Raw genomic sequence first — 57671 nt, 5'->3', positions numbered from 1 at the left:
GGGGCGCGGCACGCGCTCGTCGCGCACGAGGCGGGGCCCGTCGGTCGAGCGCGGGTCCGACTGGCGGCGGTCGCCGTCGTGGCGCACCGCGTCGGAGGACGTCACGACGTGCGGGACCTCGCCGGGCGAGCCGGGACGCTGCGTGCTGTCGTCGCGGTCCTCCGCCTCGGACAGCTCCAGCGAGCTGTCGACGGTGACCGCGAGGCGCACGTCGCGACCGAGCTGCTCCTGCAGCGCCGCGACCAGCTCGGTGCGGATGCGCTTCTCGACGATGTCGCGGGTGTAGTCGTTGGGGACGGCGATGAGCGCGGTCCCCTCGAGCAGACCGACGAGCCGGCTGAGCCGCAGGAAACCACGGTGCTGGGCAGAGATGCCGCCCGACTCGAGGGCGCGCAGCGTGTCTCGCCATACGCGGGGGACGTCCACCTGCGCGTCGGTCACGAAGTGCCTCGTTTCACGGTCTGCTGCTCGGCTGCGTGCCTGCTGGCACGACCTGGGGACGACGGGGCGTCCTGGCTGTGGATGACGCTGGATCGACGCTGGTGGCGCCGTGGTCCACACCTTTGTCCACAGGCTGTGGACAAGAGCATAAACAGGCGGGGCCGCGCCGACCGGAAGCCACCACGCTAACAACCCCCGTGTCTCGTCACAAAGGGAGCGGAGCGCCGGGCGGGTGAACGCCGACCGCCCCGGTCGGCGTGTCGTCGGATCCCGCCCCAGGCCATCGCCGATGCTGGAGACGTCGTGTGCCCTCGTCGGACCCGATGTCGCAGGAGACGGCGTCCGCGCAGCTGCGACGGTTTGACCGCTCTCGACCGGCTGACGTACCTTGGAGGACGGTCGGTTCGCGCCGACCCGTTTTGCATGCCGGTTGGCACCCGCTCGTCCGTCTCGTCATCGCGGGGCCGCGACCCGTCAGGCGTGCAGACCACCCGCCCAACGGGTCCACCACGAGTGGACCGCCCGACACCGTCAACGGAGTTGTCCCGTGAGCAAGCGCACCTTCCAGCCGAACAACCGTCGTCGCGCCAAGACGCACGGCTTCCGCCTCCGCATGCGCACCCGCGCCGGCCGCGCCATCCTGGCCGCCCGCCGTCGCAAGGGCCGCTCCGAGCTGTCCGCCTGAGAGCCGACCTCCCGTGCTGTCGGCGCAGCACCGCCTGCGCGACAGCGCGGACTTCGCCTCGACGGTGGGCGGACGGACGTCCGTCCGCTCGGGCAGCCCGCTGCTCGTGGTGCACACCAACCTGACCGACTCGCGTGCGGCCCAGCCGCCGCGGGTCGGTCTCGTCGTGTCTAAGGCCGTCGGTGGAGCGGTCGTGCGCAACCGAACCAAGCGTCGGCTGCGGCACGCGATGCGTGACCGGGTGGAGACCCTGCCCCGCGGCCTGGACGTGGTCGTCCGGGCCAACCCCCCGGCTGCCGAGGCGGACCACGCTCGGCTGGTCGCCGAGCTCGACCGGCTTCTCACCCGCTGCCTGACCAAGGTGCGTCCCTGATGGCCCCGGCATGGCACGCCGAGTGGCGGCGGCGCCCGGTCAAGGCCCTGGCCCTCGGTCTGATCCGCTTCTACCAGCTGTGGATCTCGCCGCTGACCCCGCCGTCGTGCCGGTTCTATCCCAGCTGCTCCGCCTACGCCATGACCGCGGTCCAGCGGTTCGGGCCGGTCAAGGGCACCTGGCTCGCTGCGCGTCGTCTCGGGCGATGCCATCCGTGGAACCCCGGCGGGGTCGACCACGTTCCCGAGAAGGACCCCCCTCCACGGACCCTCTGACGTCGCCTCGCGGGTGACCGCGGCCGGCCCACGACAGGGCAGACTGGACCCAGACCTGCACCACCCATGGCGGACGACCGCCTGAGCACAGAGGACGAGATGGACTTCTTCAGCACCTTGCTGCGGCCGATCGAGATCGCCGTCGCGTGGATCATGTACGGCTTCCACCAGCTGTTCACGACCATCGGCATGGACCCTGAGGGCGGTCTCACCTGGGGCCTGTCCATCGTCGGTCTCGTGGTGGTGATCCGCATCCTGATCACGCCGCTGTTCATCAAGCAGCTGCACGCCTCGCGCAAGATGACGCTGATCCAGCCGGAGCTGCAGAAGATCCAGGCGAAGTACAAGGGCAAGACCGACCCGGAGTCCCGTCAGAAGATGACGGAAGAGACTATGGCGCTCTACAAGGACTCCGGCACCAACCCGTTCTCGTCCTGCCTGCCGATCCTGCTGCAGATGCCGATCTTCTTCGCGCTGTTCAACGTGCTCAACGGGCTGGGCTCGATCGCGAGCGGGGCTCGTGACGGTGTGGGTCCCATCACGGCGGCCGTGGCGAGGCAGGCCGAGCTGTCGACCTTTGCGGGGGTGCAGCTGTCGGACAAGTTCATCGGCAGCCCGGACCTGGCGGCCAAGGCCATCACCGTGGCCCTGATCGTCCTGATGTCGATCACGCAGTTCACCTCGCAGCACCAGGCCATGACCAAGAACATGCCGGCGTCCGCCATGGACAACCCGATGTTCAAGCAGCAGAAGATCCTGCTCTACGTCATGCCGGTCGTCTTCGCCGTCTCGGGCATCAACTTCCCCATCGGTGTCCTCATCTACTGGCTGGTCACCAACCTGTGGTCGATGGGCCAGCAGTTCTACACCATCGGTCGTATGCCGACCCCCGGCTCCCCGGCCTACGAGCGTCTCGAGGCCAAGCGCAAGGCCCAGGGCAAGCCCATGCCGGGTGCCGGCAGCATGACCCGCGGCACCAGCGCTGCGGCCACCGACACCGTGGAGGGCGAGGTCACCTCACCCCGGCCGAGCGGCCAGCGGGTGCAGCCCAGGCGCAAGGGACGCAAGGGCACGGGCCCGGCCGGCGGAGCTGCCGGAGGCGCGTCCCGGGCGACCCCAGAGGGCACGGACTGACCGAAGCGCCATCGGCCCACCAGCGCACCGACCAGCACCGACCAGCACCGACCAGCACCGACCGGCGCCTCCGGGACGACCCTCGTCCTACCGCCGGCCACGATGAGAAAGGCTGACCGCAATGAACACGAGCACCACCGAGGGAGTCGAGCCGCAGACGGACGGCGCCCCTGACCAGACGTCCCACGCCGACCCCGGCACCCAGATCGAGCCGGCCGCGCAGGCCGAGCAGCGGGAGCAGGGCCAGGGCCCGGACCAGCAGCCGGACCAGGAGCAGGGCCCGGACCAGGAGCAGGACCCGGACCGGACCGAGGACCAGGGCCGCGAACCCGGGCGCCGTTCGGGGGGCCGGGTCGCTCTGCTGGAGCGCGAGGGCGAGGTCGCAGCCGACTTCCTCGAGACGCTGCTGGACATCGCAGACCTGGACGGCGACATCGACGTCGACGTGGACGGCGACCGTGCGTCGGTGGCGATCGTGGACTCCGACGAGGGCCGTGTCCCGCGCCGTCTGGTCGGCGACCAGGGCAAGGTCCTCGAGGCGCTGCAGGAGCTGACGCGCCTCGCGGTGCAGGCCGAGACCGGTGAGCGCAGCCGCCTGATGCTGGACGTGGCGGGGCACCGCGCGTCGCGTCGTGACGAGCTCGTCGAGCTGGCCCGTGACGCCGTGCGCGAGGTCAAGGAGTCCGGCGAGGAGAAGGCTCTGGAGCCGATGACCGCGTTCGAGCGCAAGGTCGTCCACGACGAGGTCCTCGCGGCCGGGCTGAGCTCGGAGTCCGAGGGCACGGAGCCCCGGCGTCACGTCGTGGTCCTTCCGGCCTGATGACGCCCCAGCGCGACCAGCACGACCAGGCTGACCACGACGGCGCCGCTCCCGACCTGGGGGCGGCGCTGCCGCGTGTGCCGGCCGCGGCCGAGGTCGTCTTCGGTGACCGCCTCCCCGTGGCGCAGGTGTTCGTCGAGGCCCTGGCCACCACCGGGGTGGCCCACGGCCTCATCGGCCCCCGCGAGATCCCCCGGCTGTGGGAGCGGCACGTGCTCAACTGCGCTGTCGTGGCAGAGCTCGTCCCCCGGGGCGCCTCGATCGTCGACGTGGGGTCGGGTGCCGGGCTGCCGGGGCTCGCCCTGGCGATCGCCTGCCCGGCGAGCGAGGTGCACCTCGTCGAGCCACGGCGCCGGGCGACCGACTGGCTCACGGCCACCGCCTCCGCCGTCGGGCTCGACAACGTCGTCGTCCGCCAGGGCCGGGCCCAGGACGTGATCGGCACCGTCATTGCCCCGGTCGCGACGGCTCGCGCGGTGACGCGCATCGGCCAGCTGGCGCAGTGGTGCGCCCCGCTCACCTCGGCCGGCGGGACCCTCCTGGCGCTGAAGGGCGCGAGCGCGGTCACCGAGCTGGAGGAGGACTCTGCGGCGCTGCGAACGGCGCACGTGGTCGACCACGAGATCGTGAGCTGCGGCGTCGAGATCCTCGAGACGCCCACGACCGTCGCCCGCCTCTACCTGGCGGACGACCACGAGCCGGGGATCGCGATCGTGCCCGAGGGCTCCGGCCCGCGGCGTGGGCGAGCCGGCAAGGGACGCCGCCGGACGTCCGGCTCCTAGCCCGGGCTCGACCCGCCGGTCACGAACGGCGCCGCGGCGTCGGCCTTGAACCTCGGTGGTTTGGCCCCACGGTCTGCTCGTCCGTTCCCCCGTCTCGTCGTGCGACCCCCGTCTTGAGGTGCAGACCCAGACGGGGCATGGCAGCCCAGACCGTCGCTGGCACACCAGACTGAACATCGATCCACGAGACCGTCGCCGGAATCCAGGGGTTGCCCCGGAGCCTGTTTCACGTGAAACAGACGTCGTCCGCGTCTGACACGGCCTGGTCGACGACCGGCAGCTGACGGCGCGATAGAGGACGAGCCCAGAAGTTCGTGCCTGTTTCACGTGGAACTGCTTCACTCACCGATCCGGGACAACGGGCTCGGCGCCGCGCGGGGATGCCTGGCGAGGCTCGTCCGTGGGGGCGTCTAGAGTGGGCGCTTGGCATCATCGAGCGGCATGAGGAGTAGGTGTGAGCGTCACGACCGGGCTGGGTTGGCCTGACCTGCAGCTGGTGGCAGGTGGTGGTTCGGGGCTGGGGTGGCCGTCACCTGTTTCACGTGAAACGGCCCGCGTCGAGGCGCACGATCCCGCGAACGTCGGGCTCCGCGAGATGGCCGTGGCAGGGGACGACGGCGCCGACATCACCGAGATCAAGGCGGCCGGAGAAGTCCCCGAGGTTGAAGCCGGGTCTGACTTGGCTGACGGCTTGGGTTCTGCGGCCCCAGAGATTGAGTTCGTCGGTACCGAGCCCATCGGTATTGAGCCCGTCGGTATTGAGCCCGCCGGCACTGAGCTGGCCCGCACTGAGTTCAGCGGCACCCAGGTCCGCGAGGCGACCGAGGGGGTGCGGTCCACGGGGCCGGCCAACGAGGGTGCTGAACCGGCTGTCGGCGCTGACGTCGATGGCGATGGTGTTGAGGGCGGGGACATGGCCGAGGGGGCGCCGGACGAGCCGTCGCTCGTACCCGCCGGCTCTGACCGCTCGACCGATGCCGGGGGGGCGCTCGGGGTGATGGCGGCCACCGAGGATGCCCGCGCCCACGGCATCGAGAGCTCCGAGGCGGAGGTGAGCGCTAGCCAGACCGCACCCTCGACGCCGTCGGCCCTGCCTGGCGAGGGACTGGGTGATGGCCTGGGCTCGGTGGCGCAGTCCTGGACCAAGGATCTCCCGGGCAAGGACTACCAGCCCGAGCAGCGCTTGCGAGCCAACCGGACACGCGGTGCCGAAGCCGCGGCGAACGCCGACGTGCAGAGCCGCTTCCTGGGGGCCGCCCCCCACGACGATCGCAAGAGCCGCCTCGCGTCGGCGTGGGAGGAGCCGGCGAGCCGGCAGGTGGCGGATGCCGCCCTCTTCGGCAACACGGCTGAGGCTGCTCGGGACGAGCTCGCCGAGGTGGCTTGCGCCGTCACGAGCGACGACCCTGTTTCACGTGAAACGGGCAACGAGAGCGGCGATGTCGACGTCGTGGAGACCATCCGTCAGCAGGAAGACAAGGACCAGGACGCCATGACCGACCTTCAGGCCACGCCCATGACGGCATCCGTCGGCGCGCCGGCCCCCGCTGTCACCCAGGGGCCCTCCGCTGCCCCCGCCACGGCGGCCCCAGACGCCGCCGCTCGCGCGAGCGCGCCAGCCTCGGCGACCACGCCCGCCGGCCGCGCGCAGACCGAGGGCGAGGCCCTCCCGGCACCGCGGCGCACCCGCGTCATGACGGTGGCCAACCAGAAGGGTGGCGTCGGCAAGACGACGACCACGGTCAACGTCGCCGCAGCCCTCGCCAAGGCCGGGCTCCGCGTGCTGGTCCTGGACCTGGACCCCCAGGGCAACGCCTCGACCGCGCTCGGCATCCCGCACCACGCCGAGGTGCCCAGCGTCTACGACGTCCTCGTCGACGGTGCGCCGATGCGCGACGTCGTCCAGTCGTGCCCCGACGTGCCCAACCTGCTGTGCGCCCCCGCCACGATCGACCTCGCCGGCGCCGAGATCGAGCTCGTCTCCCTCGTCGCGCGCGAGATGCGCCTCGGTCGCGCCCTGACCGCCTACCTGCGGGACCAGGAGGACCGCGACGAGCGGATCGACTACGTGCTCATCGACTGCCCGCCCAGCCTCGGGCTCCTCACGATCAACGCCTTCGTGGCGGCCGAGGAAGTCTTCATCCCGATCCAGTGCGAGTACTACGCGCTCGAGGGGCTGTCGCAGCTGCTCAAGAACATCGAGCTGATCAAGGCGCACCTCAACCCGTCGCTGCACGTCTCGACGATCCTGCTGACGATGTATGACGGGCGCACCCGGCTCTCGGCGCAGGTCGCCGACGAGGTGCGCCGCCACTTCGGGCAGCAGGTCATCCGGTCGACGGTGCCGCGCTCGGTGCGGATCTCGGAGGCACCCAGCCACGGGCAGACCGTCATGACCTACGACCCGACGAGCAGTGGTGCTCTGTCCTATGCCGCCGCGGCGGTCGAGATCGCACGGCAGGGTGCCGGCGAGGGAGGTATCCGATGAGTGAGAAGCGACGCGGCCTCGGACGCGGACTCGGGGCGCTGATCCCGCAGGCTCCTGCCGGGGACCGCCCGATCGACGTCTTCTTCCGCGACGCCGAGCCGGCGAAGCCCGCCACGGACGTGGCCACCGCCGACTCGGTGACGCCGGAGCAGCAGCCCCCCAGCCCCCTCGGCGACGACCTGCGCGGCCTCGGCTACGGTCGACGACCGCTCGACGCGGGGCTCATCGCCTCGGTCACCTCCGAGGGTGCGATGGCGTCCGAGGGCGGGCTCCAGCAGGTCCCCGGCGCGACCTACGCCGAGGTGCCGGTCGACGCGATCCAACCCAACGCCAAGCAGCCGCGCACCGTCTTCGACGAGGACGACATGGCCGAGCTGGTGCACAGCGTCACCGAGCTGGGCGTCCTGCAGCCCATCGTCGTGCGTCCCCTGCGCGGGGCACCCTCGGCCGACCACCCGCGGGCCGAGTACGAGCTGATCATGGGCGAGCGTCGCTGGCGGGCGACGCAGCGGGCGGGGCTCGCCACCGTGCCTGCGATCGTTCGCAACACCGACGACGACGAGATGCTCCGGCACGCCCTGCTGGAGAACCTCCACCGCTCCGAGCTCAACCCCCTCGAGGAGGCCGCCGCCTACCAGCAGCTGCTCGAGGACTTCGGCTGCACGCACGACGAGCTGGCGGGCAAGCTGGGGCGTTCGCGTCCCCAGATCTCCAACACGATCCGCCTGCTCCGGCTCCCGCCCCTGGTCGCGCGCCGTGTCGCCGCGGGCGTCCTCAGCGCCGGTCACGCACGGGCGCTGCTGGGCCTCGACGACGCCGCTGCCATGGAGCGGCTGGCCCAGCGCATCGTCGCCGAGGGGCTGTCGGTCCGCTCGGTCGAGGAGATCGTCTCGCTCGGCGGCGACGGATCGTCCGAGCCCACGGCGCGGGCACCACGCAACCACGAGCCGCAGCCGGAGCTCGACGAGGTCGCCACGTCCCTGTCCGACCGCTTCGACACCCGGGTCCAGGTCACCATGGGCCGCCGCAAGGGCAAGCTCACGGTCGAGTTCGCGTCGGTCGACGACCTCCAGCGGATCCTCGCCCTGATGGGTCAAGAAGGCGGCCTGGACTCGTCCGGGGTCTGATCCGACGCCAGCCACCCCGGCCACCCGGCCCCGTCGAGGGGACGCATGAGCGCGGGGAGGCCGAACGCCCGCCGCCTCGCACCAGGTGCGAGACGGCGGGCGCTCTAGTCGGGGCTAGCAGGCGCTAGGCGGATCTATGCATGTCTAGGATTGTGTGAGAGCGATTCTAAGCGTCGTCGCGGGCCGCGCGATGCTCCGCGATGACGCGTTCCGCGAGGTCGGCATACACGTCGGCGGCCTCCAGGCCGGCTCCCGCGATGGCCAACGGGACCTGGCTGGTCTCGGTGAGCCCGGGAGAGACGCTGCACTCGAGGAACCACGGGGTGCCCTCGGCGTCGACGATGAGGTCGGTGCGGGACAGGTGGCGGTGGTCGAGGACCCGGTGCGCGGTGAGGGCCGCCTGCAGCGACGCCTCGGTGGCCTCCGGGGAGAGCCGCGCGGGGGTGAAGTACTCCGTCTCGCCCGCGTTGTACATGTGGTCGTAGTCGAAGACCCCGTCGACCGGGCAGATCTCGACCGGCGGCAGGGCCCGCAGCTCGCCGTCCGCCTGCTCGATGACCGTCACCGACACCTCCGTCCCCTCGACGACGTGCTCGACGAGCGCGAGGTCGTCATAGGCATAGGCGTCCACCAGGGCCGCGCCCAGGTCCGTCGCCGTCCGGGCCACGTGGAACCCGAGGGCCGAGCCACCACGAGCGGGCTTGACCGCGAGCGGGAGGCCCAGGTCGCGGGCGAGACGCTCGAGGACGGCCCCGGCGCCGATCTGGCGGAAGGTGCTGTGGGCGACCGCCACGTGCGCGGGGGTGGCGACGCCGGCCCGCGCCACCAGACCCTTGGCGATGGGCTTGTCCCACGCCATGCGCGAGGACGGACCCCGCGGCCCGACGAAGGCAAGACCCAGGTGCTGCAGCACATCTCGCAACGACCCGTTCTCACCGGGTGATCCGTGGAGCGTCGGCCACACGAGGTCGGGCTGCAGAGAGTCGATGGTGCCCAGCAGGTTTCGATCGAGATCGGCGATGGTGACCTGGAAACCCTTGGAGCGCAACGCTTCCGCGAGCCGGCGGCCCGATCGGACGGACACCTCACGCTCGTGCGAGAGGCCACCTGCGAGGACGAGGACAGAGGTCATGACACATCCGGTGAGGGGAGGAGGACTCGGCGAGCCCCGGAGCGGGTGGAATCGTCATACGGCCCGAAGGTGTCGAGCAGCTCCTGCTCGCGCTCGACGACGGTCGCGAAGCGGCGCACGCCCTCGTGGATCCGCTCGGAGGTGGGGTAGGAGAAGTTGAGGCGGGCGTTGCGGCGTCCCGTCCCGTCGGCGTAGAAGCCGGTCCCCGGTGCGTAGGCGACGAGCTCCTTGACCGCCAGCGGCAGCATGGCCTTGGTGTCGAGGCCCTCGGGCAGCTCGATCCAGAAGAAGAGGCCGCCCCGGGGGAGGTTCCAGCGGGCCTGCGGCAGCAGCGATCTCAGCGCGTCCGCCATCGCGTCGCGACGCTCCTGGTAGAGCGCGCGATAGCTCGCGGTCTGGGCCTGCCAGTCGATCTCGGACAGGTAGCGCGACGCCACCGCCTGGGTGAACGCGCTCGGGCACAGGATCGCGGCCTCGTTGGCGAGGACGAGCTTCTCGCGGACGGCGTGCGGAGCCACGGCCCAGCCGACGCGCAGACCCGCGGCAAAGATCTTGGAGAAGGTCCCGAGATAGATCACGCCGTCCTCGTCCATGGACTTCAGCGCCGGGTAGGTCCGCCCCTCGAACCCGAGCAGGCCGTAGGGGTTGTCCTCGACCACGAGGATGCCGTGACGGCGACAGATCTCGAGCACCCGCGGTCGACGCTCGTCGGACAGCGCCGTGCCGGCGGGGTTCTGGAAGGTCGGAACGGTGTAGAGGAACTTGATCCGGCGGCCCTCGGTCTCGAGCCGGGTGATGTGCTCCTCGAGCGCCTCGGGGACGAGACCGTCGGCGTCGCAGGGCACGTGCACCACGTCCGCCTCGTAGGCCGCGAAGACCCCGAGAGCGCCGACGTAGGAAGGGGACTCGGCGATCACGACGTCGCGCGGGTCGAGGAACACGCGGGCCACGAGGTCGAGCGCCTGCTGGGACCCGGTCGTCATGACGATGTCGTCGGGGTGGGCGTCGATCCCCTCGAGCGCCATGACCTCCAGCAGCTGGTCGCGCAGCCGCTCGTCGCCCTGGCCCGAGGAGTACTGCAGCGCCGTGAGCCCCTGGTCGTGCAGCAGCCGCTGCACCGTGTCCCCGACCAGGTCCATGGGCAGGGCGCCGATGTTCGGCATACCCCCGGCCAGGGAGACCACCTCCGGGCGGGAGGCGACGGCGAACAGGGCGCGGATCTCGGAGACCTTCATCCCGGCGGTGCGTGCGGCATAGGACTCGATCCAGGGATCCAGCCGTGAGCCAACGGGATGCTGGTCGGTCATGCGCGCTCCTTCGTCGTGGGCCGGGCACGGCGAGCGGCATCGGCCCGTAGCCTGGGACCAGGGTGAGGTCTGCATCCTCGCACGACCACCCGAGGCGGCGTCGTAGTGTCCGGGCGCGCCGGGCCCCGAGCAGGGAGGATCTGTGCCATGACCGGTCGTCAGGTGGTCCCGCTGACGGCCGCGACCACGGACCTGCTGCGTCCGTCCTGTCGCGGCTGCGTGCGCTGGCTGCGCGACCCGGTCGAGGCGCACGAGGACTCGCCGCGGCACTCGGGCCCGCGGCTGCGGTCGTGGGCCGAGGCGGTGACCTGTGAGTGGGGTCCGCCCGGTCTGCTCGTGCGCCAGGACGGGCGCACCGTCGCGCACGTCGTCGTGGCGCCCCCGTCGCTGGTGCCGCGCGCGGCCCTGCCGGCGACGGCCCCCGTCTCGGAGGACGCCGTGCTCCTTCTGTCCCTGTCGTCGAGCAGCCGAGCGTTCACCAAGGTCGCCGTCCAGTCGCTCGGCCGGGAGCTCCTCCGGCGCCGGGTCCGGGCCGTCGAGGCGTATGGCGGGCCCGCCGTGGTCCCGGGGTGCCTGTCACCAGCGGCGGTGACCCGGAGCGACCTGCCGTGGCCGCCGCCGGACGTGTGCCGGGTGCCGACCACGCTGCTGACCGGTGTGGGCTTCACGGTCGTGCGCGAGCACCCGACGTGCCCCCGGCTCCGCCTCGACCTGCGCTCCGCAGCCACGGTCCGCGAGGACGTCACCGCTGCAGTGCGGTCGTGGTTGTCGGACCGCGCCACGGCCCCGGCCGCGACGTGAGGTCGGCCGTGCACGACGACGCCCGCCACGACCTGAGGTCGGGCGGGCGCCGTGATGTGCCGGTGTCGCTGGCGTGCTGCTCCAGCGGGTGCGCGGGCTCAGCCGATGTAGTCCGCGAGCTCCTTGAGGATGCGGGGCTTCGGCTGGGCGCCGACGATCGACTTCACGACCTCGCCACCGACGTAGACGTTGATGGTCGGCAGACCGGTCACGCCGTACTTCGCGGTGGTCTGGGGGTTCTCGTCGGCGTTGAGCTTCACGACGTCGATCTTGTCGGCATAGGTGCCGGCGATCTCGTCGAGGACCGGCGAGATCTGGCGGCACGGGCCGCACCAGGACGCCCAGAAGTCCACGAGGACGGGCTTGGGGTTCTGCAGGACGTCCTGGTCGAACGTCGCGTCGGTCGTGTCCTTGGTGTTGGCACCCATGAGGGCTCCTCCTTGGTCGGGATGGTCGAGGTGGTGGTGGTGCAGGCAAGCAGACGAGCAGGTGTGCAGACGAGCAGGTGGGTCAGCGGGCCATCGCGGTGGCCTGCGGCTCGGCGGTCAGCGACGCATCGGTCGCCGGGGCGCCGGCCTCGTCGCGGGCCGCGAGGTAGCGCTCGGCGTCGAGGGCCGCGGCGCACCCGGAGCCGGCGGCGGTGATCGCCTGGCGGTAGGTGTGGTCGACGAGGTCGCCGCAGGCGAAGACGCCGGGCAGGTTGGTGGCCGTGCCCGCCTGCGTGAGGACATAGCCCTCGTCGTCCAGGTCGACGACGCCCTTGACGAGCTCGTTGCGCGGCTCGTGGCCGATCGCCACGAACACGGCCGAGGTCTCGAGCACGCGCTCCTCGCCGGTGACGGTGTCGCGCAGGGTCACGGACTCGACCTTGGTGTCGCCGTTGATGGAGGCGACCCCGGAGTTCCAGGCGAAGCTGATCTTGTCGTTGGCCATGGCGCGGTCGGCCATGATCTTGGAGGCGCGCAGCTCGTCGCGGCGGTGCACGATCGTGACGCTCTCGCCGAACCGCGTGAGGAAGGTCGCCTCCTCGATGGCGGAGTCGCCGCCACCGACGACCACGATCGGCTTGTTGCGGAAGAACGCGCCGTCGCAGGTGGCGCACCAGGAGACGCCGCGGCCGGACAGCCGCTTCTCGTCCGGCAGACCCAGCTCGCGGTAGGCCGACCCCATCGCCAGGATGACGGCGTGGGCGCGGTGCTCGTTGCCCTCGCCGTCCGTGACGACCTTGATGTCGCCGGTCAGGTCCACGGCGGTGACGTCGTCGCGGACCAGCTCGGCGCCGAAGCGCTCGGCCTGCGCCCGCATGTTGTCCATGAGGTCCGGGCCCATGATGCCGTCGCGGAACCCGGGGAAGTTCTCGACGTCGGTGGTGTTCATCAAGGCGCCGCCGGCGGTGACCGAGCCCTCGAAGACGAGCGGCTCGAGGTTGGCGCGGGCTGCGTAGACGGCGGCGGTGTAGCCCGCCGGGCCGGAGCCGACGATGATGACGTTGCGGACGTCGCTGGTCATGAGGTCCTTCATCCCTGGGTGGTGTGGACGTCGGCCGAGCCGACTCGGCGCCCGGGCGACGAGACGCGGTGGGTGCGAGACCCACTGTCCCATCGCAGGGCGCACGGGCGGAAACCGTGCGGGCGGCGTGTTCATTCCACCCGCCCGTCACGTGGACGTTTCACGTGGAACGTGCGGCGCTCAGGGGGTGATGGCCTGGGTGAGGAGCGTCGCGCCCGTCGGGCCGCAGGGCATCGCCGCGACGTAGACCCCGACCTGACGCCGGTCAGCGCCCTGCTGGGCGGCGATCACGACGGCCGGGCGGCCGTCATACGTGGTGATCTCGGCCGCGACCCGGCCGGTGGTGGTGCCGCCGAGGGCGCCGAGGCACTCGCGGACCCCGGCGGGGGTGCCGATGGGGCCGACCGTGGGCTGCTCGACGGTGTGCGGGGTGGCCGGGCTCCAGCGCTGCCGGAGGAGGTCCTGGCCGTATGCCGCCAGCCCGGCCCCACCGACCGCGAGGGGACCGGCGGCGAGCCGGATCTGGACGTCCGGGTCAGTGACGTCACCGGTGCCCTGACCGCTCTGCTGCTGCCCCTGCTGCTCGCCCTGCTGGCCGGGGGCGGACGACGCCGCGCTCGCGCTGCCCACGGCGCTGGAGGCGGAGCTGTTGGGCCCCGAGCCGAGGTTGGCGACGGCGGTGCTCAGGTCACCCCCGGAGGCCTGGATGAAGGAGGTCGCCGCGATCCCGAACACGGTGACGGCCGCGGCAGCAGAGGCGACGAGGCCGAACATCCGCCGGCCGGAGGGCCGCCGGGTGGCCGGGTGCAGCGGGACGACGACCGCGATCGGGCCGTGCTCGTCGGCACGCGGGATGGGAGCGGGGTCGTGCCCGGAGGCCGTCAGACGGGCGCGCGACTCGGCCTCGAGCGAGGCGGTGATGCGGGCCACGAGGTCGCCGGGCATGGGACCGGGGTCGGGCAGGGAGCCGAGCAGGTCGCGCACACCCGTGGGGTCGTGGTCGCCGTCACCGGATGCGTGCGACGATCGGGTCGCGGTCATCTCCGGACACCTCCCGGGGCGGTCGAGGGGGCTGCGTCGTGGTCCGACTCGTCGGGTGCCACGACCTGGTGCGGGCGCAGGGACGCGTGGACCCTCAGGAACCTGGGCCTACCTGCACCATGTGTAGGACGTGCCGTGGGCGGCGTTGGTTCCCGGCGGTCGCGGAGGCGGACCGCTGACGTGGGGGCGCTCATGTGCCCGCTCGTCGCAGCCCGAGGATCTCGGCCATCGCGGCCCGGCCACGGGCGCACCGGGACTTGATGGTGCCCTCCGCGACGTCGAGGACCTGGGCGGCCTCGGCGACGCTGAGGCCCTGCATGTCGACCAGGACCAACGCCAGTCGTTGTCCCTCGGGGAGCTTGGCGAGGGCCTGCCGGACGTCGAGCTGGACCTCGAGCGAGGCATGCTCGTCGCGGCCGTCCGCGAGGTCGTACTCCGGCAGCTCGGAGGTCGGCCGGACGCGTCGCAGACGGTCGAGGCAGGCGTTGACCACGATGCGGTGCAGCCAGGTGGTGACGGCGGCCTCGCCGCGGTAGGACGCCGACCGACGGAACGCGGCGATGAAGGCGTCCTGCACGGCGTCGGCTGCCAGCTCCCGGTCGGAGCAGGTGCGCATGGCCACGGCCCACATGCGGTCGCGGTGCCGGCGGTAGAGCTCGCCGAAGGCGTGGGGGTCCCCGTCGTTGTGCGCCGCCATGAGCGCGCGGTCGTCGGCCGCGGCGAGGTCGAGGACGGCGCTCATCTCAGGACAGGCTGATCTCGGAGAGCGCGGCGTAGTTGCCGCCGAACATCCTCGGGCTGTTGGTGAACCAGACGACGATGTAGGGGCGCTTGCCCTGGCCCGCCGGCACCGTGATCGTGACCTCGCCCTTGGCTCCCTTGGCGGTGCCCAGCACGGCTGCGCCGTCCTTGGTCGGGGTGTCGCTGCCGTAGACGGTGAGGTCCTCGCCGGCCGAGTCGGGCAGCGTGAGCTTGATCTGGGACACGTCCGAGTGGGCGTCCCCGAGGTAGACCGCGAGGCCGACCCCCGACTTGAGGTTGCCGAAGGTGTCGGTCTTGTAGCGCTGGCTGCGCCAGTAGGTCGCCGTGTCCCCGTCGTGGACGTTGCCGACCGTGTCGTTGTTCTCCGCGTGGTCCTGGCCCTCGGGGTCGTATGCCGTCACGCCCACCACGGCGATCGGGGCGCCCGGTGCTCGGGTGGGGGCCGCCGGCTTGGTCGTCACGGTGCCGTCGGCGCCCTGGGTGATGGTGACCGCCGGCGCCGTCACGGTGTAGGTGCGGCCGACCGGAGGTGCGTCGAGCTGGCGCTGGATGTTGTTGACCATGGACATGACGCCGACGACGCCGAGCACCAGGCCCAGCACCACGAGGGCGGCGAGCAGGGCCAGGACGAAGTTGGCCTGACGTCGCGAGGGGGTGCCGGTGGGCACGTCATTGACGAAGATCGGGGCGACGGGCTCGGCGCGGCGGGGGCGCTCGTCCGCCAGCGTCGACAGGGGCACGCGGGCGGGCTGGGTCTCGAGGCGCCGCGTCTCACGCTCGCGGCGACGGTCCTCGGCCCGCCGGGAGGCGCCGTCGACCAGGTCGCCGACCCGCCGGGCAGCCGCCTTGGCCCCGGCCGCGGTGGCCCCGGCGGCGGCGATCGCGGCGGCCTCGGCGCGGGAGGGCACGTGCTCGACGTCCTTGCGCAGGTCGTCCGCGAGGCGGTGGGGCGTGCTGCCGGTGGCCACCCCTGCGGCTCCAACACTGCCCATGACCCCGGCCGTGCTCGCGACCCCTGAGCTGCTCGCGGCATCGGCGGGGCTCGTGGTGCCTGAGGTGTCTCTCGTGGCTGCGGTGACCGGGCCGGAGCGGTCGCCGGCGGACGGGTCCGAGGTGGGTGGATCCGCGGGAAAGCGGTCGGAGGTGTCGGTGGAGCCGGGTGGCGGCGCGGGGAGCGTGGCCGGGCGCAGCGCATCGGCGACGGCACCGGGGTCCTGAGGCCGGTCGGCAGTCCCGCGAGCGCGGCCGAGGGCGCGCCGGACCAGGTACTCGATGTCGTCCGGGACGGCGGCGACGAGCTCGGACGGCGGAGCCGGTGCGCCGGCCACGACGGGGGTCGCCTGCAGCGAGGTCGCGTCCTTGCCGGGCCAGGTGGCGGTGGTCGCCGCGTGCAGGAGGGCCGCGAGGCCCAGCGCGTCGGTGCGGGACGCGGCCTCGTCGCTGTCGCCGTCGCGGCCGAGGAGTGCGGCCTGGACCGCCAGCCCCCGCAGCCGGACGCTGCCGTCGCGGCCGCGGAGCACGTCGTCGGGGGTCAGCGCGAGGTGGTGCAGCCCCCGGCCCCGGGCCCGGTCGAGGACCTCGGCCACCTCGAGCACGATCCGACGCGCCTCGCGGGCGGGGAGGCCGCCGTCCCGCAGCAGCTCGGTGAGGGTGCTGCCCTGGACCTCCGCCTCGACGACGTGGACCAGGTCGCCCTCGCGACCGGCGTCGAGGATCGGCAGGAGGCGGGGGTCGGTGAGCGCGGACGCGCGGCGGGCGGCGTCCAGAGCGGCCTCGGCGGCTGGGTCGTCGGCGTCGAGCACGGTCACGACGACGCGGCGACCGAAGGTCGTGTCGTCGGCCTCCCACCGCTCCACGCGGTCCGTGCGCTCGAGACGCTGCCGCAGGTGGTAGCGCCCCCCGATCGACGTGCCCGGTCCGACTGCCGGCATCCGTCACTCCCTCTCGTCGTCCTGCGTGACCCGCATCGCGTCCCCCTGGGGCTGGCCGGTCGTGCTCATCGCATCCTAGGCGCTGGGGGCGGCTCCGGTCCGGCGACGCAGCCGCGCGGCGACCGGTCCGAGCAGGTCGTCCACCTCGCGGATGTGAAAGACGCGGGCGAGGCCGAGGAAGGCCAGGACGAACAGGACGCCGCCGACGAGCAGCTGCACGAGGTGGTCGAGGCGGGAGGTGCCGAGCAGCTCGGACAGCCCCACCACCGCACCCCACGTGGCGAGGGCGGCGAGGGCGGAGACGAGCACCAGTCGGACGTGCAGGCGCAGCACGTGCCGCAGGGGCAGGCCGCCGACGCGGCGCTGGGCGATGACCACGAAGGCCACCGCTGCCGCGAGGTTGCCCAGGGTCTGGCCGGCCGCGATCAGGGCGACGACGTGGTCACGGGGTCCGACGAGCGCCAGCAGCGCGAGCGTGATCTGGATCGCGGTGAGCAGGATCTGGAGGTGCAGGTTGGTGCGACCGTCCCCGAGGGCGAAGAAGAAGCGCTGCTGCAGGGTGGTCCAGCCGAACGGGATCAGGCCCAGGATCATGATCGCGAAGACGAGGGCCGTCTCGCTGAGGGCGTCCCCGCTGACCCGGGGCACCATCGCCATGCCCGGCACCGCCAGCGGGATCGCCGCGGCCGTGATGGGGACGAGGGCCACGGACGGCAGGGTCAGACCACGGGTCAACAGGCGGCGCAGGTCGCCGGTCGCACTGTCGTGGGCCGCGCGCGACATCCGCGGGTAGATGGCCGTCAGGATCGACGTGGTGATGATCCCGTGCGGGAGCATGAAGACGAGGAAGGCGAGCTGGTAGACGGTGATGCCCGCGACCTGCCGGCCGTCGTGCTGGGCCCAGCCGGCGACGGTGTTCATGACGGCGGCGCAGGCGTAGCCGCCCAGCTGTGCCACGACGAGGGCGGCGAACGCCCAGCCCGCCATCGTGGAGGCCGACCGGAAGCCGTAGCCGCGGAAGCCCCAGCGGGGACGCCAGCGGAAGCCGCTCGCGCGCAGGTCGGGGACCAGCGCGAGGGCCTGCAGCGCGATGCCGGCGGTGCTCGTGCCCGCCAGCAGCCAGACCATCTCGGGGGTCCAGGCGTCAGGGGGTGCCGCGTGCGCGTAGCGCTGGAGGAAGACGGCCATGCCCGCGATCTGCACGAGGTTGGCGAGCACGGGCGTCCACATGAACGACGCGTAGCGCCCCCGCGCGTTGAGGACCTGGCCGAGGACGGCATACAGGCCGTAGAAGAAGATCTGCGGCAGGCAGATGATCGCGAACGCCGTCGCGAGCTCGCGCGTGGCGGGAGAGATGCGGTAGATCGTGACGAGCGGGGAGGCGAGCAGCGTCGCCAGCACCGTCACGACCAGGATGGCGCCGATGCAGATGGTCAGCAGGCGGTCGATGACCTCCTGGCCGCCGTCCTCCCGCTTCATCGCCTTGGTGATCTGGGGGATGAGCACCGCGGTGAGCAGGCCGCCGGACAGCAGCATGTAGATGATGTTGGGCAGCTGGTTGGCGGTGTTGAACGCGTCGGCCGTCGCGCCGGTCACGCCCAGGCAGGCCACCAGCATGAGCTGCCGGACGAGGCCGAGGGGGCGCGAGACGATCGAGCCCGCGGCCATGAGGGCGCTGGCCCGACGGACGCTCTGCTCCTGGACCACGCCGTCCCCGGGTGGGGGTGCGCCGTGCCGTGTGCTGCTCATCAGGAGTCCTTGTCGCTGCTGTCGGGTCGGTCAGCGCCGCCAGGTCGGTCGCCCCCGGCAGGGCGGGTGGCGCCGAGCACGGCGTCGGCCACCGCCTCGTGGTCGCCGAGCTCGCGCTCGGCGCGGGTGGGGCCACGACGCAGGGAGCGGGCGAGGCCGAGCACGAGGATCAGGCCGACGATACCGGCGACGAGGGCGAACACCCACACGCTGGTCGGGCGGACGTTCATGTCCACGGTGGTCGCCGAGCCCAGGGCCACGCCGTCCGGTGTGGACAGGCGCGCCTCCAGGGGGACGGTGCCGGCGCCGAGCGCCGTGACCTCGACCTGGATGGTCGTGCGGCTGCCCGCGGCGATGGTGAGCGTCTTGGTGCTCTGCGTGACCCGCAGCTTGGGACTGCCGGGGACCAGCTCGAGACGGACGTCGTGGACGGCATACGGGAGGGTGTTGTTGACGGTGATCTGGATGGTGCCGGAGTCCGCCAGGAAGTTGATCGTGCTCGGGCGCACCTGCACCCCGTGGGCCGCGGCGTCGATGGATCCGTCGACCGCCCCTCGCAGCTGCGTCCAGGCCTGGGAACCACCCCGCCACCGGGCCGAGGTCAGCTGCTGGATCGCGGCGGTCCAGGCCCGGGCGCCGGGGGCGTCGGCCGGCAGGATGCGGCGCAACCCGTTGACCGTCGCGAGGTCCGACTCGAGCTCGTCCACCGCCGGGCCGTCCAGCGGAGAGGCGGGGCGCGAGGGCTCGGTGGTCGTGGCGACACTCTGGCTGCCCTGGATCCCCTGCCTGGCCTGAGCGCCCTGCCCCAGGATGCTGCTCACGTCGACCTGCCGCAGCCACGGCGCCGAGGCCGTGGCCGACCAGAGCCGCCGCAGCGCCGGTCCGGACAGGGCGGTGCGGCGCGGGACGGCCACCAGCGCCGTGCGGCGCGTGCCGGGGAGCTCGCCGAGCAGCGTGAGCGACTGGCCGAGGAACTCCTGCACCATCTGGGTGTCCGAGGACGAGGGGTCGCCCGCGGTGACCTCGCTGAGGCGCTCGTCGTAGGCGAGCAGCGGCGTGCCGTCCGGGCTGCGCTGCGCGGCTCCCGGCGTGGTCTGACGCTGCGGGGCCACCGCGTCGGTGGACACCACGGCGGCCGTGGGGGCCGAGCCACCGGTGGTGCGGGTCCACGCGGTGGTCCGTCCCTCGGCCCAGGAGCCGTCGGCCGGCCAGGCGATCGAGTCGGTGACGGAGCGCCCGACGGCCCTGGTGAGGGGATTGGTGCCCGCGGGCCACACGACGGCACTGAGCGACGGATCGGGCCCGGCGCGGAGCAGCGCGGCGGTGTCGGGGTCCCCGACGGGCAGCGACCAGACGGGCTGGTCGTCCCCGAGCGCCTCGAGGCGGGCGGTGAGCGCGTCCGCGTCGGTCCTGGCGGCGGCCAACGGATCGCTCGGCGCGGTGGGCGTCTGCGCGGGGGCGGAAGGGGTCGCGGGCGTGGACGACGGTGATGCCGACGACGCCGACGACGCCGCCGACGCCGCCGACGCCGTGGAGCTGCCGGTGGGCGGGCTCGCGGGGGAGGTCGAGCCTCCCCCAGCAGGGGTCGTGGTAGCAGGGGTCGTGGCTGCTGACGCGGCGCCCGAGACCGTGGGGGACGTGCTCGGGGAGGTCGTGGCCGCAGGCGTCTGCGGGGTCGCGGTCACGGGGCCACCGGTGGCGCTCGGGGGCGTCAGGACGGCCGGGTCGACCATCCAGGTCACGGGTGTGCCGACCGCGGCGTCCAGGCGCTGCCGCAGGAGGCCACCCGTGCCGACGGTCTGCGACCAGGCCTGCCCCACCTCGTCGACGCTGCCGGCGAACAGGTCGCGCCGGGCCGGGAGGGTGAGGGGAGCGATCCAGGCGAGGCGGAGGGGCTCGTACTCCTGGTTGGCGCCGACCCAGGGCAGCACGGATCGGGCCAGGGCCACGCGGTCGCTGCCGCTGCGCACCTCGACGGCGAGCGGGTAGGTCCCGAACGGCGTGCCGCGTCGCAGGGCTGCGCGGGGCACGGTCAGCGTGACCGACGTCGTGCCCTGGGCGGGGACCCCTGCGGCGATGGGTTGGCTCACCACCTCGCGCGTGGCCAGGGAGCGGGGCTGGGCGTCGTGCAGCCACGCGGACAGCGCCTGTCGTTGGGAGAAGGGCGTGCCGCCCAGCAGCACGCGGGCGGACAGCGGCCCGCTCGCCCCAGAGCTCGTGGACGTCACCGTCACCCGGACCGTGACGTCCTGGTCGGGGCGGACGACCGCCGGGGAGAGCTCCTCGAGCCGGACCGTGAGCCCGGGCACCGCCGCGCCGGGGCGGGCTGCGGGTGCGGGTGCGGGGGCTGCGGCGACGGAGCGATCCGGCGTTGCGGCGGCCGCCCCCGGCATACCGCCGAGCAGGGAGAAGGCGGCGACAGCCGCCGCGCCGGCGCGAGCCAGCCGACCGGTCACCGGTCCCCCGCGAGGCGCTGCCAGGCTGCCGCGGCGATGCGCCTCTCGTTGGGAAAGGTCAGCTCGGTCGTGTTGTCGCCCAGGCGCACCCAGGCGACGTCGATCGCCTCGGCGTCGGGGTCGTTCTCGATCGTCAGGTGCCCACCGAGCGCCTCGAGGAGGTAGTGGTGGACGACCTTGTGGACGCGGGAGGCCGAGGTGGTGAACCAGTAGTCGATGGACCCCAGGGAGGCGATGACCCGCCCCTCGATGCCGGTCTCCTCCGCCACCTCGCGGACCGCGGTCTCCTCGAGCGTCTCGGTGCCCTCGATGTGGCCCTTGGGCAGGCACCACTCGACGCGGCCGGCCCGGTTGCGGCGCGCGATGATCGCCAGCTCCGCCAGACCCCGCTCGACCCGCACGATCACACCACCCGCCGAGACCTCCTCCACCGCAGGCAGTCGACGCGGGAAGCGCGCTGCCGGGCTGGTCGGATGGGGAGTGGTCACCTGAGCACTCTAACGAGACCTGCTGCAGTCGGTCGCGGTGCCACGTCGGCCCCCTCGGTCTTCTAAGGTGGGGAACTGTGCCTGGAACCACCCACCCCACCACCGACGAGCTGCTCGCCGCCGCGGCGCGTCGGCTCGCGCCCGTCACCGGCCTCCTGACCGAGCTGGGCGAGAGGTTCGGGGGCGCCGGGCACGAGCTGGCCCTCGTCGGCGGCCCGGTTCGTGACGCGCTCCTCGGCCGCGACTCCGTGGACCTCGACCTCACGACCGACGCCCGCCCCGAGGAGACCGAGCGGCTGCTCCGGGGCTGGGGCGACGCGCTGTGGGACGTCGGGCGGGCGTTCGGCACCATCGGGGCGCGCAAGGACGGCTGGCAGGTCGAGATCACGACCTACCGCAAGGACGCCTACGACCGCACCAGCCGCAAGCCCGAGGTGACCTACGGCGACCGGCTCGAGGACGACCTCGTCCGTCGCGACTTCACCGTCAACGCGATGGCCCTGCGGCTGCCCGACCTGACCTTCGTCGACCCGCACGACGGCCTCGGCGACCTCGCGCGTGGCCTGCTGCGCACGCCGGGAACGCCGGCCGAGTCCTTCGGCGACGACCCGTTGCGGATGATGCGGGCGGCGCGCTTCGTGTCCCAGCTGGGCCTGACCCTCGACCCCGCGGTCGAGGCCGCCCTGCGCGAGCGGGCCGGGTCGCTCGAGATGATCTCGGCCGAGCGGATCCGGGACGAGCTGGTCAAGCTGATGCTCACCCCCGACCCCCGCCCCGGTCTCGAGGTGCTCACCGACACCGGCCTCGCCGACGTGATGCTGCCCGAGCTGTCCGGGATGCGGCTCACGGTCGACGAGCACAACCGGCACAAGGACGTCTACGAGCACTCGCTGACCGTGCTGGCGCAGGCCATCGACCTCGAGCTCCCCTCGCGGCCGTCGCCGGCGGCTGGGGACGAGTCGTCGCCGAGCGAGTCGTCGGCGAGCGAGACGTCGGAGCAGCCGGGGTCGGCGGCCCCGGCCGACGGTGGGCCCGTCATACGGCCCGACCTGGTCCTGCGACTCGCAGCGCTGCTGCACGACATCGGCAAGCCCGCCACGCGCCGGTTCGAGCCGGACGGGGGCGTGTCCTTCCACCACCACGAGCTCGTGGGCGCCCGTATGGCGACCAAGCGGCTCAAGGCACTGCGCTTCGACAAGGACACGACCAAGGCCGTGTCACGGCTGATCGAGCTGCACCTGCGCTTCCACGGGTACGGCGACGGCGAGTGGACCGACTCGGCGGTGCGACGCTATGTCACCGACGCCGGGCCGCTGCTCTCGCGCCTGCACCTGCTCACGCGCGCCGACTGCACGACGCGCAACGTCCGCAAGGCCGCCCGGCTGCGACGCAGCTATGACAGCCTCGAGCAGCGCATCGAGCGGCTGCAGGAGCAGGAGGAGCTCGCCGCTGTCCGCCCCGAGCTCGACGGCAACGAGATCGCCGAGGTGCTGGGGATCCGGCCCGGACCCGTGCTCGGACGGGCCTACAAGCACCTGCTCGCCGTCCGCCTCGACGAGGGGATGATCGGGCGCGAGGAGGCGGCGACGCGCCTCAAGGAGTGGTGGGCCACCCAGCCCGAGTCAGGCCCGTCCGACTAGCTCCGCGCTCATGGTCGCGTGCCGGCTCCGTCGTCACGCGCGCCCTTTCGTCAGCTCGTCGATAGCGGCGAGGACGCGACCGCACGGCCCGTGCACGTCCGTCAGCGACCGCACCTCCAGCGCCGTCTGCAGCGCGCGCTCGCGGTCGTCCTCGAGCTCGGGCATGGCCACGGTCAGGGCGCCGATCGCGTGGAGCAGACCGATGAGGTGCCGCGCGCGGTCGTCGGGCTCGGCGTCGTGCAGCAGCACGTCCGCCAGGTGCGTGCGCACGGAGTCCTCGTGGCTGCTGTCGACGGCCACCCAGGTCGTGCTGGGGATCATCGACTGCCGGGTGGGTGCCTCGCGCCGCAGCACGCCCTTGGCCTCGAGGTCACGGTGCAGCACGGGATAGAGCGAGCGACCCATGATCGGCAGGACGTTGCTGAGCTTGCGCCCCTGCATCCCGCGGAAGGTCTCGAGCGCCCCGTCCAGCACGGGATCGGCGTCGTGGGTCATCTCGTCGTCGATGACCAGGCGGCCCGCCTGGATCGGCTCGCCCAGCGACCCGACCACGTGCTCGTCCTCGTCGACGACCCGCACGCGCTCGATCGCCCCCAGTTCGCTGAGAGCGCCCCCGGCCACGGCCAGGTCCAGCACGCGCTCGGGCACGCTCATCCGGCCCGTCTCGTCGTCGGTGAGCAGGAGCAGGAGTTCCTCGGCCAGCTGCATGGCTCGACCGTAGACCCCAGCTGGCGCCCGCGCGACCCATCGCGCCGGTGCCACGCGGTCAACGAGACCACCGCCACAGGACGCTGCGGAAACCTGGGCACCGTGATCGCGGAAACCTGGGCACCGTCCTCGGTGCCCAGGTTTCCGCGATCTCTCCGGCAGCGCCACGCGGGCCCTGTCGTCAGCGCGACGGAACCGGACTGCCGCGCTTCCTCAGGCCCGCGTGTCGCTGACGCGCCACGCGGGCCCTGTCGTCAGCGCGGCTCGGACCCGGCGATGAAGGCCTCGAGCTTCTCCCGCCCCTCGTCATCGGGACGCTGCTCGGGCGGCGACTTCATCAGGTAGGCCGCCGGCGACAGCAGCGGTCCCCCGATCCCCCTGTCGAGGGCGATCTTGGCGGCGCGGATGGCGTCGATGATGATGCCGGCGGAGTTGGGGGAGTCCCAGACCTCGAGCTTGTACTCCAGGTTGAGCGGCACGTCGCCGAACGCACGGCCCTCCAGACGCACGTAGGCCCACTTGCGGTCGTCCAGCCACGCGACGTAGTCCGAGGGCCCGATGTGGACGTTGCGGTCGTCGGTCTTGCCCGCCAGCGAGCCGTGCAGGTTGGAGGTGACGGCCTGGGTCTTGCTGACCTTCTTGGACTCCAGGCGCTCGCGCTCGAGCATGTTCTTGAAGTCCATGTTGCCGCCGACGTTGAGCTGGTAGGTGCGGTCCAGCGCGACGCCGCGGTCCTCGAACAGCTTGGCCATGACGCGGTGGGTGATGGTGGCGCCGACCTGCGACTTGATGTCGTCACCGATGATCGGGACCCCGGCCGCCTCGAACTTCGCCGCCCACTCCGGGTCGCTGGCGATGAACACCGGCAGCGCGTTGACGAAGGCCACGCCCGCGTCGATCGCGCACTGCGCGTAGAACTTGCCGGCGTCCTCCGACCCCACGGGCAGGTAGGACACGAGGACGTCGACGCGCGCGTCCTTGAGCGCCTGGACGACGTCCACGGGCTCGGCCGTCGACTCGTCGATGGTCTGGCGGTAGTACTTGCCGAGCCCGTCGAGCGTGTGCCCGCGCTGCACCTCGACGCCCAGCGTCGGGACGTCGCAGATCTTGATCGTGTTGTTCTCCGAGGCGTTGATCGCCTCCGACAGGTCCTTGCCGACCTTCTTGTCGTCGACGTCGAACGCCGCCACGAACTCCACGTCGCGCACGTGGTAGTCGCCGAGCATGACGTGCATCAGACCCGGGACGGTGTCCTCGGGGCTGGCGTCCTCGTAGTAGTGGACGCCCTGGATCAGGGACGTCGCGCAGTTGCCGACGCCGACGATGGCGACGCGCACTTCGGGCATGGGAGCTCCTCGTGGGGATGGCTGGGTGCCGGGGGCACGTGGCCGGAGCAGCTCGTATGCCGTCCGCCCGTCACCGACATGACAAAGACGCACTTTGTCATGTCCCTAAGCAGGTTGTCACCCCGGCCCGCGCGTCCGCACGGACCCATCACCGCACGCCCGGTCCCGGCGATGCTCCAGGCCGGGACCAGGATGGTTCGTCATACTGGAGGGCAGACCGGAGGTGGGATCGACCACCTCGGACCCTCAAGGAGATCGCGTGAGCCCAGCCACGACCCAGGGCGCCGGAGCCGGCCCCGGGGGCAACCCGCCAAGCAAGGTGCGCAAGCCCCGTCGCCGCCGCAGCGGATGGGCTCGCTTCCTGACCTGGTTCGGCCTCGCGGTCGTCGCCCTGCTGGCGCTCGGTGCCGCGGGGGTCGCCTACCTCTACGCGACGATCGACATCCCCGAGCCCAACCCGGCGTCCCAGGCGCAGATCTCGACCGTCTACTTCGCCGACGGCAAGACCGAGATGGGTCGGCTGACCGGCGGCACCAACCGCGAGAACGTCCCGCTGTCCACGGTCCCCGACCACGTGCAGAAGGCCTTCCTCGCCGCCGAGGACCGTTCCTTCTACTCCAACAACGGCGTAAGCCCGAGCGGCATCGCCCGCGCGATCAAGGTCTCGCTGGAGGGCGGTGCGACCCAGGGCGGGTCGACCATCACGCAGCAGTACGTCAAGAACACCTTCCTGACCAGCGACCAGACCATCCAGCGCAAGCTCAAGGAGATCATCATCTCCGTCAAGCTGGACCAGCAGCGCAGCAAGGACCAGATCCTCGAGGACTACCTCAACACGATCTACTTCGGGCGCAGCGCGAGCGGCATCCAGACGGCGTCCAAGGCCTACTTCGGCAAGGACGTCTCGCAGCTGACCCCGGCCGAGGGTGCCCTGCTCGCCTCGGTCATCCGCGGGCCCTCCATCTACGACCCCTCCCGCTCGGCGGCCAACCTGACGCGCAGCAAGGAGCGCGTCTCGTGGATCCTCGACGCGATGGTCGAGCTGGGCTGGCTCACCACGCAGCAGCGGTCCCAGGCCGTCTATCCGACCGTGGCCAAGGCCAAGCCGATCGAGATCACCGGCGGCACCAACGGCTACCTCGTCGACCTGGCCAAGAAGGAGCTCGTCTCCCGGGCCAAGCTGGACGAGGACGACATCGCCAAGGGCGGCCTGCGCATCGTCACGACGGTCGACCAGAAGTACCAGGAGGCGATGATCGAGGCGATCGCCGACCGGGGCGCCGCCGAGGACATCGAGGGTGCGCAGACCGGCATGTCCGCGGTCGAGCCGGGCACGGGGGCCATCAAGGCGTTGTATGGCGGCACCGACTTCGCCAAGCGTCCCTACAACAACGCGGTGGACGCACACCTGTCGGCCGGCTCGACGTTCAAGGCCTACACGCTGGTGGGTGCCCTGCAGAACGGCTACTCCACGCGGTCCCGCGTCAGCGGCTCCTCGCCCTACCAGGTGCCGGACACCTCCGACGAGATCGAGAACGAGTTCAACCAGCAGTACGGCTGGATCGACCTGCGCCAGGCCGCGGCCGACTCCGTCAACACGGCATTCGTGCGCCTCAACAACGCCATCACGCCCGCCGCGACCAAGAAGGCCGCCGTCGACGCCGGGATCCCCGACAACACCAAGGTCAACGTCGAGGAGAACCTCACCAACACCCTGGGCACCGCCACGCCGAGCGTGCTCGACAACACCAACGGCTACGCGACGATCGCGGCCGAGGGCAAGCGCGCGACGCCCCACATCATCGCCTCGGTCAAGAGCACCGACGGGGAGGTCGACTACACCGCGTCGACGAGCACCACGCAGGCCATCGACCGGGACGTCGCGGTCGACGTCACCGAGGCGCTGACCCACCCGATCACCGAGGGCACCGCGTCATACGCCCAGCGGGTGCGTCGTCCGGCCGCCGGCAAGACGGGCACCGCCGAGGACCACAAGGAGGTCTGGTTCATCGGCTACGTGCCGCAGCTGGCCGCCGGGTGCGCGATCTACAAGCCGTCCGAGGACGGCAGGACCAACGTCCCGCTGGGCCGCAACGTCGGTGGCTACAAGTACTGCGTGCCGATCTGGACGCAGTTCATGCGCACCGTCATGGACGGCGTCGAGGAGAAGGACTTCCCCGAGCGGGTCGGCGTCAACGACGACAGCCGCAAGAACATCGGCACCCGCCCGCGCTCGACGTCCACCTCGAGCCCCGACGGCTCCTCGGACTCGACCCGGACGCCGGGAACCAGCGAGACCAGCCGACCCAGCGCGACCGCCACCTCGTCGGCCCCCGAGCCGTCGGACGCCCCGACGCAGGGCACGCCGACGGGGCCGAGCGAGCCCACCCAGTCGGCCGTGCCGACCCGGACGGCACGTCAGCAGCCCACGGCGCCGGCTCCGCCCTCCCCGAGCCAGGCGGTCGGCGCGACCACCGCCGCGGGCACCGGCTGACCGGACGCGGACCGGGCATGATGGGCGCATGCAGCTGAGCGACCCCACCCGCACCGTCGCGCCCACCCGCGAGGACCCGGTGGCCCGGGCCGCCAGCGAGTGGCTGGGTGGTCCGGTCGGGCGGTATGCCGCCATCGGTCGCCGTGGTCTGCGTCCCGCCGTGGTCGTGCTGTCCTGCACGGTGACCGTGCTGATGGCCCTGTCCGTCCTCGTGCGGGGCCACTGCCTCTCGCGGGGCTGGCGCGCGGCGGACCAGTTCTGGCACGCCTGCTACTCGGACATCCCCGTCGTCTACCAGAGCAGCGGCCTGGCGGACGGCGGCTTCGCCTACGGCCACGGGTCCGGCGTGGGTCAGCCGGCCGGCACCGGGGTCGTGATGTGGGCGCTGTCGCTGCTCGTCCCCGGCGGCCCCGAGCAGGGGCGCACGCTGGCCGCCGCGCAGGTGTACGTCGCGGCGTGGGCGGGGCTGGTCACGATCCTGCTCGTCCTGCTCGTGGGGCTTCTCGTCCGCATCCAGCCGCGCACCCGGTGGGCCGTCGCGCACCTCGCCCTGTCGCCGGTCGTGGTGACGGCCGGGCTGGTCAGCTTCGACCTGCTCGCGGTGACGCTGGGCGTGGCCGGTCTCGTGGCGTGGGGGCGACGGCACGCGGTGCAGGCCGGCATCCTGCTGGGTCTGGCGATCAGCTGCCGCTCCACGGCCGTCCTGCTCGTCCTGGCGCTCGGTCTGGTGTGCCTGCGCGCCGGGCGCGTCGTCGACTGGGGTCTCACCGCGGGCGTGGCCCTGCTAACCCTCGTCGCGGTGGTGGGGACCGTGGTCGCGCTGTCCGGCCCCCAAGCGCTGGACGTCTACACCGGGTGGGCGTCGGCCGCGCCGGGCTACGGCTCCCTCACGCACGTCATCACATCGCTCGGCGTCGCGGTCCCGTCCGGTCTGACGTCCGTGCTCGCCGGGCTCGGCTGGGTGGTCGCCGTCGTGGTCGCCGCGTTCTTCGCCCTCGGCACGGCCCGGCGGCCCACCGTCGCCGAGGTGGCGCTCCTGCTGGTCGTGCTCGTCGCCGTCACGGGCAAGAGCCTGCCCCTGCAGGCCGCCCTCTGGATCTGCCCGCTGCTGGCGCTGATCGGCGTGCGGTGGCGCGACCACCTCGTCTGGGCCGCCGTCGAGGTGACCTACTTCGTGGGGGTGTGGCTGCACATCGCGGCCCGCACCAACCCCGACCGGGGCCTACCCGCAGGCTGGTTCGCGGTGCTGGTCGTGGCCCGCATCGCCGCCTGGCTCTGGCTGGCGTGGGTCGTCACCCGGCGGGCCCGCGACGAGCCGCCGGACCGCGAGGCCCCCGGTCGTCCTGAGCGCGACCCCGTGGCCGGGGTCGCCGGCAACGCCCCCGACCAGGTCCTCCTCAAGGTCGTGTAGGCTGGGACGGCTCGTCTGTGTGCTCGCGACGCCTGTCGCGGGCGCCCGGACGTTCGTCATGCACACCCTCCTGTCACGGAGACTCCGTGACCGCCGAGACCAGAGGAGGTGGGTTAACGCATGCGTCAGTACGAACTGATGATCATCCTGGACCCCGCTCTCGAGGAGCGCACCATCCAGCCGTCGCTGGACAAGTTCCTCACCGTCATCACCAAGGACAAGGGCACCGTCGACAACGTCGACCTGTGGGGCAAGCGCCGCCTGGCCTACGAGATCAACAAGAACGCCGAGGCCTACTACGCCGTCGTGAACTTCACGGCCGAGCCCGCCACGGCCAAGGAGCTGGACCGCCAGCTCGGTCTGAACGAGTCCATCCTGCGGACCAAGCTCCTGCGCCCCGGCGCCTGAGTCGTTCTCGCACAGCTCGATCCACCACCCACTCGACGAGGAGAGATCCATGGCCGGAGAGACCACGCTGACGATCATCGGCAACCTCACCCAGGACCCGGAGCTGCGGTTCACGCCGTCCGGTGCGGCTGTCGCCAACTTCACCGTGGCGTCCACGCCGCGCACGTTCGACCGCCAGTCCAACGAGTGGAAGGACGGCGAGACGCTGTTCATGCGCTGCTCCGTGTGGCGTGAGGCAGCCGAGAACGTCGCCGAGTCCCTCCAGCGCGGCATGCGCGTCGTCGTGACCGGTCGCCTGGTCTCCCGCTCGTGGGAGGACAAGGAGTCCGGCCAGAAGCGCTCCGTCATGGAGATGCAGGTCGACGAGGTCGGCCCGTCGCTGCGCTACGCCACGGCCAAGGTCACGCGCACCCAGCGCGGTGGCGGCGGTCAGGGTGGCGGCTTCGGCGGCGGTCAGGGCGGGTCTGGTGGCGCCGGTGGCGCGGCCGGTTCCGGTGGTGGCTGGGGTGGCGGCAACGCCGGCTCCGGCGACGACCCCTGGTCGACCGGCGGTGGCTCCGGTGGCGGCGGCAACGCCGCTCCCTCGGGCCAGCCCTCCGGCGGTCAGCCCGCGGCCGGCGGTCAGGGTGGCTGGGGCGGCGGAGCGCCGTCCTACGACGAGCCCCCGTTCTGATCGGCCCGGACACCTCGCACCACGCTCGGATCGAGCACGTCCGTCGGTGACGGCGCCCCGCGCCCGTCATACCGGCAACACACTCTGAGCCGCTGCCCCAGGCCAGCGGCACCACGCATCGCAAACCCAAGGAGTCCCACAATGGCCAAGCCCGTTGTGCGCAAGCCCAAGAAGAAGGCGAACCCGCTCAAGGCCGCCAAGATCGAGACGATCGACTACAAGGACACCGCGCTGCTGCGCAAGTTCATCTCCGACCGCGGCAAGATCCGCGCTCGCCGGGTGACCGGTGTCTCCGTCCAGGAGCAGCGCCTCATCGCGCGGGCCGTCAAGAACGCCCGCGAGGTCGCGCTGCTTCCCTACTCGAGCTCCGCTCGCTGATCCCGGGAAAGGACGAACTGACATGAAGCTCATCCTCACCAACGAGGTCACCGGCCTCGGCACCCCCGGCGACATCGTCGAGGTCAAGGACGGCTACGCCCGCAACTACCTGATGCCCCGCGGTCTCGCGACCCAGTGGACCAAGGGTGGCGAGAAGCAGGTCGAGGCGATCCAGAAGGCCCGCGCGGCGCGCGAGCACAAGACGATCGAGGAGGCCAAGGACGCCAAGCAGCGTCTGGAGGTCAAGGCCTACAAGGTGCCGGTCAAGTCCGGCGAGGCCGGCCGTCTCTACGGCTCCGTCCACAGCGCCCAGATCGTCGACGCGATCGCGTCGGCGGGTGGCCCCAAGGTCGACCGTCGCAAGCTCGAGGTCAAGGGCGCGATCCGCACCCTCGGCGCCTACGAGGCGACCGTGCGTCTGCACGCGGACGTCACGGCCAACGTCACGCTGGACGTCGTCGCCGCCAAGTGACCTACCGGGGGTAGAGGCATCGACCGGCCTTCGTTCGCCAGGCTGATGTGACCAACCCAGGCTGATCCACCAGCCGTATGCCGAGAGGCCCGGCGCCATCCCCGATCGGGGTCATGGCGCCGGGCCTCTCGCCGTCCCCGCTCGCACGATCGACCCGTGCATGATCGACGGGCGCCGCGTGCCCGCGTCGTCAGGGGTTGCGTCGTCAGGGGTTGCGCAGGGTGTTGTCCACGACGTACTGGTCGCCCCGGTACGCGTGGTCGCCGTACTCGATCGGGGTGCCGTCGGCGGCGTAGGACTGCCACAGCACCGTCAGCACGGCGTCGGCGCGCGTGAGCTGCAGCTGGCGTCGTTCGGTGAGGGTGGCCATGCGGGCCCCGAGGCGCTGGCGAGCCACGTCCGCGACCACGCCCCGGCGGCCCAGCAGCTCGTAGAGCCCGTGCTCGCTCAGCTCGGCCGCCGTCAGCGTCGCGAACTGCGGCGGCAGCCACGACCGCAGCACCACGAGGGGGCGGCCGTCGGACCAGCGCACCCGCTCGAGATAGACGAGCGGCACGCGTGGCTCGAGCCCCAGCGCCGTGGCGGCGACCTTGTTGCGGCGGGCGGGCACGAGGCGGACCACCTGCGTCTGGGGGCGGCGGCCCGTGCGGTCCAGCTCGTCATACAAGGGGGTGAGGTCGTCGCGCTGGTGCACGACCGGGGAGGCGACGCGGGTGCCGATGCCGCGGTGGCGCACGAGCAGGCCGTCGGCGACGAGCTGGGCGATGGCCTTGCGGACGGTCGGCCGAGAGACCTGGAGGCGGGCGGCGAGGGACAGCTCGTTCTCGAAGGAGTCGCCGGGCTGCAGGACGCCGTCGTCGATCGCCGCGCGCAGCTGGGCCGCGAGCTGGTCGTAGAGCGGGGTCGAGGCCGCCCGGTCCAGCGTGACGGGCAGCGGCGTGGGCACCCGTGCACAGTATCCGATCTCGCCGCGGCGCCGGGTCCGATCCTCGCCCAGACGCGATGGTGTAAATGTAAGGACAATAGGTTGACATGGGGTCACGACGCGGTTTGAATGGCAGTACCCGCGACCGACCGCGACCCACCCGCACGCCGACGTGCACTGGAGGCATCTGATGAGCACCAACCTGAACTCGATGGTGGAGGCCAACCCGACCACCGTGCTGTGGAACGACTCCGCCGATCCCGTCGAGCTCAAGCAGTCGATCGAGTACGGCGCGGTCGGTGCCACGTGCAACCCCGTCATCGCCGTCACCTGCATCAAGGCGGACCTGCCCCGCTGGAGCGCCCGCATCAAGGAGCTCGACACCGAGATGCCCGAGGCCACCGAGTCCGAGATCGGGTGGAAGGTCGTCGAGGAGCTGTCGATCGACGCCGCGAGGCTCCTGGAGCCGGCGTTCGCGAAGTATGCCGGCCGCAACGGCCGCCTCTCGATGCAGACCGACCCGCGCCTCGCCCGCAGCGCCGCCAAGCTCGCCGACCAGGCGGAGTACTTCAACGGGCTGGCCGACAACATCATCGTCAAGATCCCCGCCACGCGTCGCGGCATCGAGGCGATCGAGGAGGCGACCTACCGCGGGGTCAACATCAACGTGACGGTGTCCTTCACGGTGCCGCAGGCCGTCGCCGCCGGGGAGGCCATCGAGCGCGGGCTGAAGCGCCGCGAGGCGGAGGGCAGGAGCATCGAGGGGATGGGCCCCGTCGTCACGATCATGTGCGGCCGCCTCGACGACTGGCTCAAGGAGTGCGTCGAGGCCGACGGCATCGACATCGACCCCGAGCACCTCGAGTGGGCGGGCGTCGCGGCGTTCAAGAAGGCCTACGGCATCTTCCAGGAGCGCGGCCTGCGAGCCCGCCTGCTGTCCGCGGCCTTCCGCAACACCAAGCAGCTGTCGGAGTTCGTCGGTGGGGACGTCGTGATCTCCCCACCGTTCAAGTGGCAGAAGCAGATCGTCGACGGCGGCGAGGAGCTGCCCGAGCGCATGAGCGCCCCCGTCGACCAGGCGATCGTCGACGAGCTCTATGCCAAGATCCCGGAGTTTCGCCGGGCCTACGACGTCGACGGCATGACGCCCGACGAGTTCGACACCTTCGGCGCCACCCGCAAGACGCTGCGCCAGTTCCTCGCCGCCGACGAGGAGCTCGACCAGGTCGTGCGTGACATCCTCGTCCCGGCACCCTGACGCGACCAGACCGAGGAGGACGTCGATGACCTCGACCTACCCGTATGCCGGAGCACCCACCGTGCGGCTGACCGTGGCCCAGGCGGTGGTGCGCTTCCTGGCCAACCAGTGGTCCGAGCGTGACGGCCAGGAGCAGCGGTTGATCGCCGGCTGCTTCGGCATCTTCGGCCACGGCAACGTGGCGGGGGTGGGCCAGGCGCTGCTGCAGGACGACGTGGCCGCGACCGCCGAGAGCGAGCGCGCGGGCTCCGAGTCCGCGCAGGCGACCCAGCACCTGCCGTACTACCTGGCCCGCAACGAGCAGGGTGCCGTCCACGCGGCCACGGCATACGCCAAGACCAAGGACCGGCTGCAGACGCTCGCGGTCACGACCTCCATCGGCCCCGGCGCGACCAACATGGTCACCGGCGCGGCCCTGGCCACGACCAACCGGCTGCCCGTGCTGCTGCTGCCGTCCGACCAGTTCGCGACCCGCTATCCGGACCCGGTGCTGCAGCAGCTCGAGGACCCGCGCAGCCTGGACGTGTCGGTCAACGACGCGTTCAAGCCGGTCAGCCGCTTCTGGGATCGCATCAACCGGCCCGAGCAGCTCATCCCGAGCCTGCTCGCCGCCATGCGCGTGCTCACCGACCCCGCCGAGACGGGCGCGGTGACGATCTGCCTGCCGCAGGACGTCCAGGCCGAGGCCTTCGAGTGGCCGGTCGAGCTCTTCGCCAAGCGCGTGTGGCACGTCGCGCGTCCCGTGCCCGAGCCCGCCGCCCTGCAGCGCGCGGTCGAGGCCATCAAGGCGTCGAAGCGCCCGCTGCTGGTGGCCGGCGGTGGCGCGATCTACAGCGGGGCGAGCGAGGTGCTGCGGGCGTTCGCCACCGCGACCGGCATCCCCGTCGCCGACACGCAGGCCGGCAAGGGCGCCATCAACTGGGACCACCCGCTGTCCGTCGGCGGCGTTGGTTCCACGGGAAACAGTGCCGCCAACACCCTCGCCCGCGAGGCCGACCTGGTGATCGGGGTGGGGACGCGCTACAGCGACTTCACGACGGCGTCGCACACCGTGTTCGCCGCGGACGACGTGCGATTCATCAACGTCAACGTCATGGCCTTCGACGCCGCCAAGCACAGCGCGACGATGGTGGTGGCGGACGCGCGCGAGACGCTGACCGCGCTCCAGGGAGCCCTCGAGGGCTGGACCACCGATCCGGCATACCTGCAGCGCGCCGCCGACCTGTGGGCCGAGTGGGACCAGGTCATCGACGAGTGCTACCACCGCGACCACCAGCCGCTACCGGCGCAGACCGAGGTGTTCGGCGCGCTCAACGAGCTCATGGGCGAGCGCGACGTCGTGATCAACGCGGCCGGCTCGATGCCCGGTGACCTGCAGGCCCTGTGGCGGGCGAAGACCCCCGAGCAGTACCACCTGGAGTACGCCTACTCCTGCATGGGCTACGAGATCCCGGCGGCCATGGGCGTGCGGCTCGCGCTCGACAGCGACGGCCACGAGGACCGGCAGGTGGTGGCGATCGTCGGCGACGGGACCTACCAGATGATGCCGATGGAGCTCGCGACCATCGTCTCGGAGGGGCTCAAGGTCATCGTCGTGCTCCTGCAGAACCACGGCTTCGCGTCGATCGGTGCGCTCTCGGAGTCGCGCGGGTCGCAGCGCTTCGGCACGAAGTACCGCATGCGCAACCGCGACTCCGGGCGTCTCGACGGCGAGAAGGTGCCCTTCGACCTCGCCGCCAACGCCGCCTCCTGGGGCGCGGACGTGCTGCGCTGCAACGGGATCGAGGAGTTCCGGGCCAGCTACGCCACGGCCGCCGCGGCGGACGGGCCGGTCGTGCTCTACATCGAGACCAACCTCTACGGCCCCAACCCGCCCGGGCACGCCTGGTGGGACGTGCCGGTCTCGGAGGTGTCCGAGCTGGAGTCCACGCAGCAGGCCTACGCCGAGTACGCCGAGGAAAAGAAGGCCCAGCGCCACCACCTCTGACCGGAGCAGGACGTCGTATGCCGGAGCTCAGCCTCCTCGCGTGGTCGCTGCTGGCGGCCGGTGCCCTCGTCGTCGGCTTCTCCAAGACGGCGATCGGCGGCGCCGCGATGGTGGCGGTCGGGCTGTTCGCGCTCGCGCTGCCGGCCAAGGAGTCGACCGGGACGCTCCTGCTGCTCCTGCTGGTCGGTGACCTGGTGGCCACGCGGGCCTACCGGCACACGGTCGATCGGGCGCTGCTGCTTCGTCTCGTCCTGCCGGTGCTGCTCGGTGTGGGGCTCGGCGTCGCCTTCCTGGCGCTCGTGGACGACCTGGTCCTGCGGCGCACGATCGGGGTGATCCTGCTGGTGCTGCTGGGAATTCAGCTGTGGACGACGCGACGACCCGTGTCGGGCAAGGGTTCTCGTGCTGCCGGTCGCGCGTATGGCGCCCTCGCCGGCTTCACGACCATGGTGGCCAACGCCGGCGGACCCGCCATGAATCTCTATCTCCTGCGCGAGAACTACGAGAAGTGGACCTTCCTGGGCACCACCGCGTGGTTCTTCCTCGCGGTCAACCTCGTCAAGCTGCCGTTCATGGTGGGGCTGGGGCTGGTGACCGGGCGAGGCCTCGTCCTGCTGCCGCTGCTCGCGCCCGTGGTGCTGCTGGGCGCCTGGGCCGGGGGCCGGGTCGTGGCGCGCATCGACCAGGTGTGGTTCGCGCGGATCGTGACCGCGTTCGTGGCGGTCAGCGCGGTGCAGCTCACCCTGCTCTGACGGCGGTCGCCGCGCCCTGCCCGCCGTCGAGGGGTCGCAGAGTCACGCGACACGCCGGGCTCCGCGTCATTCGCGTCCTCTCGTCCACGCAGGCGCACCGCGCGCGTGGGGCGGCCGGCGCTGGGGTGGGCGCGGACGGCATACGGCGGGATCGGCGAGCCGATGTCGAGAAGGCTCGCGCGGCTCCGTCCCTGGGGTGAGTGCGGCCACAATGGCGGCACCGGCGACAAGGAGAGAGCCATGGCCAAGTACCTGCTGCTGAAGCACTACCGGAGCACCAAGCCCGACGACGCGGAGCACGACGTGCCGATGGACCGCTGGACGCCTGAGGAGGTCGACGCGCACATGAAGTACATGAACGACTTCGCCGACCGGCTGCGCGGCTCGGGCGAGTTCGTCGACGGCCAGGCGCTCGCGCCGGACGGGCTGTGGGTGCGCCACGACGGGGCGGGCAGGCCGCCGGTGACGGACGGGCCGTTCGCCGAGACCAAGGACCTGATCGCCGGGTGGATGATCATCGACGTCGACTCGCAGGACCGCGCGATCGAGCTGGCGGGCGAGCTGTCGGCGGCGCCGGGCGAGGGTGGGACGCCATACCGCGAGTGGCTCGAGGTGCGTCCGCTGCTGCAGTCCGCGCCCACCGTCACCGAGTGAGCGGGTCGAGACGGGTCGGCCCATGGACGACGCCCACCTGCGGGAGCTGATCCCCGCGGTCATCGGGGTTCTCGTCCGGCGCGGAGCAGACTTCGCGTCGGCCGAGGACGCCGTGCAGGAGGCGCTGGTCAAGGCCCTGGAGGTCTGGCCGGCGGACCCGCCACGCGACCCGCGGGCCTGGCTCGTGACGGTGGCGTGGCGCAAGCACGTCGACGCCGTGCGGTCCGAGCTGGCCCGCCAGGCCCGGGAGGAGCTCGTCCACGAGGAGCCTCCGCCGGGCTCGGTCACGTCGGTCGACGACACCTTGCAGCTCTATGCGTTGTGCGCGCACCCCTCGCTCACCCCGGCGTCCGCGGTCGCCCTCACGCTGCGCGCGGTCGGGGGACTCACGATGCGGCAGATCAGCGAGGCCTATCTCGTGCCCGAGGCGACCATGGCGCAGCGGATCAGCCGCGCCAAGGCCCGCATCGCCACCGTCGACCTCGGTGCTGAGCCGCGTGACCTGGCGACGGTGCTGCGGGTGCTCTACCTGGTGTTCAACGAGGGCTACTCGGGGTCGGTGGACCTCGCGGCGGAGGCCATCCGGCTTACCCGGCAGCTCGTGGCCCTCACCGACGATCCCGAGGCGATCGGCCTGCTCGCCCTCATGCTCCTGCACCACGCGCGCCGCCCCGCCCGGTGGACCGCGGCCGGTGGTCTGGTCACGCTCGCCGAGCAGGACCGCGCGCTCTGGGACACCGCCCTGATCGCCGAGGGCGTCGAGCTCCTGCAGGGCGCACTCGCGCGAGATGAGTTGGGGGAGATGCAGGCTCAGGCCGCGATCGCAGCCCTCCACGCCGATGCGCGGAGCGCGGACGAGACCGACTGGGTGCAGGTCGTGCAGTGGTATGACGAGCTCGTGGCCCTCACCTCGTCGCCGGTGGCTCGCCTCAACCGGGCGGTCGCGGTGGGCGAGGCGGACGGCCCGGCAGCGGGGCTGGCTGCGCTCGCCGAGCTGGACGCGACCCTGCCGCGGCACACGGCGGCCCGGGCCTACCTGCAGGCGCGACTCGGCAACGACGCGGTCGCGGCGGACCTCTACGTGACGGCGGCGCGGGAGGCGATCAACGCGGCCGAGCGCGACCACCTGACCCGCGAGGCGGCGCGGCTGCGCGCGTCGGCACGATCACCCATGATGGAACGATGGATCGTCCGGCACTCGTGACAGGTTCGTCGGGGCGGACACACTCACGCTCGTGGGGCTTGCCGGCCCTGGGCCTCGGGCCGGAGTCCGGGGCGTGGGGACAGGTCGGGGCGAGCGGGTCGTATGCCGAACCGCCCACCGCCCACTCGCGCGCCAGCGCATCGAGGGGTCACGAACTCGCGCGACACGCCGTGCAGCGCGACATGCGCGTCCCCTCGTCGGCGCCGCACGGGCGGCGGGCACCCCACCCCACGATCGTGAGGGTTTGGTCCAAGAATGTTGGAGAAAACACTCACGATCCTGGTGGGACGGGTGGGGCGAGCTCAGGCGCGGGCGGCGGCCTCGAGGAGGGTGGAGGCCGCCATACGCAGGCCGTCCATCGTCGACATGGCGGCGTCCTCGTGCTCGATGTTGATCACCATGTCCTCGTCCACCTCCTTGAGCGCGCGCAGCACCTCGACCCAGTAGTCCACGTCGTGACCGACGCCGACCGCCACGAACCGCCACGCGGGGTCCTGCGGCCAGGAGGCGCACCAGTGGTGGTAGCCGACGGGCACCTTGCCCTCCGCCTCGGGCGGGACGACGCCGAAGTCGACGTCGAGCACGCCCTTGGTCTTGACGCCGTCGAACAGCGCGACGTCCTTGGCGGCGGCGAAGAAGATGCGGTCGCCGAGCGTGCGGACCACCGTGGGGACGTCCATCTGCTGCCACATCAGGTGCGAGGTGTCCATCTCCACACCGACGTTCGTGGCGCCGGTCTCGTCCAGCAGCCGCTGGTAGGTCGTGGTGTTGAAGACCAGGTTGCGCGGGTGCAGCTCGAGGGCGACGCGCACGTCGTGGTCGCGGGCGAAGCGGTCGATCTCGCGCCAGTAGGCCACGGCGATCGGCCACTGGTGGGCGAGGATCGCCTGGTCCTGGCCGTGCCAGGCGTTGACGACCCAGGTGGGGAGCGTCGCGCCGGGCTCCGCGCCGGGCAGGCCGGACATCGTGATGACGTGCTTGACGCCCAGCGCCGCGGCCAGCTCGATCGACCGGCGCACGTCCGACGCGTGCTTGGGGCCGTCGGACGCGTTGGGGGACAACGGGTTCCCGTTGCAGTTGAGGGCGGTGAGCTCCATGCCCTTGTCGGCATACACCCCCAGGTAGTCCTCGCGGGCCGAGGCCGAGGCGAGCAGCCCGTCGACGTGGATGTGCGGGGCGGGGATGAAGCCGCCGGAGTTGACCTCGACCGACGTCAGCCCGAGACCGCGCAGCGTGTCGAGCATCTCGGGGAGGGACTGGTCGGCCAGGCAGGCGGTGTAGGCGCCGAACTTCATGGTCAGAGCTCGCTTCCGGGGGCGGGGACGGCGACGGAGGCGCCGCCGGACTGGTGGGACCGCACGACGGCGTCGACGACGAGCATCGTGCGGTAGGCATCGGTGAACGACGCGTTGGGCGGCGTGCCGTGGTCCAGGCCCGCCACCTGGTCGAGGAAGGCCCGGCACTCGTAGGCGAACATCTCGGCGTTGCCGCCCCCGTTGCCGGCGGCCTGCATCGGGTAGCCGCCGTTGAAGTAGGGCAGGTGGGGGCCGGCGATGATGCGGCGCTCGCCGCGGGTGGTGGCGTCGGGCTGCTCGTCGTCGTAGGTGTACTCGGCGGGGCGGTGCCAGTCGACCGCCGCGCGCCCCTGCAGGCCGTAGACCTCGAGCCGCAGGCCGTTGGGCATGCCGAACGCCGCGCGCGAGCAGGCCAGCGTCGCGGCCACGCCGTTCGCGAAGCGCGCCGTGAACGTCGCGGTGTCCTCGTTGGTGACCTCGCCCGTCTCGTCCGAGACCGGCGCGGCGCCGTGGCCGACGACGAAGCCGAGCGGCTTGGGTCGCTCGGTGACGAGGGTCGACAGGGTGCCGCCGGCGACGGACTCGATGGGCCCGCAGACGAATTCGGCCAGGTCGATCAGGTGGGCGCCGACGTCCGCGAGGGCACCGCTGCCCAGCGGACCGGTGAAGCGCCAGGTCAGGGGACCGCCCGGGTCGCACGCGTAGTCGCAGTCGTAGCGACCCTCGACCAGTGACAGCGGCCCCAGGTCGCCGTCCGCGACGTGCTGGGCGACGCGGGCCATGGCGGGGTTGCGGCGATAGGTGAAGCCGACGCCGGTCACGACGCCCGCCTCGCGCGCGGCGCCCTGCTCGAGCTCGGCCATCGCGCCCCCGTCCTCGAGCGTGCCGGCCAGCGGCTTCTCGCAGAACACGTGCTTGCCGGCGCGCACCAGGGCCTCGGCGATCGGGCGGTGCAGGTCGTTGCCGACGACGATCGAGACGATGTCGATGTCGGGGTCGTCGACGATCTCCTGCCAGCTGCCCACGGCCTTGTCGTAGCCGTAGCGCCGCGCGCAGTCCTCGGCGAGCGGGAGGTTGGCGTCGGCGATCGCGGCGAGCCGCACCGGCGGCAACCCATCGAGGTCGAACATCGTGGTGGCCATGCGCCAGCCGTTGGCGTGGCTGCGCCCGGCCATCCCTGCGCCGATGACGGCGACGGACAGGGGCTTCGTGCGGTCGGTCATGGTGATGCCTCTCTGCATCTGCGGCCGGTCGATCCACCGAACCGGAACGTTCCGGTAAAGTCAACGCTAGGCCCCCACCACAGGCCTGTCAACAGATTGTCAGGACATGATGAGGAGGGCTCGTGGCAGCCGGACGCGTGACCATCGTCGACGTCGCCCGCGAGACGGGGATCTCCGTCTCCTCCGTCTCCGTGGCCCTGCGCGGGGAGCCGGGCGTGTCCGACGCGACCCGCAGCCTGGTCCTGGCCGCGGCGGATCGCCTTGGCTACCAGCCGGATCGGCGCGCCCGTGGGCTGCGCGAGCGGCGCAGCCGGGTGGTCGGGGTGACCTTCGGGTTGCACCAGACCTTTCACGCGGCCCTGGTCGAGAGCCTGTATGACGCCGCAGCCGGCCGGGGCCTCGACCTCGTCCTCAGCGCGACGACGCCCGGTCGTGACGTCGCCGCCGCGGTCGACAGCCTCCGCCACGAGCGGTGCGACGCGGTGATCCTGGTCAGCCCCGACGTCGACGCGGCCACCCTGGCCGACCTCGGGTCCCGGCAGCCGACCGTCCTGGTCGGCTCCGACCTCACGGCGCCCGGGGTCGACACGGTGCGGGCGGACGACGACGCCGGTATGGCGCTGCTCGTGGGTCACCTGCTCGAGCGGGGTCACCGCTCGATCAGCTTCGTCGACGGCGGGGATGCCGCGATGGGCGCGACGCGGCGCGAGGGCTATTGCCGGGCGATGCGCGCGCACGGGCTCGAGCGCGAGATCGACCTGCTGCCAGGGGAGCCCAGCGAAGACGCCGGCGTGCGAGCGGCGACCACGCTGCTGGCACGCCACGCACCCCCGTCGGCGGTGCTCGCCCACAACGACATGATCGCGACCGGGCTGCTGCTGACGCTGCGGTCGGCCGGGGTGGCGGTGCCGGAGGGGCTGGCGGTGGCGGGCTACGACGACACGCGGCTGGGGGCGCTGTCGAGCATCGACGTCACGACGGTGTCGCAGGAGCCGGCACGCCTGGCCGAGGAGGCGCTGCGGCTGGCGCTGTCCCGCGCCGAGGGGCGGTCGGCCGGTGAGGCGTCGGTCGTCGTGCCCCCGCGGCTCGTCATACGGTCCACGACCTGATCAGCCCCAGAGCCCCAAAGCCGCTGCAGCCCAGAGCCCCAATGCCCCCGACAACGTGAGTGTTTTGTCCACGATTGTTGGACCGAACACTCACGATCGTGGGGCTGTCGGGGAGGTCAGCGGAAGACGGCGTCCAGCGCCGGGATCCGCTCGCGATAGCCCGTGAGCAGCAGGCGCGCCGTCACGACCGAGTCGACCAGCGGGTGCAGCGCAAAGGCCTGCAGCGCCAACGACTCCGACCCCTCCTGCGCCGCCCGGATCGTCAGCGACTCCACCGCCTTGACCTGCTGCACGAGCCCCAGCGGGTGCCCCGTGAGGGGCACGGCCGAGAGCGGCTGCGGCCCGGACGAGTCCACGATGCAGGGCACCTCGACGACCGCGTCGGCCGGCAGCCCGGGCAGGGCGGTGCCGTTGCGCACGTTGAGCAGCATGGACGCGCGCTCGTTGCGGGCGATCGCGGCCATCAGCGCCAGCGCCACGCCCTCGTAGCCCCCGCCCGCCACGTCGGTGGCGTCACGCTCCTCGCCCTCCTCGCGCGCCTCGGCCATGTAGGTCTCGTCCCGCTCGCGGCGCGTCCGCACCCACAGCTCGTGCGCCTGCTCCGGCGAGTCCCCCACGGCGCGATAGAAGTCCGCCTGCGAGCGCAGGAGGTACTCGCCGCGCGTCTCGGCCGACCCACGGATCCCGGCGACCGCCTCGCGGGTGAAGTAGTAGTAGTAGAGGTACTCGTTGGGGATGGCGCCGATCGCCTGCAGCCACTCGGGGCCGAAGAGTCGCCCCTCCTCGGTCGACAGCAGCAGCTCGGGCTGGGCGAGCAACGAGGGCAGCACATCTCGCCCGTCGTGCACCAGGGTCTGAAGCCAGCCACAGTGATTCAGCCCGGAGTAGCCGAATCGCGTTGCGTCGCCGGGCAGCCCGAGCGCGTGGGCAGCACGCCGCCCCAGCCCGAGCGGCGAGTCGCAGATGCCCATCACCCGGTCGCCGAGGACGGTCTGCATGGCCTGCGTGATCATGCCGGCGGGGTTGGTGAAGTTGATGAACCACGCGTCCGGTGCCAGCCGCGCCACCCGGGAGGCGATGTCGAACGCCACCGGGAGCGTGCGCAGCCCGTAGGCGAGCCCGCCCGGCCCGGTGGTCTCCTGCCCGAGCACGCCGAGGTCCAGCGCCACCCGTTCGTCGCAGGTGCGTCCCTCGAGCCCGCCGACGCGGATCGCGGAGAACACGAAGTCCGTGCCCTCCAGCGCCTCGTCCAGCGAGGTGGTCGCGGTGACCGTCGGCGCGTCGGGACGACCTGCCGCCATCTGCCGCAGCACCCGCTCGATCACCCCGAGCCGGCCGGCGTCGACGTCGTGCAGCACCAGCTCGTCGACGCGGCGCTCGTGCCGGTCGCCGAGCAGCGCGCCATAGACCAGGGGGACGCGAAATCCCCCACCGCCCAGGATGGTCAGTCTCATGCCGTGATCACCTCCGTGCCGAGCTCCGCGAGGGTGGCGAGCACCTGCGGGTCGGCCTTGTCGTCCGTCACCAGGGTGTGTATGCCGTCCGCCCCGCACACGCGCAGGGTGCCGTGGCCGGGCAGCTTGCCGTGGTCGGCGAGCAGCACGACGCGGTCGGCGCAGCGCATCATGGCCCGCTTGACCGGGACCTCGACGAGGGTGGTGTCGAGGACGTCGCCGTCGGCCGTGATGCCGCTCGTGCCGAGGAAGGCCGTGGTGGCCCGGACCTGGCGCAGCGCGTCCTCGGTCAGGACGCCGACCAGCGAGTGATAGGTCCGCCGCACGGTGCCGCCCAGGAGCACGAGCTCGACGGTGCGGTCGTGCCGCAGCTCGTCGAGGACGGCGAGCGAGCTGGTGATGACGGTGATGCGGCGGCCGCGCAGCTCGCGGGCCAGCAGCATCGTGGTCGTCCCGATGTCGAGGAGCACGACGTCGCCGTCGGAGACCAGCCGCGCCGCGCGCCGGGCGATGGCGTGCTTGGGCCGGAGCTCATGGGTCGCCACCCGGTCGAAGGGCACGGGCTCGTCGCGAGCCAGGTCGTCGGGGGGCAGCTGGGCCCCGCCGTGGACGCGGACGAGCCGCCCCGCACGCTCGAGCTCGGCCAGGTCGCGACGGACCGTGGCGTGGCTCGCGCCCGCCCGCGACGCGAGGTCGTCGACGGTGGTCAGGCCGTGGGCGCGCAGGTGGCGCATCAGGGCGGCCTGGCGCAGCTGCTTCACCCGCCCAGACTAGCGCTCACAACCACGCAACCGCGAGCACGATCGTGCAACGAGTGCGCGTTTTTGCTTGCATTCCCTGCCCACCCCGGACGATCATGTGACCCATCGTCCGATTGGTCCTCTCAGCGACGCGAGGCAGACAGCGAGGCAGACACGTGACTGGCCAGACCGGTCCCACCGGCACGTCCTTCGACCCGCTCGCGGACGTCCGCCACCCTGGCGGGCCCGTGATCGACGTCATGCTGCACGGGATGGTCTTCCTCGACATCATCTTCAGCGGGCTCAGCCGCATCCCCGCCGGGGGCGAGGAGATCTGGGCCGACGGGATGGGCTCGTGCCCCGGCGGGTCGGCCAACCTGGCGGTGGCGAGCGCCCGCCTCGGCCTGCGGACGGGCCTGTCGGCGGCCTTCGGCGACGACGCCTACGGCGACTTCCTGTGGAGCACGCTGCAGGACCAGGAGGGGGTCGACCTCAGCCGGTCCCGCCGGTTCGAGCACTGGCACACCCCGGTGACGGTCTCGGTCTCGCACGAGGGCGACCGGCGGATGATCACCCACGGCCACGACGCCCCCATGTCGGCCAACGACCTCATCGGCACCCCGCCCCGCAGCCGGTCCGTGCTCTTCGACCTGCCCTCGGCCGACGACTCGGACGAGCTGCTGTGGATCGACAAGGCCCGCGAGCAGGGGTCGCTGCTCTTCGCCGACGTCGGCTTCGACGGCACCGGCGCCTGGGACCCCAGGGTCCTGGACCCCCTCGACCGCTGCCACGCGTTCACGCCCAACGTCGTCGAGGCGATGGCCTACACCCGCACGGACACCCCCTACGACGCGCTCTACGCCCTGGCCGACCGGGTGCCGCTGGCCGTCGTCACCAACGGCGCCCACGGCGCGCTCGCCATCGACGGCTCCACCGGGGAGGAGGCCACGGTCCCCGCCCTGCGGGTCGAGTCCATCGACCCGACGGGCGCCGGGGACGTCTTCTGCGCGGCCCTGTCCCTCGGCACCCTCGCCGGCTGGCGTCTCGACGACCGCCTCGCCTTCGCCGCCCTGTGCTCCGCGCTCGCGGTCCAGCAGTTCGGCGGCTCCCTCGCCGCCCCCGGGTGGGGCGACATCGCGGACTGGTGGCACGCCCAGCGCCAGTCCCCGTCGCCCACGGCGCTGCACAAGGCCGTGCTGCGTCGATACTCGTTCCTGGACGACCTGGTCCCCGACGTCCCGCCGAGCGCGGTCCGTCGGGCGGCTGCCACCATTGCCCGACGGTCCGACGTGTGACCGCGGCCCTCTCGAAGGAGTCAGCATGAATCGCAAGGCATGTGCGGCCGTGGTCGCGGTCGCCGGGACGGCCCTCGCGGCCTGCGCACCGGGCTCGTCCGGCTCCGGCGGGAGCACGGCGTCGTCCCAGAGCACCGAGCGCGCGGTCAAGACCGACGCCGCCCAGCTCGGCGACGTCACCCTCACGGTGTGGGACCAGGAGGTCCGCGGCGGCGGCAACGCCCAGATGACCAAGAACGTCGCGAGCTTCCAGGCGAAGTACCCCAACATCAAGATCAAGCGCGTCTCCCGGTCGTTCGACGACCTGTCCAAGACGCTGCGCCTGGCCCTGTCCGGCAACGACGCCCCCGACATCGTGCAGGCCAACAACACGCGCTCGCAGATGGGCCAGTTCGTCAAGGCGGGTCAGCTGATCCCGCTCGACCCGTGGATGAAGGCCTACGGCTGGGACAAGCGCTACAGCCAGTCGCTGCGCTCGGTCGTCTCCTACTCGCCGGACGCCAAGACCTTCGGCTCCGGCAACCTCTACGGCCTGCCGCAGGTCGGCGAGGTCGTCGGCGTCTACGTCAACAAGGACAAGCTCGCCAAGGCCGGCGTCCAGAAGCCCACCGACTGGGCGGGCTTCGAGTCCTCGCTGGCAACGCTCAAGGGCAAGGGCGAGGTGCCGCTGATGCTGGGCAACCTCGACAAGTGGCCGGCCGTGCACGTCTTCGGCGTCGTGCAGGGGCAGAACGTCAAGGCCGACGAGATCCGCAAGCTCGGCTTCGGCAACGCCGGCGCCTCGTGGACCTCCGACGGCAACAAGAAGGCCGCGTCGACCCTGGTCGACTGGGTCGACAAGGGCTACTTCAACCAGGGCTTCAACGGCCAGGGCTACGACCCGGCCTGGCAGGCCTTCACCAAGGGGCAGGGCGCCTACCTGATCGCCGGCACCTGGCTGCAGGCCGACATCTCCAAGGCCATGGGCGACAAGGTCGAGTTCATGCTGCCGCCGCCCGCGCAGGCCGGCGGGACGACCTACACCACCGGCGCCTCGGGCCAGCCCTTCGCGATCACCAACAAGGCCAAGAACCCCGACGCCGCAGCGGCGTTCATCAACCACATCACCACCCCCGAGGCGATGAAGGTCATCGCCGAGACCGAGAACCTGCCGGTCGTGGACACGGCGGCCCAGAAGGCCCCCAACGCCCTCGGCCAGCAGGTCTTCACGGCCTTCGACACGACGACCAAGAACGACGGCCTGCTGCCCTACCTCGACTGGGCGACGCCCACGATGAGCGACACCATCGGCGCCGCGCTCCAAGACATGCTCGCCAAGAAGGCCACCCCCGACCAGACCCTCGAGAAGCTCCAGAAGGACTACTCGGACTTCACCTCCAAGGGCTGATCGATGGCCTCGAGCTCCTCGTCCCGCAGGCTCTCCCGACGGTCGGGTGGACCGCCGGGAGAGCCGCGGGCGATCGCCTGGGCGTATGTCGCCCCCGGGTTGCTGGTGTACGCCGCGTTCCTGCTCTACCCGTTGGTGCGATCGATCCAGATCTCCTTCTACGACTGGGACGGGCTGACGCTCGGCACGTGGGTCGGGCTCGACAACTACGTCAAGGTCGTCCAGGACGAGGGGCTGCGCGCGGCGTTCACGCACGCCCTGGTGCTCATGCTCTTCTTCGCGGTGGTCCCGCTCGCCGTCGGGCTGCTGCTCGCGGCGATCCTCAACCGCGCCAAGGTCCGTGGCCTCGGGTTCTTCCGCACGGTCGTGTTCCTGCCGCAGGTCGTCGCGATGGTCGTCGTGGCCGTGGCGTGGCGGCGCATCTACGCCCCCGACGGGACGCTCAACTCGCTGCTGCAGGCGGTCGGCCTGGACGGCCTGACCCGGGCCTGGCTCGGCGACTACGCCCTGGCGCTGCCCGCGGTGGGCTTCGTCGGCACGTGGTTCGAGACCGGCCTGGTCACCGTGCTCATGCTCGCGGGGATGGGCCAGATCGACAAGGAGCTCTACGAGGCCGCCCGCCTCGACGGCGCCGGCCCGGTCCGCGAGCTCTTCTCCATCACCCTGCCCGCCGTGCGCGGCGAGATCTCGGTCGCGCTGACGCTCACGGTCATCGCGGCCCTCAAGACCTTCGACCTCGTCTACGTCACCACCAAGGGCGGCCCCGGCAACCAGACCAGCGTCCCGTCCTACGAGGTCTACCACCAGGCCTTCGAGCTGGGGCAGGTCGGCCTCGCCAGCGCGATCGGGGTGAGCCTGACGATCGTCATCTTCGTCATCTCCTTCCTGATCACCCGTCTCGTGGAGCGAGGTGACGCATGAGGATCTCCCGCGGCGAGCAGATCGCCAACTACGTCATCCTCGGGCTGTTCTCGCTGTTCGCCCTCTATCCCATCCTCACCATCGTCGTGGCGGCGTTCGGCCATGACGAGGGCGCTCCGGGCGGGCCCGCCAACTTCGTCACCGCCTGGGACGTGGGGCACTTCGCGACATACATGCGCACCTCGCTGCTGGTCTCGCTGATCGTCGTGGTGGTGGCCACGCTGCTCTCGATCATGTCCGGCTATGCCCTGGGCGCCATGCGGTTCCGCGGGTCGACGGTGCTCTTCTACGTCTTCCTGCTCGGCATCATGATGCCCGCCGAGGCGATCGTGGTCCCGCTCTACTTCGACCTGCGCAGCCTGGGCCTGACCGACACGATCTGGGCGATCGTGCTGCCGCAGATCGCGCAGTCGGTGGCCTTCGGGACCTTCTGGCTGCGCACCTACTTCCGCTCCTCGAGCCGCTCGATCGTGGAGGCCGCGCGCCTCGACGGCGCCTCGACCTGGCGGATCCTGTGGCAGGTCCTCGTGCCCCTGGCCCGACCCGCCATCACCACCCTGCTCGTCCTCAGCTTCATGTGGACGTGGAACGAGTTCCTCATCCCGCTGGTCATGGTCACCGACGACGGGCTGCGCACCGCGCCGCTCGGCCTCGCGTTCTTCCAGGGCCAGTACACCCAGGGCTTCACCCTGCTCGCCGCCGGTGCCGTGCTCGTCGCGCTGCCGGTGGTCATCGCCTACCTCTTCCTGCAACGCCACTTCATCGCCGGGATGCTCGAGGGCGCCGTCCGCGAGTAGTCCGGCTCCAACCCCCAGAAGGAGCACGGCATGGCACCACATCCCGCGGGACGTCGACGAGGACGCGCCGCACTCACCGCCCTGGCCGCCGTCACGGCAGCCCTCACGGCCGGCACCACGGCCATCGGCAGCGCGGTCGCCGCCCCCTCGGACGACCACGCCGACGCTCGCTCCGACGCTCGCAACGGCAGCCTCCAGGCCTTCGCCCGCGGCCCCGGCCAGCAGGTCCGGGACACGTCCATCGGCGCCCCGGTGGACCTCGGCCTCCTCTACGTCGGGGCCCACCCCGACGACGAGGCCGGCACCCTGTCCACGCTCGGGCTCTGGCGCCAGCGGTATGGCGTGAAGAGCGGCGTGGTCACCGTCACGCGCGGGGAGGGTGGCGGCAACGCCGCCGGACCCGAGGAGGGCCCGGCGCTCGGGCTGCTGCGCGAGGCCGAGGAGCGCAAGGCCGTCGGCAAGGCCGGCATCACCAACATCTACAACCTGGACAAGGTCGACTTCTACTACACCGTCTCCGAGCCGCTCACCGCCAAGGTGTGGGGGCACGACGACACCCTGGCCCGGACCGTCCGGGTGATCCGCCAGACCCGGCCCGAGGTGCTGATGACCATGGACCCGGCACCGTCGCCGGGCAACCACGGCAACCATCAGGAGGCCGCGCGCCTCGCCGTCGAGGCCTACCGCGCCGCGGGCGACCCCGGCCGCTTCCCCGAGCAGATCACCAAGGAGGGGCTCAAGCCGTGGGCGCCTTCGCGGCTGCTGACCCGATCCTTCGCCGGCACCTCGTCCACCGGCCCGACCTGCGGCTCGACGCTGGCGCCGCGGGACGTGACGCGTGACGTCTACGGCGTGTGGGGCGGCGAGCGCGCCCCCGACGGCCGCACCTGGGCCGCCGTGGAGCGCGAGGCCCAGCGGCAGTACGTCACCCAGGGCTGGGGCGGCTTCCCCGACGTGCCGACCGACCCGACCAAGATCGGCTGCGACACCATGACGCAGATCGAGTCGCGGGTGCCGATCCCCGAGCCGGGGTCCGCCGCCGCGACGGCCGCCGACGGCGCCATCGCCGGGGCGCTCACCCGTCCCGCCGGCGCCCTGCCGCTCGGCACCGGCGCCATCCTCACCACCGACCAGGCCGACATCCAGCCCGGCGGCCGGGTCACCGGCACGCTGACGGTGACCGCTCCAGCCAAGCAGGCCCTCACGGGTCTGCGGGCGCAACCGGTCCTCCCGGCCGGGTGGGCGGTGCAGGCCGGCACCGTGCCGACCCGCGTCGCGGCCGGTAGGTCGGTGCAGGTGCGCTTCACCCTGACCGCGCCGAGCGGTGCGGCCACGGGCGCGCGCTCGCGCCTCGCGGTGCGCCTCACGTCGGCCCAGGGCAGCGGCTACGTCGACCGCTCGATCCTCGTCGCCCCGGCCGTCACCGCCCACCAGCAGTGGCTGCCCCAGGTCGACCAGTTCGAGGCCTGGACCCGCGAGGCCCAGGTGCCCCAGCTGAGCGGCACCGTCGCCCCTGTGCTCACCGTGGCCAGCGGCGGGCGGCGCGACATACCGGTCGTGGTCACCAACTCCTCCAGCAGCACCCAGTCCGGCCAGGTGACCCTCAAGCCCCCGGCAGGCTTCTCCGTCGCCCCGGCCGGCCGGGCCTACGGGCCGCTCGCACCCGGGGCCAGCGCCACGGTCACCTTCACCGTGACCAACACCGACGCGACCCTCAAGACGGGCGCGCCCGGAGGCGACTACGCCTACACCCTCGAGACGACCAGCTCGACGGGCACGGCCAGCACCCCGCAGGCGCTCGAGCTCGTCCCGCAGACCGTCGCGGCCAAGGCCAGGCCCACCCTCGACGGCGTCGTCACGCCGGGTGAGTACGGCGGACCGGCCCTGGACATCTCGCGCGTGTGGGAGGGCACGGCCTGCGACTCGGCCGCCGACTGCTCCGGCCAGGCCTGGGTGAGCTGGGACGCCGACACGCTCTACGTCGCGGCCAAGGTCGTGGACGACACCAAGGGCACGGCGCTCGCGACCAACGACTGCAAGCGCCACTGGCGCACCGACTCCCTGGAGATCGCGATCGACCCGCGCGGCACCTCGGAGAACACGTCGACGACCTTCAAGGCGGCGATCCTGCCGTTCACCGCGGAGGGGCCGGCGTGCGGTCTGCGCGACGCCGACAACCACCAGGGCCCGGCTGCCTCGACGGCTCCCGGGATGACGTGGTCCGTCAAGGTCAACGAGCCCTACACCGGCTACACCGCGGAGGTCGCCATCCCGATGAGCGAGCTGCCGTCCGCGATCGACCCGGCGCGCCTGGGGCTCAACGTCCTTCCCTACGACTCGGACACGCAGGACAAGACCGGTCAGACCCGCATCGGCTGGTCCGTCTGGGGCGGCGTGCAGGGCGACCCCTACCGCTGGGGCCAGGTCCGGCTCGACGGCTACGTGCCGCCGGCCGGTCGCTCGACCACGCCCAAGGAGCCGGTGATCCCGCTCGAGGCGCTGTCCTCGCTCGACTCGCCGCAGTCCGTGGCCCAGGCCGTCGTCGACAACGTCGCCCTCGCGGGTGGTCCGTCGGCGACCCTGCGCACCGGTGGCTGGATCGAGTCGGTGAGACCGGCGTATGGCGAGGCCGTGGTCACCGTGCGTGCGGCGCGCGCCGGCGTGGCCCACGTCTCGCTGATGGACGCCTCTGGCGTGCTCGGCCGCCGGACCGTCGAGGTGCCCGGTCGCGGGACGCTCGCGGTGCGGGTGCCGGTCACGCGCCCGGCTGTCGGCACGCCGACCGCGCTCGTGGGCTGGGACGGCCCGGGTGAGACCACCCTGTCGTCGTCCGTGACGCCCTCTCGGTCCGGCCGGTAGTCGTTTGTGGTGCAGGGGCACCCACCGATCGGTGGGTGCTCCTGCGCTACGACCAGCAGGGTCTGGACGCTACAACGAGCAGGCAAGTAGGCATGCGTCCGGTTCGCGTCGGAGGTGGATGGCATCGACTATTGCGCCGTAGCCCCCGCACAGTGTGGCGATGGATTGGCGGGGACACACCCGTGCCCGGCAGCGTTGCTGCCGAGGTCGAAACCTTGGAGGACTACACCGCCCGTGCCGTCGGCCGGGTCGTCGACGAGCTGCGCAGCGCTCGTGACCCGGGGCTGGCCATCTACGACGAGGCCGACCCCGAGTGGAGCGACCTGGTCGAGTCGCTGCAGTTCGAGCGGCCCGTGCCGGCCCGCTGGTGGCGGATGGTGGTGGCGCGGGCGGTGCACGAGGTGCCGGGCGTGCAGATCCGCTCCGTGCGCGACGTGCGGATTGATGGGTGATCACGCAGGTGCCAAACGCATCGGCAGGCAGCGCCCGGTCGTGGTGCCGGATGACTTGTGGGCCGCGATCGCCGCCATCGGCACCCGTGACGGCGTCTCTGGGAGCGTCGTCGTCCGGAACGCGTTGCGGCACTATGTGGAGCTCCCGGCCGAGCAGACCCGGCAGATCACCGATGGGCGGCACGCCACCTCGTGCACGGTGCCCGGGTGCGAGGGAACGCACGCCGCTGGCGGGCCTGTGCCGGCTGCACTACTCGCGCAAGCGCCGCGGTCGCGGCCTGACGGATGATCAACCGGCCCCCGGGTCGCCGTCTGGCCACGGCCGATACGGTCTCCTGGACGATGATGGCGACGCCGCCCTGTGCCTCGAGTGCGGTCTGCGGCGCGCTGCGCTCGGCTACCACGTGCAGGTCGCGCACCAGTTGACCGCGCGGGAGTACAAGCTCCGTCACGGGCTGCCTCTCGGCGCCGGTTTGACGTCGGCCGGCGTGCGCGAAGCGATGTCCGTGAGCGCGCGGGAGAGGGTTGGTACGCCAGGGTGGCGGCTATAGGCGGCCCGAGACCGTCAGGCGGCTAGCGCCGCCCGTGACGAGGAATCTCTGCGTTCACCCGCGACGCTGCGCCGGCCCGTCGGGCGCCGGGCGCGCGTGTAGTGCGACGCGTGTCTGTCGGAGGCTGGCCGTAAGGCTATGGAGCAGCATCACGTCGAGGCGGCCGCCGCCAGAGCCGGTCGAGACGCGCAGATCCTGGAGCTGTGGGAGCAGGGCCAGACGAAAGCGGAGATGGGGCGAACCGTCGGGATGACCGCTCAAGGCGTCGGATACGCGCTGCGCCGCCTGGGGCAGTGAAGGGGCCGTCCACGGACGGCGGTAGCTGTCGTGACCGCCACGGGGGGGGTGAGGTCCATGGTGGGTGATTCTTCGTTTACCCTGGTTGACGTGGCCTGGTGCGAGGCGCACGTTGCAGTGACACACAGGTTCTGCGTGATCACTGAGCGTGTCTAAGCCTGAGGAGCTCGTTATGGCTGGTTCGTCATCGTGGACGGGTCGTACTCGGAAGTCGGTGCTGGTGACTGCTGCGACGGTGTCGTTGGTCGCGACGTCGTTGGGTGGTACCGCCGGGGCTGTGGGGGCGGATCCGAAGCCGCCATCCCCGGGGCATTCGAGGTCGAAAGTGGGCCCGAACCCGGGGGACAAGGGCAAGAAGGCCCCGACCCACCCGGAGGCGCCGGGGTGGGTGAAGGACAAGGTCGCCAAGAGCCGCTGGAGCGCGCCGGGTCAGGTGCGCAGGGGTGCAGTGGGGATGGTCCCGCCGCCGTCGGCGCGGTGGACGTACGAGGGCAGCGGTGATGGTCTCGAGAGTGTGGTGCAGGCCACGGGTGGACGTGCGGCTCCTCACGTGGCTGCGCCGGAGCGGGTCGCGGCGGTGGACCCGGACGAGGCTGTCGCGGCGCCGGGTCTGGGGGTGCAGGGGCACTACGGGATGGAGGAGTTCAAGATCCGCGAGGGGCTGTCGGTCGCGGTGAACGTGGCCAACGGGAATCTGGTGGTCCGGTCGACGGACTTGAAGTTCAACGGGCCGGGGATCGGGACGAGCTGGGACCGGTTCTACAACGGCCTGGCCACGCGCACGGGCGCGTTTGGTGGCAAGTGGTCCCTGTCGGGTGGGCATGACGTGGGCCTGGAGGTCGGGACCTCCACGGTCGTGTTCCGGGGCCCGTCGGGGTTCCGGGCCACGTTCACCGGGTCGGGGTCGACGTGGACGGCGCCGACGGGCGTGAACGCGAAGCTGATCAAGAACGCGGACGGGTCCTGGTCGGTGCGTACCAACGGCACCGGAGAGACGCTGAAGTTCACCGCGGGCGGGTACTTGATCCAGCACAACGACCGCAACGGGGTCGGCCTGAAGTTCTACTACGGGTCGACCACACAGATCCAGAGCGTCGTCGACGCGGCGGGCCGCACGTCGACGTTCACGTACGACGCGGCCAAGCGGATCACCAAGCTGACTGATTCGGCGGGGCGGGCGATCACGTACGCCTACGACGCGGCGGGACGCCTGGCCTCGGACACCAACGCCAACGGCGAGACCACCAGCTACACCTACGACGCGAACGGGCGCCTCGCCCGAATCACCACGGCTCGTGGCGTGACCTTGACCATCGGCTACCAGGCCGGCGGACGCGTGTGGCGCGTGAACCGGTGGACGGGGATGAACGCGACCGGCACCGCGAACGGCACCGATTTCGCGTACGCGGCCGGGTCCTCGACGCAGACGAACCCGAACGGGAAGAAGTGGACCTACGCCATCGACGCGGTGGGGCGGGTCACCAAGGTCACCGACCCGTTGGGGCGGGCACGGTCGGCGTCGTGGACGGCGAACTCGATGATCGCGACCACGACCGATGCCATGGGTGCTGGCGGGACGGGCGGGAACATCACCAAGTACACGTGGGACACGGCGAACAACCCGACCCAGGTGCAGATCCCGACCGGGGCGGTCACCTCGGCGGTGTACACCACCGGTGGGGCGTGCGCCTCGACGGACTCGGCCAACCCGGACCGGCCCAAGTGCCTCACCGACGACGCGGGCAACAAGACGTCGATGGCCTATGACGCGGTCGGGAACCTGACCAGCAAGACCGACACCACCGCGACCGGCGGGGCCGCGTTGAAGTACACGTGGAGCGTGCCCGGCTCGACGGACGGCACGAAGAACTGCTCCCCGTTCGCGGGCCAGCTGTGCACCATCACCAAGGGCAACGGCAACGTCACCCGGTACACGTACAACGCGAACGGGGACTTGACCAAGATCACGCCCCCGTCCCCGCTGGGAGTCCAGTCCTTCGAGTACGACTCCCTGGGCCGGATGACGGCCTCGGTCAACGGCCGCGGGCACCGGATCACGTACACCTGGGACAACCAGGACCGGAAGGTGAGCTACTCCATCCCGGACACCCCCGCGGGGAACCCGTGGACGAACTATCTGACCTACGACGCCGACGGGAACGTCACCTACAACCAGTCGACGCTGGAGTACGACGCGCTGAACCGGCTGGTGTCGATGAAGACCCCGGCGCACGCGAACCCCTCGACCGTGGGCTATGACCCGGCCGGGAACGTCACCACCTCCACCGACCCCGACGGCAACGTCACCACGTACACTTACGACGCCGCGAACCAGGTCACCACGGCCGGGTTCCCCGGCGCCACCTGCGCCCAGGACCTGGTCTCGCAGGCCGGGTGCGTCAAGTTCGGCTATAACGCGAACGGCCTGGAGAACAAGCGGGTCATGCCCGCCAACGTCGTGCAGGACGTCACCTACGACAACTCCTCCCGGGTGACCCGCACCAAGGCGGGTTCGCCGAACCAGGCTCTCCTGAACGACTTCGCGTACACGTACACCGCCGCCGGCGCGGACCGCACCCAGGTGCAGACCATGACCGACCACGTGGGGTACACCGCCAACGGCGCCACGGTCATCGCCAAGGGCGCGGTCACCAGCTACGGCTACGACTCCCTCAAGCGCCTGACCAGCGCGGTCGAGAAGACCCCCGCCGGGGCGGCGTCGGCGTCGTTCACGTACGCGTATGACAAGAACGGCAACCGCACCAGCTACACCCGGTCGGGGAACCTGGGAGGTGCCGGGCAGCCCGGCACCACCAGCTACGGGTACAACGCTGCGGACCAGCTGACCACGCTCAACGGCGACGCCAGCAAGTTCTCCTACGACGCGGACGGCAACGAGCTCACCGCCGCCGGAGACACCGCCGTCGGGGTGCCCAACCACGCCAGTGAGTGGACCGCTGACCACGTGGCCACAGCGATGACCACCAACACCAGCGACCGCTACGAGTACGGGTACGTCCAGCAAAGCAACCAGGGCAACCTCATGTGGTGGAACCACGGTTCCACCCAGCAGCGATCCCCCATCGGACTGGACACCACCCGCACCGACAACGCCGGCACCACCAAGTACCTGCTCTCCCCGTCCGGCAAGCCCCTGGCCTACAAGTGGGCCCCCAACGGCGGGGACTGGAAGACCGACCCCGGCCTTTACTACCTGACCGACCGACAAGGCTCGATCACCAGCACCGCAACCGGCGATCACGGCCTCGAAGCCGCGATCTACCGATACTCCCCCTACGGCGAGTGGCGCGTCGCCGACGAGCACTACGACGGCGGCACCAAGGCCAACCGCATCCAGTTCCACGGCCTGCTCTACGACGACGCCACCGGCCTATACCGCACCGACACCCGCTGGTACGACCCCACCACCGGGCGCTTCACCCAACCCGACACCACCGCCTACGAAACCAACCCCTACCTCTACGCCGCAGGCAACCCCAGCAACGCCACTGATCGGTCAGGGAAGAAGTCCATCGGAGACGCAGTTGGAGACGTGGCTGGCGAGGTTGCCGGAGCGGGTCTGGGATTGGTCTCAAAGGCTGGACCCGTGGGCTTAGGCGTTGCTCTCGCAGGAGGGTGCATCGCAGGAGTAGCCGCGGAAGGAATTGGCAACTACATCGATGGAGAAAGAACATCGGGAGGAGACGTCGCCTTGTCATGCGCAAGCGTTGCGGCTGCGGGTTTCATAGGCCGCGCGGTCGGAAAGTTTGGCAAGAGCACAGGAGGAGACGACTAGACATGGGGGTTTTCCTAGTCTTGGCCGCCCTTGGGATTATGGTCATGTTCAAGGCGGTGATCTCCTGGAGCAACGACAAGTGGTCAGTATGGCCGGTGTTGGCTTCGATGCTATACACGAGCTTGATGCTGGTTGGATATTTCTTCACGCAGTAGCCCGCCAAAGTTCCTCGATTGTGCCCATGCCTTACCGGGTCACTTCAGCGTGCTGACGGCAAGGTGGGTGAACCGCCTGAGGTCTTTGCCGCTCGCATGCGGGCTGCGGCTCGGGGTTGAGGGCAGCGTAGTGGGCGATCTCGTACTCGGTCGGGGGAACGTAGCCCAGCGCGCTGCGCAGGCGCCGGTGGTTGTAACAGCTGACCCATCCGGCGGTGGCATACTCGACGTTGCCAACGGTCTTGTACGGCCCGGCGTGGAAGATCGTCGTGCGGATCCACTCGGTCTTGTACAGGCCGTTGATGCGCTCCGTCAGGGCGTTGAGTCCCCTATGTCAAGCAGCGTGCGGAAGGGTCTGCCCGGGTTTGGTTGACAGGTCAACCAAACCCGGGGCTGACCCCGGCACGGTCCAACTGGTCTGAGGTGTACTGGCAGCCGAGGTCGGCGTGGAAGATGACCCCGGTCGTGTCGCGGAGCCTGTCAATTTGTCTGTGTAAATGGAATGGTTCTCAATGGGTTTAGAGGTGGGCGGTGAAGCGGCCGGGGTAGATGAGGGCGAGCTCGCCCGGGGCGGCTTTCCAGTCGTGGACGGTGGATCCTTCGACGAGGCGGCCGCTGGCTTTGCGTTGGTCGCGGGGTTTGCCGGCTTCCTTGGCGCGTTCTCGGGCTCGGCGGTCCTCGATGTTGCGGATGGCCAGCTACAACAACTTGATGACGGCCGTGTCGGAGGGGAAGTGGCCGCGGGTCTTGATGATCTTGCGCAGCTGGTAGTTCAACGACTCGATCGAGTTCGTCGTGTAGATCACCTTGCGGACCGCCGGCCCGAACGCCACGATAGGGGCAATGCCTGATGTTTGAGATCACCGCGTTCGAACTGATTGTACTAGTGGCTGTTCTATCTGTACTAGTAATTTTGATTCGATAGAGAATTGGCCACCTACGCTCACGGGACTCCACTGAAGTTGACACCACCCGTGTCGACAGAATCAATCGACAGTAGACCTAGATTCGAAAGTGGTCGCGTACACCTCAAATAGTCATCGAATTTAGAGAGTGTACGCGGCCACTCATTCCGGTGGGGGGGGGCTGCTGCACCTACCGCCCGGGCTCTCGGTTACGCTCACGGCCTTGCGTCTGGTCGCGCATCCGGTGGGCGTAGGTGCGTGTCCCGAGGTTCGTCGCGCGGGCTGTCAGGCCGCGCCGTAGGGCCGCGTGGGGTCCGTTCGGGTAACTCGCCGCCCTCCGTAATCCACCGGTCGCGAGGAGGGGCTTTTGGCTCACCAGCTCGCGCACGCCGACGCACGGTGCTGGGGGATGGGGTACACCCCATCGATACCGCCCCAGCGGCACCGCCGTTGCAGGGCAGATAGGGTCCACCTCGCATTTCCCCCACGGTGGGGGTCGCCTCTAGCGGCATAGGGCAGTCTGGGCAGGTCGTCGGGTACCCCCCGCGTGTCGAGGGCGGCGAGGGCGGTGGCGTTGTCGTTCGTGAACGGCGGCGCTGTCGTGGCAGACGACGTCATCGACCCTCAGCAACGGGGCCCTGACTTTGGACAGGTAGTGCGGGATCTGGAGGTGACGGACCGCTGACCTGTGGTGATTTCCTGGGGGTTGGGCAGTTTCACGCACTAACTGGGTGCGTCTAGCCTCCTGGTGTGGCGTTCATCAGGCGGGTGCGGACGAAGTCGGGGGCGACGGCCGTGCAGATCGCCGAGTACGCCGCTGGGCG

General features: G+C 71.5%; 50 protein-coding genes and 2 pseudogenes (1 of these 52 running past the window's edge). 31 read left to right on the top strand and 21 right to left on the bottom strand.

Translation table 11 applies throughout. The annotated features are described in order from the left end of the window. A protein-coding gene (gene dnaA / locus B4E97_RS09330) for a chromosomal replication initiator protein DnaA (RefSeq protein ID WP_286955787.1) crosses the window boundary here: on the bottom strand, positions 1-441 show its start. Its footprint begins 1224 nt before the window's first position; 441 of the gene's 1665 nt are visible here — the first part of the coding sequence; its start codon is at positions 439-441; the stop codon falls past the left edge of the window. A gap of 547 nt (positions 442-988) precedes the next feature. Here dnaA and rpmH point away from each other — a divergent pair. From rpmH to rsmG, 6 genes are all read left to right on the top strand, one after another. After that, positions 989-1126: a 50S ribosomal protein L34 gene (gene rpmH, locus B4E97_RS09325; protein ID WP_013885212.1), complete on the top strand. Its 138-nt coding sequence runs from the start codon at positions 989-991 to the stop codon at positions 1124-1126. A 13-nt stretch (positions 1127-1139) separates the two neighbouring features. Beyond that, positions 1140-1499 carry a ribonuclease P protein component gene (gene rnpA, locus B4E97_RS09320; RefSeq protein WP_286955786.1) on the top strand — a complete coding sequence of 120 codons (360 nt, stop codon included), beginning with the start codon at positions 1140-1142 and terminating at the stop codon, positions 1497-1499. Further along, positions 1499-1774 carry a membrane protein insertion efficiency factor YidD gene (gene yidD / locus B4E97_RS09315; RefSeq protein ID WP_286955785.1) on the top strand — a complete coding sequence of 92 codons (276 nt, stop codon included), beginning with the start codon at positions 1499-1501 and terminating at the stop codon, positions 1772-1774. The genes rnpA and yidD overlap by 1 nt, the downstream gene beginning before the upstream one ends. A gap of 66 nt (positions 1775-1840) precedes the next feature. Beyond that, complete coding sequence (gene yidC / locus B4E97_RS09310) at positions 1841-2908, top strand: membrane protein insertase YidC (RefSeq protein ID WP_286959642.1); 1068 nt, start codon at positions 1841-1843, stop codon at positions 2906-2908. Positions 2909-3029: 121 nt separating this feature from the next. Next, positions 3030-3728, top strand: a complete 699-nt coding sequence (locus B4E97_RS09305) for a protein jag (RefSeq protein WP_286959641.1) — start codon at positions 3030-3032, stop codon at positions 3726-3728. Then, on the top strand, positions 3728-4510 hold the full coding sequence (rsmG, locus tag B4E97_RS09300) for a 16S rRNA (guanine(527)-N(7))-methyltransferase RsmG (protein WP_286959640.1): 783 nt from the start codon (positions 3728-3730) through the stop codon (positions 4508-4510). The genes B4E97_RS09305 and rsmG overlap by 1 nt, the downstream gene beginning before the upstream one ends. A gap of 538 nt (positions 4511-5048) precedes the next feature. Here the strand turns inward: rsmG and B4E97_RS09295 are convergent. Continuing rightward, the gene (locus tag B4E97_RS09295) at positions 5049-5537 is read right to left on the bottom strand and encodes a hypothetical protein (protein ID WP_286959639.1); all 489 of its coding nucleotides are present in this window, start codon (positions 5535-5537) and stop codon (positions 5049-5051) included. Positions 5538-6002: 465 nt separating this feature from the next. Between B4E97_RS09295 and B4E97_RS09290 the strand changes: the two genes are divergently transcribed. Further along, the gene (locus B4E97_RS09290) at positions 6003-6998 is read left to right on the top strand and encodes a ParA family protein (protein ID WP_286959643.1); all 996 of its coding nucleotides are present in this window, start codon (positions 6003-6005) and stop codon (positions 6996-6998) included. Continuing rightward, entirely contained in the window at positions 6995-8125 is a 1131-nt protein-coding gene (locus B4E97_RS09285; RefSeq protein ID WP_286959638.1) for a ParB/RepB/Spo0J family partition protein, read from the top strand. The genes B4E97_RS09290 and B4E97_RS09285 overlap by 4 nt, the downstream gene beginning before the upstream one ends. A 166-nt stretch (positions 8126-8291) precedes the next feature. On the opposite strand, the gene B4E97_RS09280 is transcribed toward B4E97_RS09285, so the two are convergent. Both B4E97_RS09280 and B4E97_RS09275 read right to left on the bottom strand, forming a co-directional pair. Next, positions 8292-9257: a D-alanine--D-alanine ligase family protein gene (locus B4E97_RS09280; RefSeq protein WP_286955780.1), complete on the bottom strand. Its 966-nt coding sequence runs from the start codon at positions 9255-9257 to the stop codon at positions 8292-8294. Then, the gene (locus tag B4E97_RS09275; RefSeq protein ID WP_239262002.1) at positions 9254-10564 is read right to left on the bottom strand and encodes a PLP-dependent aminotransferase family protein; all 1311 of its coding nucleotides are present in this window, start codon (positions 10562-10564) and stop codon (positions 9254-9256) included. The genes B4E97_RS09280 and B4E97_RS09275 overlap by 4 nt, the downstream gene beginning before the upstream one ends. A 147-nt stretch (positions 10565-10711) precedes the next feature. On the opposite strand from B4E97_RS09275, the gene B4E97_RS09270 reads away from it, so the two are divergent. Beyond that, positions 10712-11365, top strand: a complete 654-nt coding sequence (locus B4E97_RS09270) for a hypothetical protein (protein WP_286959637.1) — start codon at positions 10712-10714, stop codon at positions 11363-11365. A gap of 98 nt (positions 11366-11463) precedes the next feature. On the opposite strand, the gene trxA is transcribed toward B4E97_RS09270, so the two are convergent. From trxA to B4E97_RS09230, 8 genes are all read right to left on the bottom strand, one after another. Continuing rightward, positions 11464-11793, bottom strand: a complete 330-nt coding sequence (trxA, locus tag B4E97_RS09265) for a thioredoxin (RefSeq protein WP_019286001.1) — start codon at positions 11791-11793, stop codon at positions 11464-11466. Positions 11794-11875: 82 nt separating this feature from the next. Further along, positions 11876-12874, bottom strand: a complete 999-nt coding sequence (trxB, locus tag B4E97_RS09260) for a thioredoxin-disulfide reductase (RefSeq protein ID WP_205621881.1) — start codon at positions 12872-12874, stop codon at positions 11876-11878. Positions 12875-13054: 180 nt separating this feature from the next. Beyond that, the gene (locus B4E97_RS09255) at positions 13055-13915 is read right to left on the bottom strand and encodes a hypothetical protein (protein ID WP_019286003.1); all 861 of its coding nucleotides are present in this window, start codon (positions 13913-13915) and stop codon (positions 13055-13057) included. A gap of 190 nt (positions 13916-14105) precedes the next feature. Beyond that, entirely contained in the window at positions 14106-14657 is a 552-nt protein-coding gene (gene sigM / locus B4E97_RS09250; protein WP_019286004.1) for an RNA polymerase sigma factor SigM, read from the bottom strand. A gap of 1 nt (position 14658) precedes the next feature. Continuing rightward, positions 14659-16608 carry a hypothetical protein gene (locus B4E97_RS09245; protein WP_286959636.1) on the bottom strand — a complete coding sequence of 650 codons (1950 nt, stop codon included), beginning with the start codon at positions 16606-16608 and terminating at the stop codon, positions 14659-14661. Positions 16609-16683: 75 nt separating this feature from the next. After that, positions 16684-18357: a murein biosynthesis integral membrane protein MurJ gene (gene murJ, locus B4E97_RS09240; protein WP_286959635.1), complete on the bottom strand. Its 1674-nt coding sequence runs from the start codon at positions 18355-18357 to the stop codon at positions 16684-16686. Further along, positions 18357-20813 carry a DUF6049 family protein gene (locus B4E97_RS09235; RefSeq protein ID WP_286959634.1) on the bottom strand — a complete coding sequence of 819 codons (2457 nt, stop codon included), beginning with the start codon at positions 20811-20813 and terminating at the stop codon, positions 18357-18359. The genes murJ and B4E97_RS09235 overlap by 1 nt, the downstream gene beginning before the upstream one ends. Continuing rightward, positions 20810-21301, bottom strand: coding sequence for an NUDIX hydrolase (locus B4E97_RS09230; RefSeq protein ID WP_034253333.1), 492 nt, complete (start codon positions 21299-21301; stop codon positions 20810-20812). Before B4E97_RS09230 ends, B4E97_RS09235 begins: the two co-directional genes overlap by 4 nt. Positions 21302-21378: 77 nt before the next feature. Here B4E97_RS09230 and B4E97_RS09225 point away from each other — a divergent pair, with 77 nt between their 5' ends. After that, positions 21379-22941, top strand: coding sequence for an HDIG domain-containing metalloprotein (locus tag B4E97_RS09225; protein ID WP_286959633.1), 1563 nt, complete (start codon positions 21379-21381; stop codon positions 22939-22941). Between the two features lie 33 nt (positions 22942-22974). Here the strand turns inward: B4E97_RS09225 and B4E97_RS09220 are convergent, their stop codons facing one another. After that, a complete protein-coding gene (locus B4E97_RS09220) occupies positions 22975-23649 on the bottom strand; it encodes a GOLPH3/VPS74 family protein (RefSeq protein ID WP_239264333.1) in 675 nt (224 codons plus the stop codon). A 254-nt stretch (positions 23650-23903) separates the two neighbouring features. After that, complete coding sequence (locus B4E97_RS09215; RefSeq protein WP_286959632.1) at positions 23904-24995, bottom strand: inositol-3-phosphate synthase; 1092 nt, start codon at positions 24993-24995, stop codon at positions 23904-23906. A 259-nt stretch (positions 24996-25254) separates the two neighbouring features. On the opposite strand from B4E97_RS09215, the gene B4E97_RS09210 reads away from it, so the two are divergent. From B4E97_RS09210 to rplI, 6 genes are all read left to right on the top strand, one after another. Further along, the gene (locus B4E97_RS09210) at positions 25255-27489 is read left to right on the top strand and encodes a transglycosylase domain-containing protein (protein WP_286959631.1); all 2235 of its coding nucleotides are present in this window, start codon (positions 25255-25257) and stop codon (positions 27487-27489) included. A gap of 28 nt (positions 27490-27517) precedes the next feature. Beyond that, a complete protein-coding gene (locus B4E97_RS09205) occupies positions 27518-28900 on the top strand; it encodes a hypothetical protein (protein ID WP_286959630.1) in 1383 nt (460 codons plus the stop codon). 120 nt (positions 28901-29020) lie between these two features. Next, positions 29021-29308, top strand: a complete 288-nt coding sequence (gene rpsF, locus B4E97_RS09200; protein WP_019286883.1) for a 30S ribosomal protein S6 — start codon at positions 29021-29023, stop codon at positions 29306-29308. A 49-nt stretch (positions 29309-29357) separates the two neighbouring features. Next, positions 29358-29981, top strand: a complete 624-nt coding sequence (locus tag B4E97_RS09195; protein WP_239264339.1) for a single-stranded DNA-binding protein — start codon at positions 29358-29360, stop codon at positions 29979-29981. A 141-nt stretch (positions 29982-30122) separates the two neighbouring features. Next, a complete protein-coding gene (gene rpsR, locus B4E97_RS09190; RefSeq protein WP_019286881.1) occupies positions 30123-30359 on the top strand; it encodes a 30S ribosomal protein S18 in 237 nt (78 codons plus the stop codon). A gap of 22 nt (positions 30360-30381) precedes the next feature. Next, entirely contained in the window at positions 30382-30831 is a 450-nt protein-coding gene (gene rplI / locus B4E97_RS09185) for a 50S ribosomal protein L9 (protein ID WP_286959629.1), read from the top strand. 205 nt (positions 30832-31036) lie between these two features. Here rplI and B4E97_RS09180 read toward each other — a convergent pair whose 3' ends face one another. Further along, positions 31037-31777: a GntR family transcriptional regulator gene (locus tag B4E97_RS09180; RefSeq protein ID WP_029212042.1), complete on the bottom strand. Its 741-nt coding sequence runs from the start codon at positions 31775-31777 to the stop codon at positions 31037-31039. A gap of 169 nt (positions 31778-31946) precedes the next feature. On the opposite strand from B4E97_RS09180, the gene B4E97_RS09175 reads away from it, so the two are divergent. The 5 genes from B4E97_RS09175 (at position 31947) to B4E97_RS09155 (ending at position 37611) form a co-directional block, all read left to right on the top strand. After that, positions 31947-33014, top strand: a complete 1068-nt coding sequence (locus tag B4E97_RS09175; RefSeq protein ID WP_019286878.1) for a transaldolase family protein — start codon at positions 31947-31949, stop codon at positions 33012-33014. A gap of 25 nt (positions 33015-33039) precedes the next feature. Continuing rightward, positions 33040-35001 (top strand): 3D-(3,5/4)-trihydroxycyclohexane-1,2-dione acylhydrolase (decyclizing), encoded by a 1962-nt coding sequence (iolD, locus tag B4E97_RS09170; RefSeq protein WP_286959627.1) that lies wholly within the window; start codon positions 33040-33042, stop codon positions 34999-35001. Between the two features lie 17 nt (positions 35002-35018). Then, positions 35019-35753 (top strand): sulfite exporter TauE/SafE family protein, encoded by a 735-nt coding sequence (locus B4E97_RS09165; RefSeq protein WP_239264346.1) that lies wholly within the window; start codon positions 35019-35021, stop codon positions 35751-35753. A gap of 240 nt (positions 35754-35993) precedes the next feature. Continuing rightward, positions 35994-36407: a YciI family protein gene (locus B4E97_RS09160; RefSeq protein ID WP_286959625.1), complete on the top strand. Its 414-nt coding sequence runs from the start codon at positions 35994-35996 to the stop codon at positions 36405-36407. 22 nt (positions 36408-36429) lie between these two features. Beyond that, positions 36430-37611: an RNA polymerase sigma factor gene (locus B4E97_RS09155; protein ID WP_286959624.1), complete on the top strand. Its 1182-nt coding sequence runs from the start codon at positions 36430-36432 to the stop codon at positions 37609-37611. 302 nt (positions 37612-37913) lie between these two features. Here B4E97_RS09155 and B4E97_RS09150 read toward each other — a convergent pair whose 3' ends face one another. Together B4E97_RS09150 and B4E97_RS09145 are read right to left on the bottom strand one after the other, a co-directional pair. Continuing rightward, a complete protein-coding gene (locus B4E97_RS09150; RefSeq protein ID WP_286959623.1) occupies positions 37914-38906 on the bottom strand; it encodes a sugar phosphate isomerase/epimerase family protein in 993 nt (330 codons plus the stop codon). A gap of 2 nt (positions 38907-38908) precedes the next feature. Then, entirely contained in the window at positions 38909-40129 is a 1221-nt protein-coding gene (locus B4E97_RS09145) for a Gfo/Idh/MocA family protein (RefSeq protein ID WP_286959622.1), read from the bottom strand. Positions 40130-40251: 122 nt separating this feature from the next. On the opposite strand from B4E97_RS09145, the gene B4E97_RS09140 reads away from it, so the two are divergent. Then, positions 40252-41238 carry a LacI family DNA-binding transcriptional regulator gene (locus tag B4E97_RS09140; RefSeq protein ID WP_286959620.1) on the top strand — a complete coding sequence of 329 codons (987 nt, stop codon included), beginning with the start codon at positions 40252-40254 and terminating at the stop codon, positions 41236-41238. A 116-nt stretch (positions 41239-41354) separates the two neighbouring features. Here the strand turns inward: B4E97_RS09140 and B4E97_RS09135 are convergent, their stop codons facing one another. Further along, entirely contained in the window at positions 41355-42692 is a 1338-nt protein-coding gene (locus B4E97_RS09135; RefSeq protein WP_286959619.1) for a 6-phospho-beta-glucosidase, read from the bottom strand. Next, the gene (locus B4E97_RS09130) at positions 42689-43453 is read right to left on the bottom strand and encodes a DeoR/GlpR family DNA-binding transcription regulator (RefSeq protein WP_286959618.1); all 765 of its coding nucleotides are present in this window, start codon (positions 43451-43453) and stop codon (positions 42689-42691) included. The genes B4E97_RS09135 and B4E97_RS09130 overlap by 4 nt, the downstream gene beginning before the upstream one ends. Before the next feature lie 155 nt (positions 43454-43608). On the opposite strand from B4E97_RS09130, the gene B4E97_RS09125 reads away from it, so the two are divergent. The 9 genes from B4E97_RS09125 to B4E97_RS09090 all read left to right on the top strand — a co-directional run bounded on the left by B4E97_RS09125 (position 43609) and on the right by B4E97_RS09090 (position 55787). Next, a complete protein-coding gene (locus B4E97_RS09125) occupies positions 43609-44727 on the top strand; it encodes a carbohydrate kinase family protein (RefSeq protein WP_414632791.1) in 1119 nt (372 codons plus the stop codon). A 25-nt stretch (positions 44728-44752) separates the two neighbouring features. Next, positions 44753-46114 carry an extracellular solute-binding protein gene (locus tag B4E97_RS09120; RefSeq protein ID WP_286959616.1) on the top strand — a complete coding sequence of 454 codons (1362 nt, stop codon included), beginning with the start codon at positions 44753-44755 and terminating at the stop codon, positions 46112-46114. Positions 46115-46117: 3 nt separating this feature from the next. Then, positions 46118-47035, top strand: coding sequence for a carbohydrate ABC transporter permease (locus B4E97_RS09115; RefSeq protein ID WP_286959615.1), 918 nt, complete (start codon positions 46118-46120; stop codon positions 47033-47035). Continuing rightward, complete coding sequence (locus B4E97_RS09110) at positions 47032-47832, top strand: carbohydrate ABC transporter permease (RefSeq protein WP_029212031.1); 801 nt, start codon at positions 47032-47034, stop codon at positions 47830-47832. Before B4E97_RS09115 ends, B4E97_RS09110 begins: the two co-directional genes overlap by 4 nt. 30 nt (positions 47833-47862) lie before the next feature. Beyond that, positions 47863-50691 carry a sugar-binding protein gene (locus tag B4E97_RS09105; protein ID WP_286959614.1) on the top strand — a complete coding sequence of 943 codons (2829 nt, stop codon included), beginning with the start codon at positions 47863-47865 and terminating at the stop codon, positions 50689-50691. 215 nt (positions 50692-50906) lie between these two features. Then, positions 50907-51143 carry a hypothetical protein gene (locus B4E97_RS09100; RefSeq protein WP_051274139.1) on the top strand — a complete coding sequence of 79 codons (237 nt, stop codon included), beginning with the start codon at positions 50907-50909 and terminating at the stop codon, positions 51141-51143. 50 nt (positions 51144-51193) lie between these two features. Further along, positions 51194-51694 (top strand): MucR family transcriptional regulator, encoded by a 501-nt coding sequence (locus B4E97_RS19135; RefSeq protein WP_084412836.1) that lies wholly within the window; start codon positions 51194-51196, stop codon positions 51692-51694. A 138-nt stretch (positions 51695-51832) separates the two neighbouring features. Continuing rightward, positions 51833-51991: a hypothetical protein gene (locus B4E97_RS09095; protein WP_156911397.1), complete on the top strand. Its 159-nt coding sequence runs from the start codon at positions 51833-51835 to the stop codon at positions 51989-51991. Between the two features lie 325 nt (positions 51992-52316). Beyond that, entirely contained in the window at positions 52317-55787 is a 3471-nt protein-coding gene (locus B4E97_RS09090; protein WP_286959613.1) for an RHS repeat-associated core domain-containing protein, read from the top strand. A 252-nt stretch (positions 55788-56039) separates the two neighbouring features. On the opposite strand, the pseudogene B4E97_RS09085 reads toward B4E97_RS09090, so the two are convergent. Together B4E97_RS09085 and B4E97_RS09080 are read right to left on the bottom strand one after the other, a co-directional pair. Continuing rightward, positions 56040-56264 (bottom strand): annotated as a pseudogene (locus B4E97_RS09085) (integrase core domain-containing protein); the annotation flags it as partial. Between the two features lie 196 nt (positions 56265-56460). Beyond that, positions 56461-56781 (bottom strand): annotated as a pseudogene (locus B4E97_RS09080) (transposase); the annotation flags it as partial. Positions 56782-57671: the final 890 nt, after the last annotated feature.

The organism is Arsenicicoccus sp. UBA7492 (assembly GCF_002479615.1).
Lineage (GTDB): Bacteria > Actinomycetota > Actinomycetes > Actinomycetales > Dermatophilaceae > Arsenicicoccus > Arsenicicoccus bolidensis.
This window is presented reverse-complemented; position numbering and strand designations above follow the sequence as displayed.

Bases quoted from the DNA above. Each gene is read 5' to 3' on its own strand.
- B4E97_RS09205 (WP_286959630.1), top strand. From the start codon at position 27,518: ATGCAGCTGAGCGACCCCACCCGCACCGTCGCGCCCACCCGCGAGGAC.
- B4E97_RS09275 (WP_239262002.1), bottom strand. From the start codon at position 10,564: ATGACCGACCAGCATCCCGTTGGCTCACGGCTGGATCCCTGGATCGAG.
- iolD (WP_286959627.1), top strand. From the start codon at position 33,040: ATGACCTCGACCTACCCGTATGCCGGAGCACCCACCGTGCGGCTGACC.
- B4E97_RS09155 (WP_286959624.1), top strand. From the start codon at position 36,430: ATGGACGACGCCCACCTGCGGGAGCTGATCCCCGCGGTCATCGGGGTT.
- B4E97_RS09165 (WP_239264346.1), top strand. From the start codon at position 35,019: ATGCCGGAGCTCAGCCTCCTCGCGTGGTCGCTGCTGGCGGCCGGTGCC.
- B4E97_RS09245 (WP_286959636.1), bottom strand. From the start codon at position 16,608: ATGCCGGCAGTCGGACCGGGCACGTCGATCGGGGGGCGCTACCACCTG.
- rpsR (WP_019286881.1), top strand. From the start codon at position 30,123: ATGGCCAAGCCCGTTGTGCGCAAGCCCAAGAAGAAGGCGAACCCGCTC.
- trxB (WP_205621881.1), bottom strand. From the start codon at position 12,874: ATGACCAGCGACGTCCGCAACGTCATCATCGTCGGCTCCGGCCCGGCG.
- B4E97_RS09120 (WP_286959616.1), top strand. From the start codon at position 44,753: ATGAATCGCAAGGCATGTGCGGCCGTGGTCGCGGTCGCCGGGACGGCC.
- B4E97_RS09220 (WP_239264333.1), bottom strand. From the start codon at position 23,649: ATGCAGCTGGCCGAGGAACTCCTGCTCCTGCTCACCGACGACGAGACG.
- B4E97_RS09160 (WP_286959625.1), top strand. From the start codon at position 35,994: ATGGCCAAGTACCTGCTGCTGAAGCACTACCGGAGCACCAAGCCCGAC.
- yidC (WP_286959642.1), top strand. From the start codon at position 1,841: ATGGCGGACGACCGCCTGAGCACAGAGGACGAGATGGACTTCTTCAGC.
- rsmG (WP_286959640.1), top strand. From the start codon at position 3,728: ATGACGCCCCAGCGCGACCAGCACGACCAGGCTGACCACGACGGCGCC.
- B4E97_RS09095 (WP_156911397.1), top strand. From the start codon at position 51,833: ATGGAGCAGCATCACGTCGAGGCGGCCGCCGCCAGAGCCGGTCGAGAC.
- sigM (WP_019286004.1), bottom strand. From the start codon at position 14,657: ATGAGCGCCGTCCTCGACCTCGCCGCGGCCGACGACCGCGCGCTCATG.
- B4E97_RS09145 (WP_286959622.1), bottom strand. From the start codon at position 40,129: ATGACCGACCGCACGAAGCCCCTGTCCGTCGCCGTCATCGGCGCAGGG.
- B4E97_RS09305 (WP_286959641.1), top strand. From the start codon at position 3,030: ATGAACACGAGCACCACCGAGGGAGTCGAGCCGCAGACGGACGGCGCC.
- B4E97_RS09115 (WP_286959615.1), top strand. From the start codon at position 46,118: ATGGCCTCGAGCTCCTCGTCCCGCAGGCTCTCCCGACGGTCGGGTGGA.
- B4E97_RS09270 (WP_286959637.1), top strand. From the start codon at position 10,712: ATGACCGGTCGTCAGGTGGTCCCGCTGACGGCCGCGACCACGGACCTG.
- trxA (WP_019286001.1), bottom strand. From the start codon at position 11,793: ATGGGTGCCAACACCAAGGACACGACCGACGCGACGTTCGACCAGGAC.
- B4E97_RS09135 (WP_286959619.1), bottom strand. From the start codon at position 42,692: ATGAGACTGACCATCCTGGGCGGTGGGGGATTTCGCGTCCCCCTGGTC.
- B4E97_RS09255 (WP_019286003.1), bottom strand. From the start codon at position 13,915: ATGACCGCGACCCGATCGTCGCACGCATCCGGTGACGGCGACCACGAC.
- B4E97_RS09105 (WP_286959614.1), top strand. From the start codon at position 47,863: ATGGCACCACATCCCGCGGGACGTCGACGAGGACGCGCCGCACTCACC.
- yidD (WP_286955785.1), top strand. From the start codon at position 1,499: ATGGCCCCGGCATGGCACGCCGAGTGGCGGCGGCGCCCGGTCAAGGCC.
- B4E97_RS19135 (WP_084412836.1), top strand. From the start codon at position 51,194: ATGACTTGTGGGCCGCGATCGCCGCCATCGGCACCCGTGACGGCGTCT.
- B4E97_RS09110 (WP_029212031.1), top strand. From the start codon at position 47,032: ATGAGGATCTCCCGCGGCGAGCAGATCGCCAACTACGTCATCCTCGGG.
- B4E97_RS09280 (WP_286955780.1), bottom strand. From the start codon at position 9,257: ATGACCTCTGTCCTCGTCCTCGCAGGTGGCCTCTCGCACGAGCGTGAG.
- B4E97_RS09285 (WP_286959638.1), top strand. From the start codon at position 6,995: ATGAGTGAGAAGCGACGCGGCCTCGGACGCGGACTCGGGGCGCTGATC.
- B4E97_RS09175 (WP_019286878.1), top strand. From the start codon at position 31,947: ATGAGCACCAACCTGAACTCGATGGTGGAGGCCAACCCGACCACCGTG.
- rpsF (WP_019286883.1), top strand. From the start codon at position 29,021: ATGCGTCAGTACGAACTGATGATCATCCTGGACCCCGCTCTCGAGGAG.
- B4E97_RS09195 (WP_239264339.1), top strand. From the start codon at position 29,358: ATGGCCGGAGAGACCACGCTGACGATCATCGGCAACCTCACCCAGGAC.
- murJ (WP_286959635.1), bottom strand. From the start codon at position 18,357: ATGAGCAGCACACGGCACGGCGCACCCCCACCCGGGGACGGCGTGGTC.
- B4E97_RS09215 (WP_286959632.1), bottom strand. From the start codon at position 24,995: ATGCCCGAAGTGCGCGTCGCCATCGTCGGCGTCGGCAACTGCGCGACG.
- B4E97_RS09150 (WP_286959623.1), bottom strand. From the start codon at position 38,906: ATGAAGTTCGGCGCCTACACCGCCTGCCTGGCCGACCAGTCCCTCCCC.
- rplI (WP_286959629.1), top strand. From the start codon at position 30,382: ATGAAGCTCATCCTCACCAACGAGGTCACCGGCCTCGGCACCCCCGGC.
- B4E97_RS09290 (WP_286959643.1), top strand. From the start codon at position 6,003: ATGACCGACCTTCAGGCCACGCCCATGACGGCATCCGTCGGCGCGCCG.